This window comes from Ktedonobacter racemifer DSM 44963, from assembly GCF_000178855.1.
Lineage (GTDB): Bacteria > Chloroflexota > Ktedonobacteria > Ktedonobacterales > Ktedonobacteraceae > Ktedonobacter > Ktedonobacter racemifer.
The window spans coordinates 2,076,174-2,133,844 of the sequence record NZ_ADVG01000001.1 but is presented as its reverse complement, the minus strand read 5'-3'; the positions used below and the strand labels follow the sequence as shown (position 1 = coordinate 2,133,844).

Genomic DNA, 57,671 nt, shown 5'->3' with positions numbered 1-57,671 from the left:
TGCCCGATGATGTGTTGTGGCGTCTGTGCCGTTGCCGCTGAAGATGACTTGAGCACGTGATTAGACGTGGGTAGCCTCGTTCTTAAGCGAGCGCGTGGACCAGGGGCAGCAGGGGCAGGCTGGATCTGAGACATGAGGTGCCAGCGGCTGAACATCAAAGCGCGCAAGCAGCTCAGTTAGCTTGCCGAGTGGTAGGCCAACGACGTTCAAATAGCAGCCATCAATGCGCTCGGTCGGTTGGAAATCAGGATTCTGGATACCGTAGGCACCGGCTTTATCCATAGGATCACCGCTTGCGATATAGGCGTCGATCTCGGCATCGCTATAGGGACGCATGAGCACGGGTGTAGCCTGGCTGGCGCCAAACATCGTGATCTGACCATCCTTGAGCGCGCACACGATAACGCCTGTGACCACGCGGTGCCAGCGTCCACGCAGGGAGCGCAGGAGTTGGCGCGCGTGCTCTTCGTCACGCGGCTTGCCCAGGACCTGCTCATCCAGGAGGACGGTGGTATCTGCCGCCACCACGAGCGTGCCTTGAGACTCGGGCATAGTAAGGGCCCCCAGGGCTTTATGCGCGGCGGTCCATTGCGCCAGGCCGTCCGCAGGCCCGCGATAGAGTGCCTGAACTGCCTCTTCATCGGTTGGCGACACGCCAATGGTGTAGGGCAGGCCAAGGGAGGTAATAATCTGCCTGCGCCTGGGAGAAGCGGAGGCGAGCAGCAAATGCGTATGATGATTTAGCATAGAATCAATTACCTGGTGAGAAGCTTTGTACGTAACTATATATTTTCATGCTTATTACGTTCCAGGACGGCTACACATTCAATATGCGCGGTCTGTGGAAACATATCGAGCGGCTGCACGGAGACCAGCTGGTAGGTCTCGTCACCATGACAGAGGACATCCAGGTCGCGTGCCAGGGTCGATGGTTCGCAGGAGACATACACCACGCGTTCAACGGGATAGCGCAGCAGTGTCTCCAGAACGACGGGCTGACAGCCTGCGCGTGGCGGATCGATGACAAAGCCATCTACCTGGGCGCTTAGCCCGGGTAGCACGTCCTCAACCTTCCCTTTGAGAATCTCAATGTTATTGGTATCGCGTGTGTTCCAATGGGCATCGCGGATGGCGCTGGGCGACTCCTCAATGGCGATAATGCGACCAAAGTGGTGTGCCATCAGCAGGGCAAAGGTACCAACGCCGCAGTATGCGTCGACGATGGTCAATTGGGCAGGATCCTTCTCGGCGGGTCGATGCGCGAGGAGTCCATCAAGTACCATGCGAACCATCTTTTCAGCCTGTGGCGTGTTGGTCTGGAAGAACGAGCTAGGGCGGATACGGAAGATCTTGCCACCCAGCTTCTCCTCTATGGTCTCATCACAAATGGTCAGTCCGGCTTCTTGCAGTTGTTGCTGCACCTCTTCGGGCTGTTGAGGCTGTAGGAGCATCTGTCCCGTGCCGACACCATAGCGCACAATGACTTGTGGACGCGGATTCTCAAACTGGCTTAGCACAGTAAGCGCGCGGTTGATGCGTTCATGCGCGATGGGGCAGGAGACAAGTGGCAGAACCCGGCGCGTGTCGCGTGCGGTAAGCCCTGGTTGCCCCTCACGATTGATGGAGAAGCGCATTTGATTGCGATAGTTCCAGGGGATTTCGCAAGCCACGGTCTCCAACAGTGGAGGCTGTTCAAAGTGGCCAATCTCGCGTAGCAGTTCTCCCACCATTTCACGTTTCCAGGTGAGCTGGCGTTCATATTGCAAATGCTGCAACTGGCAACCTCCACAGGTGCCAAAGACAGGGCAGGGGGCAACCACGCGCTCCGGCGAAGATTCATGAATCTCGGTGATCCAGACGCGAGGTGGTCGTGGCTTCCAGCGGCGGCTCCTCCTCCCGGGGCGTGGTGTGGGCGGATCCTCGACCGCGATAGTGACGCGCTCGCCCGGCAATCCCGCGGGCACGAGAAGCTGGAGGAGCCGTGGCTCCTCCGCCTCCTTCTCGATCGTCACTTCAGCCGTGGCGTGTCCCTGGCGTGTCAGGGGTCCAAGCGTTATTGTATGATAATGAATCATACGTTCTTGCAACTGTTCGTTGAAATCTGTCATCATTTCTTGTGCTTTTTCGCTTTGTTCTGAGATTGGTTCGCTTTGCGCTGATCGCCACGAGATTTCATGGCACGTCGTTTCTCTGTGCGTGCCTGATCTAAGTTGGCACGTAGTTCCTGGACGAAAGCCGAATCAGGCGAGATTTCCTCCGCAGCCTCAAGGTACTGCTCGGCCTCTTTCAGCTCGCCTTTCTGAATGTAGACCTCAGTCAGCTTGCCCAGAATGCCGATATCGTCCTCGTTGATTTCTAGCCCTTGCTGCAGGATATCTTCGGCGCCATCAATATCCTCGCGTACCTGGACATAGAGATCCGCCAGGTGTACATATGCCTCTGTGTTGGTGGGATCATGGTCAACGCTCTGCAAGAAACTCTTTTCGGCCTCGTCGTACTGCTCCATGTTTAACTGGAGATAGCCAATATTGTTCCAGAGATTGGGGAAGTCTGGGGCGATGGTCGTGGCGCGCTGATAATGTTCGATAGCCTGCGGAATATGATTACGGTATTCCTCGATCATGCCCTGGTTGACAGCGATCATCAATGCCTCGTTAGCATTGGGCGAGAGCTGTACAGCCTCGTGAAGCAGTTTCTCGGCCTCATCAAATTTGGCGTATTCATGCGAGAGCTGTTGGGCCAGTAAGATCAGGCCCAGGGCGGACCTCTCCTTCTCCAGGCTGGTGTGGAGGTTCTGTTCGGCGAGCTTGAAGAAACGCGTGGAGCGTTCCTCATCCTGCTCTGCCGCTTGAGCCAGGCGCTGCTGGGCATTTGCCAGGCTGATCAAGGCCTTTGGCGCAAGTTCAGGGAAGCGATCTGCGATGGCTTGCAGGTAGTACGCGGCGCGCTCCAGATCCTGAGATGCCTCAGCCTGGCTGGCTGCTTGTTGATACTGCTCGGATTTCTCGTCCGGATGACGCGCGATCTGGGCATCGAGATGGTGCAGGTATTTGTTGGTGATGGTGATGCCTTTTTGAAGACCAGCTAGCGTCTGGGCGAGAACCAGCTCTTCGTTCTCTTCGTTCTCCTTGTCCTCACTCTCCTCTCGGGCGATACGATTGCCCTCTTCATCGATGCCCAGTTTCTCCATTAGTTGTTCGTAACGCTGGATAAGCTCATCTGAGCGGGTCTCGAGCTCCTCGTCGGAGAGGATCTGGAGCTGTGTCCCCTCATCGACATGAGAGACCAGGCGTGGCTCGCCACCTTCATCGATGACGGTAAAGCTGGACCAGAACCAGTGGCGACCAGTCACATCATAGACGGCGGTTGCCCTGGGTAGTTCGGGAAGGCGCTCAGAGAGTGGCGTCTGGCGCATCTCCAGCGACCAGCATACATCAATGATCCCCTCTTCGGCTTCGATGTCTAGCTCGTCTTCGTCCTCATCCTCTAGCTCGTCCTCATCCTCCTCATCCTCTAGCTCGTCGTCTTCGTCTTCCTCGTCAAGGAAATCCTCTTCATCCTCGTCCTCCAGGCGCTCTTCCAGGCCCAGGATGCGGAAGTTTGCTGGCTGGGCCTCGGCGCGCCATTGCTCACGTAACTGGACCCAGGCTTCACGTTCGAGTCCCTGGCGTAGCGGGCTGTCGTGCGCGAGCAGGTCGTAGGCTTCTCCATAGTTGCCCTCACTCCAGGCATCGAAAAACTCTTCAACCGTCTGGTCGAAAAGGTCGCCCGCGGCAAAGAAGTTTTCGAAAAAGTTTTGCATCTCCTGAGTAATATCAAAGGGACTGGGCTCGTTCTCTTTCGGCATTATCTCTTCATCCTCATTTTCTATCTCTGCGTCTGGTGAACTCAGGATAAGCTCATCGACAATCTGGCGGTAGCGAACGAAATCTATTGGGGCGCGCGCTCCATGTTCTTCCAGAATGTCCAGGGCGTCTTGCATCAGGTGACGGGCCTCTGGCAGTGTGCAGGGAAGGAAGCGTGCTCCTGAAAACTGCTGTGTGCGTATATACTCCAGGCGTTTCTCGGCCTGGCGTTTGCTCAAATGTGCTTCATAGAAGAAGTCTTCAATACCGTGGAGGCGATAGTCCAGCGTCATACCCATGATGAGTGCCTCTTTATAGCCATCACCCTCTTCCCAGAGGAGGATGACCTCTGCCGCCTCTTCTTCGGCAAGCGTATCGGTATAAAAGCCTTTCCAGAAGCGAGGTGGAGTGCTGGATTGAGGTGTGGTAGGCTGCGTAGGCGCCTGTTCCTCGGCTGGCAATTGCCAGTGTGGCGTAATTTTAGCATTCTCCAGGCGTAGGAGGGAGCGGCGCGCCTCTTTGCGTACCTCTTTGGTTGATGCCAGTTCGTGTAGCGCTTGTAAGAGGTCGGCGGCCTCCTGCGTAATCTGCTTCCCCAGGCTCTGTATCAGGGCTTGTTGTACAGGTTCGGATTGAGCCAGCAGGGGTGAGAGTGCCTCCTGGGCCTGGCGCGTATGCGTCGCGGCCTGGAGTGCTTGCGTATAGCCTGGATAGTCGGTAAGTTGTTGTTGTACCCAGGCCTGCTCTTCAGGGCTCAGGCCTGGGGAGGTATGCGCCCTTTTTGAGTTAGCGTTTGCGTTTGCTCCTGCCTTCTGTTTCTGTGACACAATCCATCTTTCCCTTCCTATTATTCACTACGAACAGTGAGCATGGGGCGCGTAAAGCCCGCTATTTTCTCTTCTTCTCCAATTCGAGTTGCTGGCGAGTGGCCTGGACGATCTCCAGGGTTGGATCGAGTCGTTCCGCCTGCTCAAGTTGGCGCTGCGCGGCCCGCTCTTCGCCTAGTACATGTAAGACCGAGGCATGCAGTGCGAGCAGATGAGCCGAGTCAGGATTGGCGGCAAGCCCGGCTTCAACGACCCGGCGTGCCTCCTGCTGGTCCTGCTGATTCATATTAATGGCTGTAAGCTCAGAGTAGGGGCGGATATCCTGTGGCTCCAGTTCAATGGCGTGTTTGTAGTGTGACGCCGCTGTCTCCATATGTCCCAACAGGCGATGGACGAAGCCTAGATTAAACCAGATGCCCGGATGATTGGGTACCAGCTTTGAGGCGCGCTCAAAATGGGCTAACGCTGTGGCCATCTGTTCGCGGCGCATGGCTAGCGCGCCCAGGTTGGCCTCGATACTGCCTTGCTCGTCAGTGGTAGGATTGAGCGCTTCTGCCTGGTGTAGCTCTTCTTCAGCCTCCTCGTTGCGCTCCTGGCTACTGTAAAGCTCGGCCAGGAGAAGATGATTCAGCGCATCATTATGTAGCTCTAGCAGGTCGCGAAGTGTTGCTTCAGCCAACTCCAGGAAATGCTCGCGTCGCCCGGGTATATTGGCTACGGCTTCATTAAAGGCATAGGTGGCGTATGTCCCTGCAAGACTACGCATATTGAACTCGAGTCGCTCAGGGAAGCGCTCGGTTAGCCGCTGAAGATAAACCATAGCTCGCTCGGGATTGCCCAGGGCCATAGCACGGCCAGTGGCCGCTTCGCATGGCTGCCTATCAAGTGGAACCAGGGCAATCAGAGCATCATAGTAGTGTAAGATCTGGTAGAAGCCGCGTGTCAGCTCATCAAGCAGGCTTTGCATATCCTCCGCTGGCTGCTTGGCTTTGGCCTCGACCTCCTCTTCCCGGCGTGTGATCTGCTGCTGAATCTCCGTAATGGGAAGTCCTTGCAGGCGCGCTCCCTCGTCATGGAAGCGCTGAACGCGCCATTCATTATTTTCGCGCACCAGGGTGTATTTACTCCAGAACCAGTGCCGGCCCGTTTCCTTATTGATCGCCGTTCCCAACGGCATTTCGGCCAACGCACCACTGAGCATGGTTTCACTGAGTTCAAGCGACCAGCCAATTTCGACCTCGGCGCGCTTGGGCTGGCTACTGGTCGCACTGGAAGGGAGCCAGAGCGTGCTCTGCGGTGCCTCGTGCTCTTGCACAAACGTGAGCATGAGGCGGGCCGGGCGGGCTTCATCGGACCAGCGGCGATGTTGTTCAATCCATTCAGTGCGTGTTATATCTTTTAAGAGAGTGCTGTCCCGACTGAGGAGATCATAGGTCAGGCCATAATCGCCTATGGACCAGGCGCCCACGAAGTTAATAGCCGTCTCCTGAGCATCCATCTCGGGATACATGAAGGTTAGACCCCGGTCGCGCCCAATATCCTGGGCCTGGAAGATTAGAGTATTGAGGGTGTTGCTATGATGGCGGTATTCGGCCGCGGGCTGGTTCCCACGCCAGGTGTTGGTCGCGAGAGCCTCTTCAATCAAGCGCTTGCCCTCTGCCAGGGTGCACTCAACAAAGGCATGACTGGTGGTAACCTGGCGCTCCTCTATGCTCTCAAGTACGCGACGTTTGCTGTGCGTTTCCAGGATTAACTCACGGACGCCATCGCGCCAGAAGTCAAGAATGAAGGTAATGCTTCGCACCTCAGTGTAGTCATAGCCCTGCTCCCAGTAGAGTGAGAGGACCACTTCTCCCTGTTCGCGCGTTTGTGAGACCTGCCCTCGCCAGAAGCGGGGCGGGTTCGCCGTCTTGATCTCCACAACGGAGGTGCGCGCCTGGGGAGCCTGCCACTGTGGTTTGATAGAGGCGGTCTCTAAGCGCAGGAGCGCGCGTCGCGCCTCCTTGCGTACCTCTTTATTAGGGCTGACGCTATGGAGCGCGAGCAGGATATCGGCAGCATCACTGTGCTGTTCCTTGCTGAGCTCTTTGGCAATCGCTTGCTGAAGTTCTGGTGTGCACTGCAAAAGTTCTTGCAACACGTGCTCAATTGAGGAGGCATCCGTGCTTTCTCGCAGGCTTTCTGCCAGGGTATGATAGTGTGTAAGCAGGTGTTGTTGCTGCTGTTGTTCTTCGTCAGTCAGGCTAAATGCTGTCTCTTTTTTCCGTACCATAAATCGCGCTCACCTCACAACATGTTATCGTGTGGATTGTACCACGAAGTAGGGGAAGAGTCGAGCGGAACAACAAAAAGAAGAGTGCTTTTGCCAGGAGCACTCTTCTTGTCTCTGATGGGAAATTTGCGTGCCAGGCTCTCGCCTTTACATGGAGAGTGGCGCGTTCAATGACGAGGCCATGCCGACCTTGTTGCGCTGAACCAGCGTAGAGAAGGCCGATGCCAGGGCTTGACCGGATAGCGGCGTCAACCGTGAGCTGATCAAGACGAACATGGGCAGGGCTGCGCAATAGAAGTAGGATGGCAGGCTGCGCCAGGCAAAGAATAGCGGAATAATTGCCAGCAGGAATGCGGCCTCTGGGCGCTTGCGGCAGATGCGCCAGTAGACGTAGAGCATGGCGAGCATAGTCACGCCCTCAAGCAGGGTATACACGCTGGTTGGCAAGAACGGTAGCAGGTGCGTCACGCTTAAGCCAACGAGGCCAACCCCCATAGGGAACATGGGATCTGCCATGGGCGCGAGGACACCCGCGAGCCAGGCATGAGGGTTCCAGAGAATAAATGGCATATTGATGAGAAGCATGAACATACTCGCCAGCATGCAGCGATAGACAGCCTCTTTAAAGCCATAGAGACGCCAGAGCATGACAAAGTAGAAGGGCGCGATAAACCAGGCAGTTTGCTTGCTTGCCAGGGCCAGGCCAAAGAAGAGCGCTGTGCTCCAGCGCCGCTCGCGTAGAAGCCAGGCAATCACGACGAAGAGCGTACAAAGGACATCGAGATTGCCTCCGACCGTGGAGCTCCACATGGGTACATTGGCAATGCTCAGCAGGAGGACCCATGGGCGAATCTCTGGACGTGATGCCTTCCAGGCGATGGCGACCAGGAAAAGATAGCTTGCCAGGTAGAGTGGCAGGACGTTATAGTTTTTAAACAGGGCGAAGGGCAGCAGGGTCAGGAAGGAGAGGGCAGGATAGCTAACCTTAGATTCGAACTCTGGAGCCTCGCCAGCCTTGAGTGCAGTATCGAGGACGCTACGAAATTCAGCGATGGAGGGATAGTCATAGCGGTTGGCGAACTGCCCCTGGCGCAAGGGTGTGGTCCAGTTGGGTTCAAGCGTAAAGTTCTGGTTGCGATAGATATCCAGCATATTGGAATCGGTGTAGGGATTGCGCCCCTCCAGCAGGAGCATCGCGGCATTGGTATCAAGCGATGTGCCATCATTGGAAAATTGAGGCGGCAGGACGCTCATGATCAGGCCCCGTCCAAGCTCAACCGCGCCTATTACTGTGAGAATGAGTAGGACGAGAAGCATTAACTTCTGCCAGCGCGTTGGAGGTCGCTTGATAGCGGACTTTGGGCGTGGCTGTGAAGCGGGCCGAAGCGCCATCCACATCGCGACAAAGCTCCCAAGGATAAGCACGAAGGGAATAAGCGAACCCACTGGCATCAGATAGGGGATATACCAGTCGTGATCGATTTCATTGAGTGTTTGTAAGAAAATGGCGACCCCGATCCAGAGGGCGCGTCGTTGCAGATCGAAAAGGTGATAATTCTCCGGCGTGATCTCCGCCACAAAGAAGGTTTGCAGCAGTTGCCCGACCTTATCGTGGAGTAATTTTTTGGATGTCTTCTCGACCGGTTGAGTAGTCTGTGCAAAAACAGCTCGTTGTGACATATAAGCGGCTTTATCCGTTGGCTGAGGGGGAGACAGGACCTCCTTTGGCAAAGGAGAAAAACGATAGAATCGTTGTCATCCCAAAAGGATAAAGCGTCTAGCACCTCCATCAGAGTAACCGAGGCTCAACACAGGGTATGTGCTGGTTAGGAGGAATGCTGGTCTGTGGTGAGACAGCTTTGCATGGTTCCTTTCTCGGTCCATGTCTTACAACGAAGTGAAATGCGAATATGTCACAACTGGTCAGGCAAACGAACAAAAAAGTACGCTGACATAGGTCGACCGGGGCTCTCTACAGGTGCAACCGATAGTAGAGTTCGCGATGTTGCAGGCTAAAGCCAAGTTCCTCATAGAGCTGAATGGCGGGAACGTTATTCTCCCACACCAGCAGATCAATGGCGGTGAGGTGGCGTTCTTCGTGTGCATAGCCAATCAGGTAGCGCATGAGCGGTTTGGAGATGCCGCGACCGCGATAGTCGGGATGGACAATGACGCGCCTGACATAGCCAATCTGCTGAGGCGCTTCAGTGGGAGGAAGCATCAGCTCTGCTTTCCCGCAGACATTACCAGCGATTTCGGCCAGGAAGATCAGGGTGTATTCATGTGTTGAGGGATCAACAGAACCAAAGTACTTCTCGACCTCGCGATGAATAGAGCGCGTGGGCGAGGCGCTAAAACTGTCGAGGTGATCAATCTGTTCAATATCCGCGGGCGTCGCGAGGCGAATAGCGATGGGCGTAGTGCTAATCCGTTCATCGATCATCGGCAGGTCCTACATTCTTTTCTAATCTGGATAAAGGGGAGACCCTCTGCCAGAAGGATGCCCTGAGGCATCCTGGCATGCTGGTTAGTATTTCACTATCGATAGGAAAGCGCGCAAAGTCAGTAGTTATGGTAAGATTAGCGCATTTTCTTCCGTGGAAGTAAGAGCAGGGAGATCAAGGCATACCCGGCGCAGACAAGCAGAAGGATTGAATACACGATATATTCGCCATCCATCTTCGGCGAGTTAATGGTTGAGACCAGCAGCGATATGCCCCAGTACATGAAGCCAATAAATACGGCAAAGAGCAACAGCGTGCTCATGAATTTCTTACTCATCAGGTAGGTCCTTAGTATGGTAGGTAGGGATGGATAGATGAATGTAGCAGTGTATCTACACGCGCCCAGGGTATGCTATTACTACCCTGTTCGTGGTTAGTGCCTATTATAGCATAGCCTGTCGAGATTGTCCTTGCTCCAGGAGTACTATATGGTTTTTGATCATTTGCTTGCTCTGGCGTTGCCCTGGCTTTGTAGCTTGTCCCACACGACGCGATGAATGACGGCGCGAAAGCGTCCCCACTCGCCCCAGTCGCCCAGGTTCTGATGGGGGCGCTGCTCAGTATGGGCCAGGTGCTCCAGGTGCTCTGCCAGTTGAGGAAGCTCTGCGGGCTGAATCTCGCAGAAGGACTCAACCTCCTCGTCTTCATCGATGGCGCCCAGGGTCCCGTTAACCTCATCCAGAAGGAAGGCGAAGGTATAGAATGAGGGGGTCTTTCTGGCGTTCTCTGTCTGGTAGGCAACAATGGCCAGGAACTGTGTAATAGTAACTTCGAGACCCGTTTCCTCATGGGTCTCGCGTAGTAGTGCATCGTAGATCGACTCGCCGTGATGAATGCCACCAGTGAGCAGACGGAAGGTTGCAGGTGGATAGAAGGCTTTCTTCATCGTCAACAGGCGACCATTTTTGCGGCGAACGACCATACAGACCTCGCCATAGCGATCTGGCTTATTGAGTGGTTCATAATCGTCGCCAGTATAGAGGGCCGCGTTATGTAGTGCTGGTGTGCCGTAACGCTCAGCCAGGTGTGCGATTTCATCCTGCTGCTCGCGGGGGAGAGAAGAAAGCATGTAAAGACTCCTAGATCCTAGACGATGGGTTGATTATAGTGATTAGTGTGGTTAGCCTGATTATGGTTGTGGCGGCTCTGACGCAGGTTGCGCTTCCAGTTCTCTTTCCAGAGATCGGAGCGTGCCAGCATCTCCTCCGCGCTTTTTAGCGAAAACTCTGTCACATTGCCGCCCATAATATGCGAAATCTCGCGTATACGTTGTTCTGGGCGTAGCTCATTGACGATGGTCATGGTTCGATTGTCGATAATTTGTTTATTGACGTTATAGTGGGTATCGGCGAAGGCCGCAATCTGGGGCAGGTGCGTGATGCAGATAACCTGGTGATTGAGGGTCAATTGCCAGAGCTTCTCGCCCACGACCTGGCCGCTACGTCCACTGATACCGGAGTCGATCTCGTCGAAAATAAGCGTAGGAGTCGCATCGGCGCCTGCAAGAATGGTTTTGAGCGCGAGCATCAAGCGTGAGGTTTCACCGCCCGAGGCAATTTTGGTGAGAGGTTTGAATGGTTCACCAGGGTTGGGGGCGATCAAGAACTGCACGTGGTCAATGCCAGTGTTATCGCAGGCGTAGTGTTGAAGTGGTTCCCCATTGACTGTTGAGGGAATGCCATTTTCATCGGGCACCTGGAGAATCTCAACCTGGAAGCGTGCGCGACGCATGTTCAGGTCGTTTAATTGCTCTTCCATAGCGGTTGCCAGGTGAGTAGCGGCCTCTTGCCTGCGACGCGAGAGAGTATCGGCAATTTCGCCAATCGCCTTGCGAAAGACGCTATCTTGCTGCTGGAGTTTCTGAATCATCTCGTCGCGATTGACGATGGTATCCAGCTCCGCCCGGTCGTCGGAGGCGCGCTGTAGAATTTCTTCGATACTGGCGCCATATTTGCGCTTTAGTTTGGCGATCAGATCGAGCCGCTCCTCAATCTCAATCAGGCGTGAGGGGTTATCCTCGATATCTGACTGGTAGCTACTGACCGAGGTCGCGACATCTTCGAGCTGATAAATGGCCTCGGCCAGGGACTCATTCAGCTCATCCATGCTTGAATCCAGGCGGCTTAACTCGCCCAGGTCACGTTGCGCGCCACGCAGGAGGTCGAGAGCGGGGCTGTAACCACTGTCTCCCAGATCCGAACCCTGCAATGCTTCGTAGATGAGCGAGCACAGCTCGCGCAGGCGCTCGGCATTGCTCAAGACTTTACGTTCTTCTTCGAGTTCCTCAATTTCGCCGACGCGTAGCTCTGCCTTGTCGATCTCCTCGATCTCAAAACGCAGGAACTCGGCCCGGCGCTCCTGGTCGCGCTCATTCTGCTGTAGGGATTGCAGCGTTTTGCGCGCGTTGCGCCATTCCGCGACCTTACTGTTGAGCTGATCGCGGAGGGGAAGCAATTCGGCGTAGCGATCCAGGAAGTTGATGTGCTGCTCTGGGCGCAGCAGCGTCATATGCTCGCTTTGCCCATGGATATCGACCAGCCAGCTGGCAACCTGTTGCAGGACATGCTGTGAGAGCGCGCGGCCATTAATACGGGCCACGGTGCGCCCTGAGCGGAAAATATCGCGTGAGAGGATCAGTTGCCCATCTTCAGGATCGATATCAAACTCGTGTAAGAGAGAGGCCAGGGCGACCTGGGCATCAGCGCTTTCGGTATCGGCGGCGCGCTGTTTACGGCGACTCTCAGCTTCCTCGATAGCCTCCAACAAGTTAGCGGGTGTATCCGCGCCCACGGGCGTAAGGACCTCGATGCCCTCAACCACGACGGGAGGAAGTGCATCGATAGAGAAGATGCCCTCAACCGTCGCCCGGTCGCAACCCGCGCGCACAAACTCGGCACCGATTTTGCCGCCCAGCAGGGCGTTTACGGCGTCGATAATGATAGATTTACCCGCGCCCGTTTCGCCAGTAAAAACGTTAAATTGGCGGTTGAGGCGTAAGTGTAAGCTGTCGATAATCGCGAAATCTTTAATGTTTAGCTCAAGTAGCATGATGATGTTCTACAGCTTCTTCCTTGCCAGAATGCTCAATTTCTTGCGTACTATCATTTTTCAGCTTATCGTTGATGATCTGATAGAAAGAGGTTGGTGGCCGCCGACGCAGGAACCTGGTTACGCGTGGACTCTTCTTGACGGTAACAATCGCGCCATCCTTCACCTCCCGGTTGCGTTGACCATCAGCCGAGAAGACACCATCCTGAGTCCCGGTAGAGATGCGTAGTTTAACGTGGGCCTCTGGTTGTAAGATGAGCGAGCGATTCGAGTTCAGGTGTGGTGCGATTGGCGTGAGCACCGTACTCTGCACCTGTGGATGCAAGAGCGGACCTCCAACAGCCATATTATAGGCGGTTGAGCCAGTGGCTGTGCAGAGAATCATCCCATCAGCGGTTGTGGTGTTATAGTAGTTATCGTCGACCCAGACCTGGACGCGAACGACGCGTGGCCAGGTCCCACGAGCGATAACGATATCGTTTAGCGCGAGAAATTCCTCGCTTTGTCCATCTTGCGTGAGCATTGCCTGGAGCATTGTGCGTTCATCTACCCAGACTGATGAGTCGCGCTCAAGATAATAGTGTAAATGTGTGGGAAGCTCGTCGGGTTCAAGTTCACTCAGAAAGCCAACGCGTCCGAAGTTGATGCCAACAATGGGTAAATCGGCAAATGAACAGATACGGGCAGCATGGACAAGTGTGCCATCGCCACCTAAAACGAGCGCGAGATCACACCCTTCCAGTTTTGAGTCGGGCTGCTCATCCCCCTCCGTGCGAATATCGATGGAGCGGACTTCATAACCTTGCTGGCGTAAGTTCGGTACAAGTTGGGAAGCAAAGCTTCTGGTATCCTGCTTGCGTCCCTGGTATAAAATCGCAATAGTCTTCAAAACCATCTCCAAGCGGCAAGAGAGGGCGAACACAAGGTGCCGCCCTGACTATGAAAAGCCACTGTAGTGCTACCTAATGGTACGTCATGAAGGGCGTTTTGTCAATGCGAGAAGGGGGGGAAAAGCACATGGATGGTAAAAATGTTCTATCTCCCTTTGCCAGAAGAAAGCTTCTCCAATGAGCGAATGAACGGATGGGTTTTACCACAGGATAAACGCTGAGGTATGCGCATAGCTAAATGGATGTGATCTGTTACAATGCCTTCTCGCCGGGCGTTTTACCATTGAAAAAATAAGCAGACTTGAATGCTTCGATACGATAATCTAAAGAACTCGGTTAACCCCCTCTATACGGGCGAATTCAGACGAAACTGCGTATTCTGGTGCAGAGCTATGCTACTCGAGAGAAGGAAAAGAAATGCTGGCAGAGCGTGAAGAAATTACTGAGAAACGTGAGGTCGTAAAAAAGGAGGAGGCAAGTAGCAAGGAACAGGGGTGGCGCAAGTGGGGTAAGGCTACATTGGCTGTTCTTCCTCTCTACCTGGGAATACATGTGGCCTTTTTTATTATTTCCTGCCTGGCGATATTGTTTCAGGTCAATGATTTTGCCTGGTCCAATCTGCCTCTGGCGACGCTCTGGAGAGAATGGGGCCACTGGGATGTGGGTCACTTTATCTACCTGGCGCAAAATGGCTATACAGAATCCTGGCGTACTGCCTTTTTCCCTTTGCAGCCCATGCTTATGGTGGCGATTTCACCGATCATACATAATCCTTTAATTGCTTCGATGTTTGTCTCTAATGTCGCCTTTCTGGTACTGCTGGTAGTCCTTTACCAGTTAGCGAGAGAAGATTTTGATCAGGATCGTGCTGAGCGTGTAACATTGTACCTGGCGGTGTTCCCAACGGCGTTCTTCCTGGCGACTGGCTATAATGAGGCGCTTTTTCTCTGTTTGGCACTGCTCTGCTTCTATAATCTGCGCCGGGGCCACTGGTTGCTGGCGGGCCTTTTCGGTTTCCTTGCCAGCTTAACGCGGTCTGCTGGACTCTTTCTACTTGTTCCTTTTGTCTACGAATATGCGCGTCAGCATCAATTTGCACTCAGAAGGCTATTTCAGCCTGCTGTGTTGAGTATGGGACTGATTCCCTTGGGAACGGCGCTTTTCGCTGCTTACTGTTACTCGCGCTTTGGCGATCCGCTGGCTTTTTCGCATGCTCAAGCTTATTGGAATCGTCAGCTGACGTTTCCCTGGGTGGGCGTTTTTGACTCAATTCAAGCGATTCAACACAGTAGTGGTTTCTTGAGTTTTCAATCTTTGCGCAACCTGATAGACCTGGGCTGTGATCTGCTGATCTTGAGCCTGTTAGTGTTGTGTCTCGTTGGCCCCTGGCGTTTCCCACGCGCCTATCTTTCTTACATTCTATATGCGCTGGTGCTCTGGCTATTTTTTCACCTGGTGCCAAACTCTGACAAGCGTTTTGCCCTTGAATCAATGTCCCGGTTTATGCTAGAGCTCTTTCCTGCTTTTCTGCTCCTGGCAACCCTGGGGCGAAATAAGTATGTGCATTACTTGTACCTAATGAGTTCAGTGGGTATCCTCTTTTTCTTGCTGACTCAGTTTTTGACTGGACACTGGGTCCTCTAAATTCTTAGAAGCAAGCCATATGAGAACAGGAGTAACTGGCATGTATGAGTATGCTGGTTGCTCCTGTTTTATTAAGAGATACTGTGATCGGAATCTTGGAGTTCCTGCAATTTCTCGTTGGTGAACCAGAGTGCATCCTGCCTGGAACGAACGATGCCGTCGGCCTGGGCCTCGGCCAGGGCCTCAAGGAGTTTGCCGATGATGGGGCCTGGTTTCAGATCCAGGCGGCGCATCAGTTCATCGGCTTGTAGCATGCGTGGAGGAAGAATACTCTCGCGTTGACGGATATAACGTTCGCAGAGCAAGCGCACAGCCGCCAGGTGCTGGCGCCAGGCCTCGGTAAGCGGAAGAGGCCCACGCATTGCCAGGTGGTCTGCCAGGGCGACGAGTGCAACCTGGATGCCGATTGGTCCCAGATCTACAAAGTAGCGGCGGATGGCGCGAGGCGTTACGTCGCTATGGCTGAGTTGCCCCGGACGCATATGGTGAGCGGCGACAAGCTGAACCAGGCGACGGTCAGCGGTACTCCCATCCAGGCGCTGCATGATATTCTGTGTTAGTGGCACACCCGCCTGGGGATGATGATAGAAGTGGATATTGCCGTGTTCATCAACGGTATAGGTGACAGTTTTTCCCACGTCATGAAGTAACGCGGCGAGCCTGGTGACAGGCTGCGAAAGGCTTGCCAGTTGGAAGACGCCCTGTTGCTCTGCCTCCTGGAGCAGGACTTGTAGCTCAACCAGGTCATCATGCCCATCAAAGGTGAGGGGTGAGGCGCGTAGTTCTGTCGGGTTGGCATGTAAGAGCTCATCAAGCAGTTGTAGGTAGCGTGGCGTCTCCAGAGAATGCTCAAACACATCCCAGTGGTGGAGGGATGGCTGGGGCATGCCACGCGCCTGGATAAACTCAGGAAAGAGCATGGTGAAGAGTCCATACCGATCCAGTAAACGCAGGTGATCGGTCGTGTTGGGAAAGCGTAAAAGGGCGTAGAGTTCTTCGTGAACGCGCGCTCTCGCAACCTGGGGCAGGAGCGAGGCATCTCGCTTGAGCAGGGTCGCGGTATAGGGATCAAGACGCAGTTGATAGTGAACGAGGAAACGCATCGCGCGTAGCATGCGTAAGGGGTCCTGGCGGAAGCTCTGCTCACTCGCCACACGTAGCGTCCTGTTTTGGAGATCGGTATGCCCATAGAGCGGGTCGACCAACTCTAGTTGTGTCCCAGACTCAAGCGAGGCGAGCAGCCCGGGGAGGGCGAGCGCCATGGCGTTGATAGTAAAGTCGCGGGCGTGCAGATCCTCTTCAATCGTCTCTCCGCGCCAAGGCGAGAGGTCAAAAACGATGTCTGGCCCGGTGGGCGAAGGGATCGTAATCCGGCATGCCTTATCGTTCATGTGGGCGAAGGCCCCACCCAGCGTATTTGCTAGCTGACGCGCAATGGTGACTGTATCGCCTGGGAGCGCGATATCCCAATCATGACACGGTTGAGCGAGGAGGAGATCACGAACGGACCCTCCCACGAGATAAGCAGGAATATTCCGCTCCAGAAAAAAAGTTGTTGTGCGTTGTAGATATATTTGTGCCTGCGCGTCCAAATTCGACTCTCTTCTGCTTTCATCTTTTCGTAGCAGTTCTCTCTGCGTGCTCATTGTCGAACGATCCAGTATCGTTGTCAAGAGGCATGCTCTTTTCTTCATGTCTTTGCAGTGGTCTGCTCCTGACATACGCTTTCGCGCCTGCGGCGCTCAAGAGTAATGGGTGTGTCTGGAAAACGGCTCTGCCGTTTTCCAGACACACCCATTACTCCGAGATGAGAGCTGGATATGCCCTGGTTGAAGACGTGATACAGTTACTGTACCATTGAAAGCTGATATAATAGAGTTCAATAGAACCACTCAGGTGCGAAAATTTTAAGGATATATGGCATAGTGCTGGGGACCAGAAACGTAGCATGAAAGAGACCTATGGCGTGCTGCGTGTTGTGCGTGTGCAATTGCCCGCCAATGCGGCATTTGAAGATGCTGAGCTGACGCCGACTGAATGGCTGGCAGGTGAGCGATTCGTCTATGTATTGACGAATCGAGAGACCTCCATTGGGCGAGCGCTGAGCAATGATATTTTATTGATGGATCCGACTGTCTCGAGGGAGCATGCTCGGTTAGTAGTGACTGAACAGGGCTGGCGTATTTTTAACCTGACGATGCGTAACACAGTATGCGTCAACGGGCGAGCAGTGCCAGCTGGAGGGAGTCTATCCTTGCAGTCGCAGGATATGCTTATCCTGGGGCATACGACGCTGCAATTAATTGCTCCGCAAAAAGTTTCTGACCTCGCTGATGAGACCTCCACAACGCAACTCTCATCGCTACATCAAGATCTCCTGGCTTCACAGCAGAAGGAGCGCCAACTGAAGTTGACGGGCGAGAGCGCCGTGACGCCGCTTCCAGATGCTATGTTCAATGACATACTCTCTGCTCCCATGCCATTGATAGCGGCACCTGAGTCGACCCCGTACATGCTCGCACCTTCGCCAACAAAGCTGCCTGGTAGCGGAGCACAGAGTATGGGCATGCCAGCATCTCCAGTGGGGAGTGCGCCCTTGGAGGCGGAGGAGAACCTGACGACTGAATGGGAGGAGCAGGAGTCTCTGCTTGGTGGTGTGACGATGCAGTTTGCCTTTGGCGGTCGGCGCGGCAACAAACTGCGCTGGCTCCTGGGAACACTGGGTATCTCTCTACTCGCCATTGGCGCGGTAATTATCCTGCTTTTTAATACCTTCTTTGGCGTGACCGTGCTTCAGCATGGCGTCTCCAGCCTCCTACTAACGCTGTTTATTCCCTTAATTCCTGCGGGTATCGTGATCTGGTTGGTCAATGTGATTGATCGCTATGAGCGCGAACCCTGGTTCTTACGCCTGGCGGCCTTTCTCTGGGGAGGGATTATTGCCATTCCCCTGGCACAACTGAGCGAAGGCCTGGTGGATGCCTGGATTAGTAGCCTGGGGCCGCAAACGAGCACGCTGCTACGCTCGCTTTTACAGGGGCTCAATCCCGGTATTACCGAGGAGGCCTTAAAAGGTCTGGGCCTGGTCCTGCTCTTCTATATGCTGCGGGACGAGTTTGATAACGTGACCGATGGCTTTGTCTATGGAGCCTTGATCGGGGCGGGCTTCGCCCTGACCGAAAACTTTCTCTACTTTGCCACTAATGTCTCCAAGGGATCGCTGCCCTATCTGATCGTGGCGCGTATTGTCCTGGGCTGGCTGACGCATCCAACCTTTACGGTGTGCATAGGTGTCGCGCTAGGCTATGTGCGGCATACGCGCGTGCGCTGGCAGCAGTGGCTGGTGCCAGCCGGGGGCTTCCTGCTCGCGGTATTGTTGCATAGCGCCTATGACTTCGTGATTTTCTATGCGGGCGCGCTGGTAACCAACTTGCCCAATAACGCGATCGCTTTAACGGTCTGGTGGGTCGCCATCCTGGGCAACTATATCCCTCCCTTTGTGACGCAACTGGTCCTGCTCTATATCCTGGTAAAATCATTGGCACATGAAGCAACCGTTGTGCGTGAATTCCTGGCGTCCGAGGTTAGTAGTGGTGTCATACGTGTAGATGAGTATGCGCTGCTTCAGAGTTCGTTTCAGCGGGCGAAGGCGGAGCGCAAAGTCTTAAGAAAACGTGGATTGAAGCAGTGGCTGCGTGTAAGAGCGCTCTACCAGACGGAGATCGGCCTGGCCTTTCGTAAGTGGCATGTGAGCATGGGAGATGAACCCAAGCCAGGGGATATACAGCCCGAAGATGTCTATCGTCAGCGTATACGTCGCCTGCGCCAGGAACTGGAGCAGACTGGCACATAGGCATCCACAAGAAATACAATCCACCTCAACTCGCGCAGCAAGCCACTAGAGTAAAGGGTGTGTGCGTGAAAAATGGCAAAGCCATTTTTCACGCACACACCCTTTACTCTGAGCGCCGCAGGCGCGAAAACTCCTCTGCCTTCGCCAATAGAGCAGGGTTTGGGGTACCATATAAATGATCCCTTGACTTTATCAAGTCGGCACGCGAAAATAAAGTGAACCTGATAGTTTCAGGCTGTCAGCCAAACTAGAGGAGTTAAAACATGCATGAAATGCAGCAGGCTAATGTTGACCTGCTTCAGATCTTTTATCTCATGCGCCTGACGCGCGCGATGGAAGAGCGCACCCGCACTCTGTTCTTGCAGGGGCGCGTTGTGGGTGGTGTCTACACCGCGCAGGGGCATGAGGCGACAACTGTCGGGGCAGCGATGACGCTGCGCGATGGCGACTGCATTGTTCCGCAGCACCGAGATCTGGGGATGCATCTGGTTCGCGGTACCTCTCCACGCGCGGTTATGTGCCAGTGGTTAGCGCGTGGCAACTCTCCATCGCTGGGACGCGATGGGCAGCTACATATTGGGGATATGCATCATGGCATCGTGCCGATGATCAGTATGCTTGGCGAGTCGCTTCCCGTGGCGTGTGGCGTGGCGTTGACGATGAAGATGCGTAAGCGTGAGAGCATCGTCCTGGCCTCATGTGGAGATGGCGCGACCAATACAGGGCCATTTCACGAAGCGCTCAACATGGCCTCGGTGCAGAAGTTACCCCTGGTGCTGGTCATTGAGAATAATGGTTATGCCTACTCGACCCCTGGTTACAAGCAATTTAATGTGCAGCAGCTCTCCGAGCGCGCCAAAGCGTATAATATTCCGGGCGAGACCGTGGATGGAAATGATGTCCTGGCAGTCATCGAAGCCGTCTCGCGTGCGGGCGAGCATGCTCGCGCGGGTAATGGCCCTGCCATTGTAGAATGCAAGACCTTCCGCGTGCGCGGGCATTCCGAGGCGGATAAAGCCGATTATGTGCCGAAAGAGTTGCGCGAGGAGTGGCTCAAAAAAGACCCTATCACCCGCTTTGAGGCCTATCTGGAGCAAGAAAGACTCTTGACGGCCAGGAAGAAAGCCCAGATGGAGGCCCGCATCCGCGAGATATGTGATGATGCGGTTCGCTATGCGGAGCAGAGTCCCGAGCCAGACGTAGCGACGGTCACGGACTATGTGTTTGCGCCCGACGGCCCTATTGCGATTGTGGGTGAGCCAGGGGCGGACAATCCTCGTTATATCAACGCCCTGGATCGGCGCACAGGTGAGTCCTTTACTACGATAAGCCAGGAAGAGGAGGCCATTGGTCGACGATGAGCGCGAAGAAAATAACCTATCTGGAAGCCATTGGCGAGGCGATGCGCGAAGAAATGCGGCGTGACGAGGCCGTTTTCTTGCTAGGCGAGGACGTGGGTACCTACGGTGGCGCCTTCAAGGTCAGTGCGGGCTTGCAAGAAGAGTTTGGCGCGGAGCGGGTGATCGACACGCCTATGGCGGAGTCTGCTATTATTGGATCGGCTGTGGGAGCGTCACTGATGGGTATGCGTCCCATAGCCGAGATGCAGTTCATTGACTTTATTACCTGTGGTTTTGACCAGATCGTCAATATGGCGAGCAAGATGTACTGGCGTACGGGCGTTCCGACGCCGATGGTCATTCGCGGCCCGGCTGGTGGTGGCACCAGGGGCGGCCCATTTCATTCCTCGACCCCCGAGGCCTGGTTCTTTCATACGCCGGGCATCAAGGTGGTCTATCCCTCAACAACCTATGATGCGAAGGGCCTGCTCAAGGCGGCCATTCGTGACAATAATCCCGTGCTCTACCTGGAACATAAGCTTCTCTATCGCCTACCCGATTTGCGCGACGAGGTGCCGGAAGAGGATTACATCGTGCCGCTTGGAGAGGCCATTGTGCGTCGCCAGGGTGCGGATATGACCATCCTGACGTACGGTGCCATGGTACACCAATGCTTACAGGCGGCCCAGGTATTGGAGCAGGAAGATGATCTTGAGGTGGAAGTGGTGGATCTGCGTAGCCTGGTCCCCCTGGACCGCGAGACCATCAAGGCTTCGGTGAAGCGTACCAATAAGGTGCTGATTGTGCATGAGGATATGCTCTCGGGTGGTATTGGGGCTGAGCTGGCGGCTATGCTGGCGGAAGAGTTGTTTGAGTATCTCGATGGTCCGATTACGCGGGTAGCGGCTCCTGATGTGCCTTTCCCCTATGCTCCCCCGCTGGAGAGCGCGTATCTACCCAATGCCGAGAAGATTCTCGCGGCAGCACGCAAGCTGGCCGCATACTAATTGACGATGACATGCTGCTACTTAGACCCCTGGGCCTGGATGGTCGAGATCTGAGTAGGAGATATATAAGGAGTACAAGACTATGGCAACGCCAGTTAAGATGCCTCGCCTGGGCGAATCAGTGGCCGAGGGGACGATTGGAGCCTGGCTCAAAAATATCGGCGACTATGTTGAGCGCGACGAGTCTATCGCCGAGGTGGTTACCGATAAGATCAATGCGGAGCTGCCTTCACCCGTCGCGGGCAAGATCGTCAAACTCCTGGTGCAGGTCGATGAGACGGTGCCCGTTGGAACAGATATTGTCTTGATTGAAGAGAGCGCAGATATACCCGCAGAGACGTCTCCCCAGGCTCCCTCTGCCGCTCCAGGCCCCGATGCCGCCCCTGTACAGAAGCGCGAACAACTGGAAACTCCAATTATGGAGCAGCGCGAGGCGCGCACCGCTGGCACACAGGCCGTGGCCTCGGCCCCCGTTACCGAGAGGAATGGCGAGGAAGAGCGCCAGCGCATTTCGCCCCTGGCACGTCGCCTGGCACGTGAGCATGACCTCGATCTAAATGCGATTCAAGGTACGGGTATCAATGGACGCGTGCGCAAAGAGGATATCCTGGCTTACCTGGAACAGCGCTCGACTGCTCAGCCCGTTGCAACAGCTACAAGTGCTGTCGCTCAGCAGGCCGTGGCTGTCACCAGGACTCCCGAGCCTCAGCCTGTCTCTACCGCTGTCACCTCAGCACTAATCGAAATCCCAGCAGGTGACGATGTACAGGTAATTACGCCCAGCCGCATTCGCCTGGCAACCGCTGAGCACATGGTGCGGAGCAAGCGTACCTCGCCCCATGCCACTGCTATGGTCGAGGTTGATATGACCGGGATCGCGAAGTGGCTGGAGAAGAACAAAGAGGACTTCAAGCGCCGCGAGGGCTATGCCATGAGCTATGTTCCCTTCGTGATCAAGGCAGTCTGCGAGGGCATCCGGAAGTACCCGGTCATGAACTCCTCCTGGTCCGAGGACAACAAGATTCTCATCAAGAGGCGCATCAACATGGGCGTGGCGGTAGGAACCGAGACCGGCCTGGTCGTCCCCACCATTTATGATGCGGACCAGTACACGCTGGCAGGCCTGGCGAAGCAGGTAAATGCCCTGGCCCAGCGCGCGCGCAATAACAAGCTGACGTTGCAGGATATGCAGGGAAGTACCTTTGTCGTCAACAATACGGGCGTCTTTGGCACGGTAATCTCTATTCCGATCATTAACCAGCCGCACGCGGGCATTCTGGCCATGAATGCCGTGGTGAAGCGCCCGGTGGTGACGGAAGATGACGCCATCGCCATTCGCTACATGATGTATCTCTGCCTCTCCTTTGATCATCGCCTGCTCGATGGCCTGGAGTCTGGTGGTTTCCTGAAGACAGTCAAGACGCGTCTTGAGAGCTATGGCCGCGAGATAGACGTCTACTAGAATAATTGACGTACACTGTGCAGGGTGTGCTAGTATTAGTATGTGTTTTGTTAGCTAACGCCATGTACACACACGTTCTGGGCTGGACCCCTCGCGCCTGTGGCGCTCGCCCGGCCAGGTGATGTAGTGCAGTAGCCGCGCACACAAGTGGCGGATTACTGCATTACATCACCTATCCAGAACCCGAAAAATAAGGAATAACTAGGCATGACAACAATAATCCCTCAGCGACGTCCCGAGTGGTTGCGGGTGCGTCCCCCCAGTGGCAAAAATTACGATGAGTTGAAGGACTTGATGCGCGGGCAGTCGCTGCACACAGTCTGCGAGGAGGCGCGCTGCCCCAATATCGGTGAATGTTGGGGGCATAAGACCGCCACGTTTATGATTCTCGGTCGGGTCTGTACCCGGAGCTGTGGTTTCTGTGCCGTCGAGACAGGCCGTCCGATGGGGATGGACTGGGAAGAGCCTAAACGTGTCGCTGAGGCTGCGCAGCACATGGGGCTGCGGCATGCCGTCGTCACATCGGTGAACCGCGATGAGCTGAAAGACGGGGGGGCGGGAGTCTTCGCGTCCACGATCCGCTGGATTCGTCGCCTGAATCCCGAGTGTAAAGTAGAGGTCTTGACACCCGACTTTAAGGGAATATATGATGCACTAAAGGTGGTTATAGATGCGAAGCCAGATGTGTTTAACCATAATGTAGAAACTATTCCACGGTTATACAAGCGTGTACGCCCGCAGGCCGTGTACGAGCGCTCTCTACAGGTGCTGAAATGGGCTAAAGAGATGAACCCTGCGGCTCCTACCAAGTCTGGCTTTATGCTTGGGCTGGGCGAGACCACAGACGAGATTTTGCAGGTGATGCGCGATATGCGCGAGCACGACGTCGATATCCTGACCATTGGTCAGTATCTACGCCCATCGTTCCAGCATCTGCCGATCCAGCGCTATGTCCCGCTTGAGGAGTTTGCAGCGCTCAAGGCTGAAGGGAAGAAGATGGGCTTCAGACATGTGGAGTCTGGTCCCTTTGTGCGTAGCTCGTACCATGCCCATGAGCAGGCGGAGGGCGCGACAAAAGAGGAGTAAGCCTGGATGAAAGTAAGGATACGCAATGCCGAGATTGCCTATGATGACCATGGCATCGGTTATCCCATCATCTTCCTGCATGCTTTTCCCCTCAATCGGCGGATGTGGGAGGGGCAGATGCTGGCCCTGCTAGGTGAGCAACGCTTTCGCCTTGTAGCGCTGGATTGGCGTGGCCTGGGCGAGAGCGAGAGCCAGGGGAGCGAGGCCGTGACGATGGAAGACCTCGCCGATGATGTCGCTGGTTTGATGGACGCACTGGGGATGCAGGACGCAATTCTGTGTGGTCTCTCGCTTGGCGGCTATGTGGCATTCGCATTCTTACGCAAGTATCCTCAGCGGATCAAGGGCCTGATTCTGGCCGACACGCGTCCTGGGACTGATACTGAGGAGGGAAGAGCCAACCGCGAACGTATGGCGCAGTTGGCTCTGACCGAGGGGACGGAGGCGATTGCCGATCTCCAGCTTCCCAATCTGTTGGCAGCTATGACACGGCAACACGCTCCCGAAGTGGAGGCGCGTGTACGCCAGATGATTCTGGCCGCGACCCCCGTAGGTATCGCCGCGATCTCACGTGGCATGGCGAAGCGTGAAGACGCGACCGTCTTGCTTGGTGCGATCCATTGCCCAACCCTGGTCCTGGTGGGGGCACAGGACCGCCTCACCCCGCCAGAGGTCGCTCGCGAGTATGCGGCGCGTATTCCAGACGCGCGCCTGGTTGTGATTGAAGATGCGGGTCATCTCTCTAACCTCGAACAGCCTGAGACCTTCTTGCAGGAGCTTCGACATTTCCTGCTCACAACGTTTTCCACAACGGAGTAGCGCGTTTGTCTTGAAAAGCAAGCAGGCGTGCTTAGCAGTCTCGTAGGTAGGGGCAAGCTATGATGCAGCCACAACAGCATGAACAGGGATGTCAGCCGCTGGTTCTGGTGGTCGATGATAACCCTGCTATTCGAGATATGGTCTCCTGGGCGCTGGAAATGGATGGCTACGAACCAGCCGAGGCTGCCGAGGGCCAGGAGGCGCTCAACTGGATACAGTGCATCTCGCGTGAGGGGCGCTATCCCGCGGTCATTTTGCTGGATCTCGCGATGCCGGGGATGGATGGGCAAACTTTCCTTGCCTGCTTACGCCAACAGTGGGAGAGCCCTCAACCACTCCCAGGCGTCATTGTGATTACCGCAGCCAGGCAGAGTCCCGAAGCTTCCAGCCTGGGCGTTGAACGTGTCATCATCAAACCCTTTCATGTCCGTGATCTCCTGGACGCTGTGCGACTGCTCACAGCATGAGAGCAGTCGCATTCGCTTTTCAAGATATGAGTCAGTTGTCGGGAATGGCTCATATCCTTTTTTTTGTAATGGAGCGCCGCTTTGCATCGTCTTTACAAAGATTGAGTCTGAGGATCCCCTATCTGATGATAAACTTCCTGGTAGTTGCTGACGGTGAGTGACAGGGCAGCTACCAGGGCCACAATTTTCCACTCTATCAGCCTCATGTGAACTTCCTTATTGAGGAAGAAGTTATTTCATTTACTAGGCTTTTCCTGCCGCGTTTTTCCTCTTCATCCGACTTATGCTACGATGGGTCTTCCTGTTCTTGACCCTACAATCTCCGAGGAGAGCGTATGCGACCACTTGATACAGATGAACTGCAAAACGTGGAAAAGGACATGCTTTATGAGCGTTTTGCGGAAACGCTACTAGCCTATTTATGTCAGCAGGTTTCTCACCGGCAGGACGCCGAGGATCTCTTACTGGAGGTCTTTCTGGCTGCGCTCCAGAATACGTCTCTTGCTAGATTCCCAGCCAGACGCCAACTGGCCTGGTTGCGACGTGTAGCTCGAAACAAGGTCATCGATCACTATCGACATAGGGGCCTTTTCACCATTCAGCCGTTAGGTCAAGCGCCGGAAATTGAAGACCAGGACTTGACACCTGAACAACAGGCTGAAGAGCAGGAGAAATGGGCCTGGCTCTTGCAGACCATTGAGCAACTTACCCCAGTTCAACGAGAATTGATTCGACTGCGTTATGTTCAAGAAATGCATCTGACCCAAATTGCAGTCCTATTGGGGAAATCTGAAGGAACTGTGCGGAAAATGCTTTCGCGAACATTGCGCCATTTGAAAGCGTTATATGAACAGAACGAAAGGAGATAGAATCATGAATGATGATTTGGTACCTGAAGAGAGAGCAGAAGAGTATCACCAACTTCTGACGGCTTTCCGATCTTCTTCGCAAAGGCGTGTTCCGATCACAGCTGGAGAACAGATACAAATCCTTGCACGAGTGCGAGAACGCCTTGCACAGGCAACCTCTGCTTCCACTCTGTCTGATGTAAGTACATTCACGCCACAGAGTCCGTTCGTGGTTCATATGCCAACAAAACACGTGAGAAAATCTATGCGATTTGCCTCCAATCTCCTAGTTGCGGTGGTAGTGGTTGGACTTATCCTTGGATCCTGGGCACTCTTCGGGGCCTATCCGTTCTCAAAGGGCACTTCTGCCTCCCGAATCGTCTCTGGATCAGGCCCTGCCGCCCAGACGCAAGCCAGCGGTTTGCAGGCATCAATGCATGTGCTGATCAGTGGGCCGTACTTCCTCAGCGAGTTGCTTCCTGTCGATGTCTCGCTGACGAACCATACACATCAGACCGTCGCTCTTGAAGGCATCAATCGTACAGCCGATTTGTGCTTTTCCTCCGCATTGATGGTTCAGGTAACAGCGGGAAGCAATCCATCCTTTACCTTCCCAAGGCTGGAGGTTGGCTGCACCAACCCGGCGTTTGTCACTGAGGTCAAGCCTGGTCAGACAATCACGATTCATCAATATGTTCCCCTGACCAGGAGCAGGGAGGTCACGTTGACTATGGGTCTATCTTCTCTTCATCTCCCCGACCCACTCAAAGGGCACTGGCCTATAGTCCATATGCAGGTCAATCCGCAGGTCCCCCAGGACCGTGCGCTTTCTCTCCAACAGCAACAGAAACAGGTAATGATCAGCATACCAGCAGGCGCAAAGGCTCATCTGCTCTATATGCAAACCATTAACTGTGAGAGTTACTTTGATAGTGGTGGCGATCACTGGATGCCTCTTTCGACAACCGTGTTATATGAACCGACTTGTCCCACAAAGCGTCCCCACTGGGAATATATTGTGAGCGCTCCTGGTTATTCAATTGTCTCAGGCAACCACATCACCTGATCTTCTTTAACGCATCCGGATCAAATATTGTCTCCTGACCCAGGCGATGCGGCCCAGAAGGATAGGCACGATCCAGGTCCAGATGGAGCGCAGGAAGGCGACGCGGAAGCCTGGCAGGAAGGGCAGAAAGGTCGTCACTGCAGGCCAGGCAAAGAAGCAATAGGTGCTGGCCATCGTAATCCCCAGGATATGGACCGCCACCGGGATATTAATCGCAGGCAAGAATGGGATGCGCGTGGCGAGTTCCTGCCACTCTTTGGCGCTTGTCGCGCTCTCGACCAGCGCGAAGAGGCCGAAGAAGGTAATCGCGTACCAGGGCCAGTACCAGGGCGATCCCAGTCCCATGTAGAGCAGCCAGGCAAGAGCCATCCAACGTATGAGGGCTAGCGGCGTTCTGGGTGCGGTCGCTGGACGTAGCCCTTGCCAGCAGATGAGGGCAAAGCCCAAGAAGAAGAGCAGCAGGCTGAGATCGCGCATGATAAACTCGGTCAATGAGCTATTTTCTGGCGCGGAGGGGAGAAAGAGACTATTAATGATGTGTGTCAGGAGTTCGGGTACGGTATTGATGGCGCGGTAGGTCCCGGGATTGACTTTGAGCAGGGCGAGGATCTGGCCATTATCCCAGAAGGGGGCGTAGAGCAGCACCATTGAGAGGGCTATGCCCAGGAGCACGAGGAGGGGCTGGCGTAGGCGCTGCCAGAGGGTTCCCTTCGGTGTGCAGGCCAGGAGGTAGCATAGATAGCCGGGCAGCAAGATGCCCACATTTACCTTAATACAGGTGGCCAGGGAGAGGTTGAGCGCGACCAGGAGATGGGTGCGCCATGTTGGCTGGCCTGTACGCACGAGAAACCAGAGTGCCAGCAAAATAAAGAAAAGTACCAAGGTATCGTTGTGGGCATTGACGCAGGCCTCAAAGAGCAGGAGCGGATTCCAGGCAAAGGCCAGCGTCGCCAGCATTCTTTGCCGTGGCGATTGCTTGCTTCCTTGCAAGTAGCCTCCGATGGACCAGATGAGCCAGGTGGAGCCCAGGTGTGTGGCGAGATCGAGTAGACGCAGCGCTAGCACCATAACCGCCACATTTTGCGTCCCAAAGAGCATTCCACAGAGCCATTGGAGCGCATAGGTCAGACCTGTGTAGACCGGACCATACACCGAGGGCTGATCGGTCCAGTAGATATTGATGTATACAGGATCATGCCAGATCGCGTGCGGCGTCTGTATCAGCGGATTGAGATGATAGATAACGCCCATGCGCGCATAGGCAATGTAAGAGAAGAGGTCGGCCGAGGTCACAATGGGCATAAAGGCCCAGATCAGACCCAGGAGGAGAGCCCCGACAAACACAACCCGCAAACGCGTCCTTTGTGGAAGGATGCGCAGGGCAAGCAGGTAGAGTCCTCCGATCAGGAGAAAGAGCGCAGCGACAAGCGAGGTGTGTGTCCAGCTTGTGAGCACGCTGGGGGTAGGGAGATTGTGATGAAACAGGCGAGGGTTGAGTGCTTGCCCCGGAAAGAGCAGGTGCGAGAGCTGAATGGTCCAGGGAAAGAGATCGCCCAGGAGAGAGGAGAAAAACATCAAGCCTTGAAGCGAGAACGCGCCGCTGAGCAAGATAAAACACGCCAACATTGCAGGTAGTAAGGCATGTGCGCGCAAGGGCATAGAGCGCGAGGTGTGCAAGGGTGTTTGTTCAGGTGAGATGGGGCTAGCAGGCGGCGTTTCAACTACAGTGTGCTGCACTACTTGACGATCCGTTTTCAACATGTCACTCCGTTTTATAAAAAAGCGCAATCACCCTAGTTAACGCTGCGTGCAAATCATTGCTGGTAGGTGGTGTGTTCAAGCTCAATTGAATAGGAAAGTGGGGAGTGCAGAAGGGCGTCAGCCCCTCTGCGTCTCTCACCCCTGCCGCTGAATAGGAAAGTGGGGAGTGCAGAGGGGTGTCAGCCCCTCTGCGTCTCTCACCCCTGCCGCCGCAGGCGGCATGAATATCTTTCAAATGAAAATTGACAGAGCACTAGGCATGATCTTGCGAAAAGCTATAAGGCCTCTTGAGCTTTTCTTGAATTCTCTCTGGTAGAATCAGGTCGACAAACGATACAACGAATAGGCTCTTATCACAGTGACAAAACCTGAGACAGGAGAGAGAAAAGAGCTACTCGCAGACTCATTTTCAGGGAAGTAGAAAGGCAGCGAGCTCCCAGGAGGAGCAGGCTTAGGAGGTTTTTCCTATCATGGACTTGTATGAACAGCCAACGCAGCCGGATAGGCGAAGCGAGAGCCAGGGGGCATCGCCTTCCAACACTCGAGACATGTCGCGGCGCAAGGCTCTAGGACTGGGGGCCGCGAGTTTAGTAGGAATTGGAGCAGTCGGCGCGGGTGGTGTGGCGTTAGAGCGCTGGTGGCAGGAGAGTCATGGGCAGCAGGGAGCCATTAGTGGAGACATCAAGATTGGGCATCTCCTGCGCAAAGCTGGCTTTGGAGCCAGTGCCAGTGAAATTCAGAGCTATGCTGGACTCGGTTTTGAAGGCGCAATTGACCGCCTGCTTAACTACCAGCAGGTCTCAGAGGAGGCGACTGAGCAGCGCCTCTCGCAGCTTAAACTGGACATGAGCAAACCGGCTGAGATGCAGCAGTGGTGGCTGATGCGTATGGCATGGACGCAGCGTCCACTACTGGAGAAAATGACGCTTTTCTGGCATGGGGTCCTGGTCAGTAGTTATCGTAAGGTGGGTGGTAAAAATGGGTATGAGCGCATGATCGTGCAGAATAAGTTTCTGCGTGAGCATGCCTTTGATACCTATGATAACATCCTGCTGGGCATCACGGCTGACCCGGCGATGCAGGTTTACCTGGACCTTAATAAAAGTACCAGCCAGCATCCCAATGAGAACTATGCTCGCGAACTGATGGAGCTCTTCACCCTGGGCCTGGGCAACTATTCGCAGCAGGATGTCTTCAATGGTGCCGCGGCCCTGACGGGCTGGCGCCTGAGCAAACAAGATCCTCTCAAGTCAAGGTATGTCCCTGGCGCGCATACCAACCTGCAAACGACGTTTCTGGGGCATACCGGCAAGCTGGACTATAAAGATATTGTGGACATTCTGGCGAATCACCCGGCATTGCCCTGGTTCATCTGCCGCAAGCTCTTTACCTTCTTCGTCTATGAAAATCCTAGCAAGGACGATTTGCAACCCCTGGTCGACGCCTATAACCAGAGCAAACATAATATGGGAGCTGTGATGAAGGCACTCTTGCACTTACCTCAGTTCTCCTCTTCCCAGGCGTATCGCAGTCGCCTGAAGTCACCTGCTGAGTTTACTATTGGGGCCTATCGGGCGCTGGAAATGCAAGGAACGGGGAAAACGCTGCCTGTGGTCACGCTCAATATGGGGCAGGAGATCTTCAATCCTCCCAACGTCGCGGGCTGGCCTGGTGACAAGGTGAGTACGGCCTGGCTCAATAGTGGAACCTGGATGACCCGCCTGAACTATATTAATGGCCTCTTGTTGGGACAGAAAGTGGGGAAGAAAGGGACCACGCCGGGCCAGCAACCCCTGGACTTCCAGCATATCGTGGATAGCCAGAAGCTAAGCTCCCCAGAGCAGTTTGTGACATACTTTGCCAACTTTCTCCTCGATGGCAACCTGCCAGAAGAGCGGAAAGCTGTCCTGGTAGACTATTTGGCTGTCAGGGATACAAGTCCTGGTGCGCGTGTGACGCTGGGAAACGGGACGAGCTACCCGCTCAACCGCATCCGGGGAACGCTCTACCTGCTCATGACCTTGCCAGAGTATCAATTGAACTAAAGGGAGGTACAGGAGGGTTTCCCTCCTGCCGGGGTGTGGGGTGTCCCCACAAAATTCCCCCTCCTTACTTAGGAAGCAAATCACTAAAGAAAGCCAGGAGGGTAGCATGAAGTTATCGCGGCGTGCAATGGTGCGAGATGGCCTGCTGGTCGTCTCTGCTGGCATGGTCATGCCAGGCATTTTTAGCCGAGGCGTCGCCTCCGCCAAGGAACTCGCGCTCCAGGGAGCGCGCTTCTCACAACAAGCAGGCGCAAAAACATTGATTGTCGTGCAGATGGCGGGCGGCAATGATGGCTTAAATACGGTTATCCCCTATACTGATGGTGCCTATCATCAGCTTCGGCCTACGCTGGCCATTCCTGGCGAGCAAGTCTTGAACCTGGATGGGCGCCTGGGGCTGCACCCTGAATTAGCGCCCTTGAAAAAGCTCTGGGATAGTGGGCATATGGCGGTCATTGAGGGGGTAGGCTATCCTAATTCCAGCCTCTCGCATTTCCAGGCTATGGATATATGGCAGACCCTTGACCTGAATGGTAATGGTCGTGACGGCTGGTTAGGCAAGCTTGTGCGTGGCTGGGTCGATAAGGATGGGCACCCCTTTCAGGCGCTGAACGTGGGGACCCAGACCGTTCAGGCGCTCCAGTCAATCAACGCCCAGGTTCCTACCTTTAACACGATTAATAACTATCGCGTTGCCCCCGATCCAGTGGATAGCGATGGCGGTAGTAGTCGGCTGCAAACCTTGATGAAGCTCTACTCCACCTATCCCAAGTCTTCTCCCTATGCCGCGCTTCTGGAGGCGACCGCTCTGAATGCCCAGGAGGGAAGCAAACAGATACATGAGGCAGCCACTCAGTATCACGCGCTGGCGAGCTATCCTCAGGGGCCTTTCAGTGCGGGCTTGCAGGTCCTGGCTGAAGCGATTGTGCAGAACCTGGGCCTGCGTGTGGGCTATGTTACGCTTGGCGGCTTTGACACGCATGCCAATCAGCAAACAACTCATGCTCAACTGATGAAAACGCTGGCAGAGGGACTCTCCGCATTTTATAGCGACTTGCAGGCGCATGGCCGGGCGGATGACGTCGTCGTGATGACCTGGTCAGAGTTTGGACGCCGCGTCGAAGAGAATGGCAGCCAGGGCACCGATCATGGCACCGCGGCCCCCCTCTTTATTCTAGGGAACGCGGTGAACAGGGGCATCTATGGCGAGCCACCCAGCCTGACCAGCCTGGATGATGCTGGCAACCTAAAGTATACCGTGGATTTTCGTTCCGTGTACGCGACCGTCCTGGATCGCTGGCTGGGGGCCTCGTCCAAAGATGTCCTGGGCGGCGCCTTTGGCAACCAGAGCTTCTTACCCTCTCTCTAATCTCCTCTGGCACCTATCTGCCTGCCTCGCGCCTGCGGCGCGAAGATTCTGAAGATTTTTAAGCAGGGGATACTCCTTCCTGCCCTCCAGAATTGGCTCTCACTACAGCTCTCCGCAAGATATCGAAATTAGTTTTCGCCAGGGCGTTTAGGATGCTCTTTCTTCCATCAATCCTTCTTTTATACCACAGCTGGGGCCTGTCTCTGAAACGAAAAGTAGTTAAGAAAAGTGTAATGTCTAAGGGGTGTGGTTGAGTTGTTTTCCATGTACAAGAGAGTTACAGCGAAGAGTGCTTTGCGTATTGGCATAGACATGAAAAGTATTTTTTGAGCGAGTTGGTACATTGCTTGGAGTTGATCTGTGAGGTTTCTCATTATTGACGATAATGCAGCGGATCGCGAACTGATTATTCGGCAGCTGCAAAAAGAGTTTCATGACGCCGAATTTACTCAGGTAGGGCGACCGACCGAATTGGAGGCCGTTTTTGCCCAGGCTCAGGCTGATTTTGTTTTAACTGATTATCAGCTGAACTGGGCAAACGGATTACAGATCTTTGAACGGGTCAAGAAGCTTTATCCTGACGTGCCCGTGGTAATGTTTACGGGAACAGGTAGTGAGGAGGTGGCGGTTGAGGCGTTGCGGGCCGGAGTAAATAACTACGTTCTCAAAAAGCACCTGGACCGGCTTCCCATTGCCGTACGTGAGAGCCTGGAAAAGACGCGTCTGCGCAAGCAATATGAAGAAGCCATCTCCCAGTTACAACTCTCCGAAGAGCTCTATCGCGAGATTTTTGAGCAAGGACTAACCGGAGTCTTTGCGGTCACGCCTGAGGGAAAACTACTAACCTGCAATCCCGCCTTTGCCCGCATCTTTGGCTTTGCTTCCGTGGAGCAGGCGCTTGAGGCGAACTTGAGCACGCTCTATGGCGAACCTGAAAAGTATGCCAGTTTTGTGCAGCAACTGAGCCAGGAGAAACGCCTGGAGTATAGTGAGTTAGAGCTGTTGCGTCGAGATGGTAGCCCGGTCTATATCGTGGCGAATGTCGTTGGCTCCTTTGATACACAGGGCAAGCTTAAAGAATTTACCGGCTACTTTTTTGATAACACTGAGCGGCATCGCCTGGCTGGTCAGTTACAGCAAGCCCAAAAACTGGAGAGCGTTGGCTTGCTAGTGAGCGGCATCGCGCACGATTTCAACAACATGTTAGGTAGTATCCTTGGCTATTCCAGTCGTGGGCTTTCGCGTATTTCGACCAGCCATCCCCTCTATAATAACCTGGCCCATATCCATGAAATTGCGACAGGCGCGGCGAAAATGACTCAGCAACTGCTGGCCTTCTCACGCCGCCAGGTGCTTGAGCCAACGGATGTTGATCTCAATAAAGTCGTGAAGAATCTGCTGGAATTTCTCGGCAAGGTTTTGGCCGACCATATTGATATCATGTTTGTCCCTGATCCGGAACTGCATACCGTTCATGTCGACTACGCCCAGATTGAGCAGGTTGTCATGAATTTATGTATTAACGCACGTGACGCCATGGCTGAAGGGGGCAGGCTAACTATTCGCACGCGCAATGTGGGTCATGAAGAGGCGGAGCGCATCGGTCACGGCGAGATGCCAGCCGAGGCCTATGTGCTTTTGACGGTGCAGGATACGGGCATAGGCATGGATGAGCAAACGCGTAGTCGCATCTTTGAACCCTTCTTTACCACAAAAGAGGTCGGGAAAGGGACGGGGCTAGGTCTCTCGATGGTGCATGGAATTGTAGGGCAGCATAATGGCTACATCTCAGTTGATAGCCAGGTGGGGAAAGGCACGGCCTTTAATATCTATCTCCCAGCCGTTGATGTCATGCACACACTCCCCTTGCCTTACCTACAGGGCGCGAGTGAAGAAGCTCAAGAGGTACGTGGTGGTGACGAGACCATTTTGGTCGTTGAGGATGATCCTGACTTGCGCTACTTGATGGAGGAGGCGTTAGGGGATTATGGGTATACGGTCATGAGTGCGCGCGACGGAGTGGAGGGTTTGCAGCTCTTTGAGAAGTACAAGGACTCCATTGCCCTGGTGATCTCCGACCTGGTCACCCCCAAGATGAAGGGGAAAGAACTCTATGATTATATTCACGCCATGAGTGCCGAGACACATTTCTTGTTTGTGAGTGGCTATCATGCCAACCAGATCAGCCAGAACTTTGTGCTTGACAAAGGCTTTGTCTTCTTACAGAAGCCCTTTGACCTGGATGACCTGGCGGCCAAGGTCCGTGAGATCCTGGTTCAGTAATCGCTCCAGCAACGACATTGCCTCTGTCAGGCCCAATTTTTCAGGGTGATACATGGTAACGCGGGTTGGCAGCCAGTAGCTGCCAACCCGCGTTACCATGTATCACATCTAATTACTAGGACCCTTAGCAGGCTTGCACTGGCTTTGCTATAATATTTGCAGTATCCTCGAACGGATCGAACGAGTAGATAGCTAGCATGGCCGTCACTTTCTGCATCCTGTCTGTAGGGCAGGAGAAGCGTAACAAGAAAAAGCTAAATATGTCAAGTGATTTAGCAACAGATGTACTAAATTTGACGCAGCACCAGGGAGTTCACATATACAATGACACAGACAGATAAAAAAGTACAGTCACAGCAGCCTGAAGAGGGGGAGACCGTCACACATTCGCCAAATGAGCGCGGGAAATGGGTCACCCTGATCTGGGTTTCGGCCCTCATGGTCGTTGGTATCTTTGGATGCATGTCTTATAGCCACTTGCCGCGGGCGAACGATGCGCAGAGCAACGCTATTGATACACAGCTGACTCCCACGCCAACGGCAACGGGCCTTGTCGACTCAATCCAGTTGAATAAATCAGTGACTGTAAATGACACGCAGGTTACGGTGAACCAGGTGCAACAGGCGACCGGCTTCTCCGATGTCAAGAAGAAGGCTGGCAACTATACTGTGCGTGTCTATGTGACGATCAAAAACGTCGGCAAGCAAGTAAGTGGTCCGCAGTATGATAAAGTGCTGCACCTGAAACTGGCTGATGGCACAACCGTCGCCCCAAGCTTCATCTCTGCCTCGCCTACTCTTGTCCCAGGAACCTACCAGAATGGCTCGTTTGATTTCGGCGTTTCCAGCCCGGTGACGCTCTCCGACCTGACCCTTTTGATTGAGGATAAGAGCCTTTCGTTTAGCAACAAGTAGATTGGTGGTACTCGTTGTGGGCAGCGATGATGGACTGGCTTCGCCAGTCCATCATCGCTGCCCACAACGATTTTTTAATCGCTTTCAGGAGCGGTCACGCGCTCCAGGCGATGGAGAACATCTTCAAAGACCTGCTGGCGTATCGCCTGGCTGCCTTCTGCTTCCTGAGGCGCTTGTGTCTGCTCAAGGCAGAGATTGTCGATGGCCAGGTAGTATTCGACGAGTACCCGGTCGTTGCTGGTAGTATGGGCGAGGTAGTCTTCAAAGAGCTCTTCCGTCTCTGTATAGGCTTGCAGGCGATCTTGCGCCGCCTGGAGTTCTTGCTGAAGTTCAAGCACGCGCGTGTAGGGGGCGGTTGGCTGAACGCGGCGGCGCCGAGGGTGGCTGGACTCTGGCTTATCCTGCATCAGCATTTGGAGTGCCAGCGCCACCTGGCCGATAGCACGATCTGCATCGTGCTTACGCCGGGTCAACCAGGCACGGACTGCATGTACACGCACAAGAACATTCGCCCCCTCGGGCAGGCGCAGGTCATCTTCTGATAGTAAGTCATCGCTGCCGGTTTCGTGCGCGATTGTCTCGAAATCATCTTCTGAAAACATAGAGAAAATACCTTACCAGAATCTTATAAACATTGATTTAACCTAGTTATATCACAAGGTGAAGAGAAAGCGTAGGAGCCAGGGACCGGGTGTCTTCTGGCTCCTACGCTTTCTCTTCATAACAGGCTGGGGAAAATGAGTGGGTGGTTCTGGATCTAGCCCAGCGCCTCCTGCCCAATCTCCGGTGGCTCTACCGGAGCCGTGGCCTCTGCGTAGTCTTCTGGTTGGGTGATGTCTGCACCACGTCCGGCGCCAATCATCTCGAAGACAGGCGTAAGAATGACTGCCAGCACCAGGTTCAGAATGACGCCACTGATGGCGGCATAGACCGCGGGAACATGGATAAACCAGAAATCGATCGGGGCGGTCGACTTAATATTGTTGCTGAAGACGGTCCAGGTGCCAAAGACCATACCTACCAGCCAGCCGATCAGCAAGGCCCAGCGGTTGAACCAGCGTGTATACAATCCGAAAAAGACGGCGGGCAGGGTTTGCAGTATCCAAACTCCACCCAGGAGCTGGAAGTTGATAACGATGCTCTTATCCAGGAACACAATAAAGAGCAGTGCGCCAAATTTGATAAGGAAAGAGGTCATCTTGGCCACGTTGGTCTCTTGCGTCTCATTTGCATTGCGATGGAAGAACTCAATGTAAATGTTGCGCGTGAAGAGATTGGCGGCGGCAATAGACATGACCGCGGCAGGCACCAGGGCGCCAATTGCGATAGCCGCAAAGGCAAAGCCGGAGAACCAGGAAGGGAAGAAAGCATTAATCAAGGCTGGAATGGAGCCATTATTGCCTAAGTCCGCCAGTGGCTTAACTTTTGCCGCGATGGCCATATAGCCGAGCAACGCTAGCAAGCCCAGCATCAGGGAGTAGATTGGGAGCAGCGACACATTGCGCTTAATGACTTTCACGCTGTTGCTACTGAGAATACTGGTTAAGGAATGGGGATAGAGGAAGAGTGCCAGGGCTGAACCCAGTGCCAGGGTTGCATACGCCAGGTACTGATTAGATCCCAGGAGGTCATTAAAGGCCGGAGCGGTCCCCTTCGCCTTCGCGGTTGTGGCCGCGGCCAGCGTCTTCATATGTGCGGCATCGAAGATCTTGGAGAAGCCACCCAGTTTGTAGGGGATATAGATGATCGTGGCGAAGAGCACGATGAAGATCATGACATCTTTGACCAGCGCGATCATGGCTGGTGCGCGCAGGCCACTGGAATAGGTATAGGCGGCCAGGATAAGGAACGCCACAATCAGCGGAAGATCTACATCGACGCCAAAGATGGGAATGACAGTAGGAAAGCCAATTGCCTCCAGGGAGACCTGAATGCCAAACATTTGCAGTGCAATATAGGGCATGGTCGCCAGAATACCGGTAAAGGCAATGGCCAGGGCCAGCCATCTGCTGCCGAAGCGTCCGCGAACAAAGTCCGCGGCAGTCACATAGTTATGCTTTTTGCATACTGACCAGAAGCGTGGCATGATGACGTAAATAAAGGGGTAGACCAGGACGGTATAGGGAACTGCGAACCATCCTGAGAGGGCGCCAGCCCCGTACAGTGCCGCGGGAACCGCGATAAAGGTATAGGCGGTATAGAGGTCGCCGCCAAGCAGGAACCAGGTAATCACCGTACCAAAGCGGCGGCCAGCCAGGCCCCATTCGTGAATCTGGTTTAGATCTCCGCGGCGCCAGCGCGCGGCCACAAAACCCAGTACAGTGACGAGCAGGAAGAAAAAGATAAAGACGGCAATTGCATCCCAGCGCATAAGCTTACTGTACCCTTTCTCAAAAGACAACGGTGTCATTGATCGACGAACAGCATAAAGGCGTGCTTGCGCTCCTGACGAGCAGCTATGAGCGTCCTCTGGAGGTCAGGAAGCCTTCCAGGAAGTACACGGAGGCGGTGATGATAGCTGTGAGAAAAATCCAGAGTAACTGGTACCAGTAGAAGAAAGGGAAATCCAGGAATGTTGGCTCACGAAAATTGTAGAAGCCGGGGAAGAGCAGGCCAAGAAATGGAATGATCAGGAGGAGGCGGAGCCAGCGATGGCCTTGCCTTTGTGGATGAGTCTCCATAGTTGTTGCTCCTTCTGTGTGGTAGCGACCACGAACATCATTGTTGAAACGCAAAAGGAAAGCTGGAGTTCTGCTGCCAATACTATGGGGCTGCAAAATAGTTCTATACATAGTTTCCAGGCATAGTGTTTAATAAAAAGGGGCATGAAGCAGATCATGCCATACTGGTGAAAGCCAAATATAGAAACTATCTTAGCCTAAATCGTACGGTATTTTTTTATAAATGTCAATCCAATAAAGCAAGATGAAGAGCGGATTTTGTAGTATTTGCGTGAAAGGGTACAATAGGTTTCAAAGGATAAATTTAAGGTGGAGGAGGGGTATTTTTAAGTGAGTAAAAAAATGCAAGAGCATATAGCCGAAGAACTGTTCGATTATAGTGATGAGTTAGAGACGGCGGACCGGGTTACGCGCAGAGTGACGCAAGAACTGGCTTGCCAGGAGACCATGTTTTCCTCGTTAAGCCCCCTTGAGCAGAATTTTCCTCTCGAAGTGGGAGAAGTTATTCTCGGGGGGCGCTATCGTGTTGAGCGGCGCCTATACTCGCGCCCTCGCTTGAATCTTTATCTGGGGAGAGCAGTAGGACGACATTGGAAACGCGGTGGCGTATCTTCTGTGTTTCGCTGGTTGGCGTGCAAATGGCGCCGGATGTGTAGGAAGCCGGAGATGTCAACTGCGCCACTGGTCGCTATTCGCGAGATCATCTTGACGGGACTGGACGCGCATCGGCAGGCCTGTATTGAAACGGCTGGCGTTGAAGAATTTATCGAGCCGATTGGTCTGGGTTCGGCCAGGTTGGCCAATGAGAAGGATCGCGTGCTCTTTGAACGTGGCCGGCTCTACCTGGTGCTGCAATTGCAGAGCAGGAAAGCGGGAAAGGATATCGAGCCTACAATACTCGATGATTTGCTCGATGGGAAGCCCTGGCCGGAGTGGCTTAGTATCGCCAGGGTCGTGCAGTGGGGTGTACAACTGGGGCGCATGATTGCGCGCCTGCACCGGATGGGGATTATTTTAGGAGAAATCGCGCCAGAGACGCTGCTCGTTGATAAGCAGGGGCTGGCATCCTGGGCGCCGTTGTTGTTAATGTGCTGGCCACCGGCTCCGCGCTTCTGGGATAGGTTGCCTGAAGAGGAGGCCTATGAAACGTATCGGCAGACTTTTCCCCTGGCACGTGGCTCGAAGCAGAATGCCTTTCTGGCACCTGAATTGCTTTATGGTCTCTCGGACGAGCGCACGGATGTATACGCGCTAGGGGCCATGCTCTATATGCTCGTAACACGTGTGGCCCCCATTGCTGCTATGCGCCGCCTGCAAGCCTCACAAACTTTCTGGCCTGACGAGAAGCAAGCTTTGCCTCTGCGGGCAGTGGAGAATCTGGAGCGCTATGAGGGTTTAGAGCTGATTCCGCCCCGGTTCTGGCGTGAGGAGTTGAGCGCGTCGCTGGAGCAAATTCTACTCAAAGCGCTTGCTCTAGATCCCCATGAGCGCTATGAATCGGTCTTCAGCCTGGTTGAGGCCCTGGAGGCTGTTGAAGGCGAAATACAAGGGTAAGTATTGGTCCTGGCTATGGGCGCTGACCTGCTCGAGAAGCAGTCAGCGTCCATTTCTGTCGCTTCTGATGCTAGCAGCAAGCATGCAAGAGATGTCTGCATATCCAAATATGAGTAGTACTGAATAAAAAGAGATTGACATTGTTAAACATTGAATGATATTATGATGACGGCAAATCTCGATATATATATCTTGTGTTGGAGGATGTTAGTTGCTTTAGGCAAGAGCAGAGTATATCAGGAGGAGACACGATGACTAAATTTGCCGTCGCGTATAGCGACTTGCGTGAGGGGGATGCGGCGGGGACAGCCCTGGGGGCCACTCTTCTGGAGAAGCTTGGCGGGACTCCAGATGTCGTCATCATTTTTATTTCACCTGATAGCGACCAACAAGCGATATTATCTGCGTTGCAGCGAACCTGCCAGCCTGAGCAGATGCTTGGATGTTCTTCAGCGGGTGAGTTTACCGGTGAGGTGCTGAGCGAGGGACTGGCCTGTGCGCTGGCGATACGTTCAGATGAGCTATTTTTCTCCGTGGGGCTGGGGCGCGAGCTTAGCAAGGACTATACACAGGCGGGGCGCACTATTGTCTCCGCATTCCGCTATCCTGAGATGCCGCGTGCACTCTATCGCACAGCTTTACTGCTCACGGATATTCTCTCAGGGGGCGCCGAAGACCTGATCGCCTCGATCTCCCAGCAAACAGATGGAACGTTTCATATCTTTGGAGGCGGCGCTGGCGATAATGCACGCTTTGCGCGAACGCCGGTCTTCTTTGGCACGGAAATCTACGACGACGCTGCCGTTGCCCTGGAGATCCTCTCCAAAAAACCGGTCGGGATCGGCTCGCACCATGGCTGGCATCCTGTTACCGAGCCGATGCTGGTGACCAGGGCCGATGGCTTGCGCCTTATCAGCCTGGACGGTCGACCCGCGCTTGACGTATTCCAGGAGTATGCCCAGGCCACTGGCCAGGCGCTGGATCCTGCCAATCCTGTGCCTTTTTTCTTGCATAATGTTTTAGGGATAGATGCAGGGCTTGGCCTATACAAATTACGTGCGCCCCTGGCGGTACATGCTGATGGATCATTCACCTGTGCCACAGAGGTGCCAGAGGGGGCGATTGTCTCGATCATGAGTGGCGTGTTAGAGGCCGCTGTAGATGCTGCATCACAGGCTGCTCAAATGGCGTTGCGCCAGATGCACGCCTGTGAGCCGGGGATGACGCTCTTTTTTGACTGTGTCGTGACCCGCTTGCGCATGGGCGACGAGTTCAATGAGGAGCTACACGCGGTGCAACATATTGTGGGGGCCCCCGGGTTTGTGGGATGCAACACCCATGGACAGGTCGTCTCTGGTCAGGGACAGTTTAGCGGCTTCCATAATTGTAACGCGGTGGTGTGTATCCTGCCTGCCTAAAGGCCATATTAAGCGTGGCTGTGGAAAAGAGCGAGAAGGGATGCTTCCGGTGCTATGGCTTCGAATGAGTATGTGATTGTCTCAACCAGTATTGAGGATAGTCGCCTGGCGGGACGAGCACTGGGCTGGCAAATACGCGAGGGCTTAAGCGCTGGACCAGATGTGGTCATCCTTTTTCTCTCTCCTCATTATGAGCAGCAGGTCTTTCTCCATGCCTTGAAACAGACATGTCGGCCTGATATACTCATCGGTTGTACCTCCATGGGCGCGTTTACAAGCTATGTTCAGGGAGGGGACATGGCCAGTGCACTGGCTATCCGCTCTCACGAGATGCTGTTTCAGGCCACTATAGCCAGGAATGCGAGGGAGGATGTGGCTCAGGCTGCTGAAGGTCTGGTTGCCTCCCTCTCAAGCGCTGATAAGCATCCTACCATGCAGCGGACGCTCCTTCTCTTTGGAAGCGGTGAGGCGGGTAAGCTTGATGCTCTACTGTCCCGCCTTTTGCGCCTCACACATGGCTCACATCAGCTCCTGGGTATGTATGCAGGTATGAACACGCGTCATCATATGGCGGTCTTGTATGAGACGGAAGCGCTCAGGGAAGGCGTGGTTGCCCTGGAGATCCTTTCGTCCAGGCCAATTGGCCTCGCATCCTTTCCGGCCTGGAGTCCTGTCGGCGCCCCAATGCTAGTTACAAAGATACGCGATAATACTGTGTTGAGTATTGATGATGTAGCTCCACTCAGCCTGTATAGGCGTCAGGCTGAGGCGCAAGGTCTTGCCTGGAACGCAGCTAATGATGAAGAGATTATGCGCTTTCTGCTCAACACTCCACTCGGTATTGACACTGGTATGGGGCAGCATATCTGTATGCCGTGCGCTTACACGCTTGCCGATGGCTCGGTCACGTTTCTGGAGCCGGTTCCCCTCCAGGGGCTTGTACAGTTTATGAGAGCACCAGCCTCTGTAGTCGTTGAGGCCACTGAAAAGATGACGCGCAGCGCCCTCCAGTATATGCATGGCTACGAACCAGGGGCCGCGCTTTTCTTTGAAGGCGAAGGCTATCGGCCACAGGGCACGAATGATTTTCGCCTGGAGCTTGACGCTGTCCAGCGTGCTCTAGGTTCAACACCATATGGGGGGTGTAGTACACGCGGGCAATATGCGCGTGTGCATGGGCAGTATGGTGCTTTTCAGCGCCATGCCCCACTCATCTGCATTTTTCCTCGGTAGTCATGGCTAGCCAATGCTACAGATCAGCCCGAGTTGTTGCTGGGTCGCGATACGAATAGCATCCACAAAGACGCCGGCATAGGCTGGCTGAACCTCGTCGATTAGGCGCGAAGTGCGTTTGCTTGTGCTTAACTGCCGTTCCTGCAAGAAGGTATGATAGTCGGTCTCAGCCTCGTGAGGATCAGGAATAGAGATATCCTCCAGACTGGAGGCCAGGAGGGCCGTTTCAGTCGGTGTCAGGTAGCCGATATAGTTGCCATAGGGATCACCAGCCTGGTAGCCAAAGGGCATAGCGCGGCGTCCACAGGCCAGGAACTCAAAGAGCGCCATCGCGCGCACAGCGTGAGATGCCAACCAGCCACGCAGGTGCAGTGTTGTTGGGAGGCGCCCAATTATGACGCCATTGCTCGGTACATCTACGTTGTCATCCGCGAGGAGCCTATGCAATACCTCTTCTGGCAGGTGTTCATGTGGTGGCTGAGACGGTGTCTTCCACGGCGTGCTTTGATGAAGGCTGTCGATGAGATCGTTCAGACCAGCGGATTGTAGGAGTGAGATGAGCTCACTGCTCTCCATAGGTGGTAAGGCTTCGCTCGTATTGACCGGGGAAGCAAGCTCTGGTGTCATCTCAAACTCTGGCGACATGTACCAGGGGAGACAGAATTGTTGGACCAGCGCTCCCCAGACGGTGCGGAGGGCCTCGGAGTCTTGATAGAGCTGAGGGGGATGCGTCTGAACATAGCGGTCGCTTAGCGGCGTAAATTGCCCTGGATCGCAGAGAAGCGCGTATTCTTGATGTGTATGTGGGCCACGAGGAAGACCCTGAGCAAAGGCTTTAGCGCGCGTCCAGGTGCGCAACTGGCGCATGGGCTGCGGCACAAATAGTTCTTCTTGCGCGCAACGCGTTTGCTCAAACAAGTGGTAGGTGTGGGTATCATCGCCATCGACAAGCCAGCGAGCAAAGGCTGGCATAACACGCCCCGTATAGACCTCCCAGGCGAAACCTTGTATACGTACGATCATAAACTCTCTCTCGTTAACTACAACGCTAAATAGCTACAGTGATGAGGGAAGTATGCGTAAACACTTGGAAATACGATCTGGTTACTAGGAGCGGCCTTGCTGACGATCAAATGCATGCTAACCGCAGCTTCCATAGAAGCTGCGTGCCAGTCAATACTTATACCTGAGATACATAGTACCCGTGTAACCTCCTTTTTGCCAAGTGTATGGGCTGTTAGTAATGGCTACACGGGTACTGAAACAGACGGATTTATGCCTTCGCGTCTTGCCCTGCGTTGTTGTCGTTTGTCTTGTCCTGGTTGGGCATGACGAAGATGCCCATCTGTGCCTGTTGCATCATCTCCTCCAGGAAAGGATCATCCTGAAGCCCTGAGAAGGAGAGGGGACCCTGGGATGGCTTAGGTGGCCGTTGCTGGTTTTCCAGGCTCGCCTTGAGCTCAGGAGGCAGATCCATTGGGAGCGGCTGGAAATTGCCAGCGACATTATAGGTATGCATCTGAGGCTGTTGTGCGCCAGCAACTTGTCCTGGATGTTGGAGGGAAGCCAGGGGCTGCGAAGGCGCCACCGTCTGCGGGCCAGTTGGCGGGACAACAGGGTATGGTCCCGTTCCATTGACGCCATCCATCGTGACGGTGGGGTAGGCTCCTGAAGGGGAAGCCCCAGCCGACATGGCCGCTAAGCGCGGTTGTGTGCCCTCTGTATTGGACATCGCTATCGTCGCAAACGCGTTGGTGTTCCCTGTGCCGCCAGGGGTAGGAATGGCGGGATCGATTCTGGTTGGCATCGCGGGAATGAAGCCACTGTTTGGATTGACGCGTGGCTGGGTGGGTGGCACCATCTCTGGCATGGGACCATTATTGGGATAAAGCCGTGGCTGAGTGGGTGGAACCATGGATGACATAAATCCCGGCTGCTGCATTCCGGAGGCATTATTGGAGAAGGCTGCACCATTTGGCTCAGCAAAGATATTTTGCAGAATATTATTTACCGCCGGGCTGGCAGGTGTACTGGACATGGGTCCAAAGACCACATTGCCTTCCTGAGGATCAATCCAGGGAACATTGCGTGGCATCTGCTGGGCCAGACCTGCTTTTTGATCCTGCTTGCGTTTCATGAGGAGGATAGACACAACCGAGGCCCCGATAATCACCATAAAGCCGATTCCTCCCCCAATGGGGAGAAGCATAGAGGTGCCATTGTCACCGCCCTTGTCATTGTGATTACTCGTGGTTGCTGGCTGGGCGGCAGCGGTAGGTGTAGGGCTATCAGGCTGAGTGGCCTGGGCCGTAGGCATCGCTGTGGCCGTCGCGGTTGCCTGGGCGGTAGGGGTCGCCGTCGCCTGCACAGGAGGCGGAGGCAGTAATGGTGGCGGAAGCGTCGGCTGAGGCTGAGGCTGCTGAGTGGGGACCTTCGTTGGAACCTTGGTGGGTACGGCAGTAGCAGTGGTGATGGCGGTAACGGTAGCGGTAACGCCAGGGGTTGGGGTTGGTGTGTCCGTAGTAGTCGTAAGTGTGGAATCCATGAAACTAGTATATGCCGCCCCTGCGGTTGATTGAGAGACAGAAGCAATGGCACCAATCACAGCGAAAAACAGGATAAAGCAGAGAGCCATCGTCCGCAATGTCCACTGGGCATTCCCATAGTGACGCTTTTTCACAGTTTCGAGCCTCCCGGCTTAAATAATAGCAAATACACACAAAATAGCTTGGACAGCCTCTCATTGCGCTCAGATGGTATAGCGAGTTCCCCATGCATTGTGTATGACTGTACCATCCGCCTATCCACTGGCCTATATTGTGCAAGAGAATAGAAAAAGAGATAAAACAAGCAAGATAAAAAATAAAAACAGCGCCCCTGGGCGAGCAATGAACAAAAACCGAGCAAAACTAAGAAAATAGAGGCAGTTAGCGCAAACCTCGTGGTTATAGTGTATGTATTAAGAGGGAGAAGCGTCAAGCTGTCAGCTAAAATGTACTATAAAAAACATGAATGGGTGAATATCAGTGTTTAAATATTATAAGTGTAAGAGCTGAAGAAAAGATATATAAAGTTGCTAAAATTGGATACAAGAAGAGTGCTGCGAGTGGATGATTTCGTGGTTAAGAAAGAGGGAAAGCCTGGAGTGATCAGGTGGATGCATGCAATGGGGCAGATATTTGTGCATATGTGTATGGTTTAATGCCTGCCTGTATACTAATAGCAAATGTCAGGCGTCTTTCTTGAAGAGGACTAGAGATGTGATCCCAGGCTTCTTGTAGCGAACCCTCGATTCTGGGTGTGGGAAGATGTGGAAAGTGTTATCACGAGATTGCACATCCTCCTGAGCACCTGCTGAAACCTTGAGGCAGGAACCGCTTATGGCTGTAAAACATCGGCTTGAGAGTATTATTACGACCAGCAGGCACAAGGGAGGACAACCGTACGAGGTTGGGCCCCCCAAAGAACTCCACGCCAGGCATTTACTTGCTGTTCTCATGCTCGTAGTACTGGTGGTTTCAAGTTTTAATGGACTGCGCCTGGTACTGGCTGCTGGTGGCGTCTTCTGGCTGCTGGGATGGGTCTTTATTCTCTGTTATGCCTATATCCTTTTCTGGCTGGGGCACAATGTTTCTCTGGCTGGTGGACATTTCGCCTGGATCTCGCAACTTGCCAATCAGCAGTGGGGCCGCTTAGCTGGACTGTGCATCTGGATTTGTTGCATTTTGTTTATTTTTCCTACATTTCAAAGTGCTCTCCTTTTCCTCTATGCTGTCAACGGTGACCTTATCCCCAATATAAACGCTGTTCTTTGGGGAGGAATGGTGGGCCTTGTTATGGCTACGAGCCTGGCCTGTATTCCTATGCGCTATCTAAAGCATATCTTGCTGCTGGTTGGTGCGCTCTATACAGGGATGTTTATTAGCGCGGGGCTACTTGGCATCTGGTGGGTTGGAACTGGCCACACGCCTGCGCTGGAGCATATCGCCTGGCAGAATCGTGTGCCACATCTTCCCAATGAAGGGGTCTTTGGCATGATTATCTGGACGTTATTAGGGATCGAGACGCCTTTCCTGTTGATGGACGAGGTAAAGGGAGGCGTCATACAGCAGCGACGTGCCTGTCACTTTATCTGGTGGGGGATACTTGGCCTGGCTATTGCATACACGCTGGCGAACCTGGGATTGCTGCTGATTGTGCCACCCAGATTTGCGGGAGAGGTAGGAAGTTTTCTCCTGATATTTACGATCTGTTTAGGCGAATGGGCGGGGTGGGTTACCCTGAGCGTGCTCATCGTGAGCCAGGCTGTAATTGCGGCTGTTTGTCTCTTGTTAGCGGCTCGAGTGTTTATATTCATGGCTCGGCAGGGGCTGTTGCCACAAAAGCTGCTCTCCCTGGATCGTTTTGGCGTACCGCGTTATGGAATCATGGTTCAGGCACTTGTGACCCTTGTATTTCTGTTGTTTATATATGGTCTTGTACCACATTTTGTTTTGGTTCCTGCCGCGCCTGTTCCTGGCTTACGTATCTATATCATCGCTGAAGCTATTGCCACAATTCTCTGGTTGCTTCCTACCGCACAACTGTTTTTTCTTGTCGCACGGTCCATGCTCAAGGTGGAGCAAAGGTGCCAGCACAAGGAGAGCTATGAAGGGAGAGCTATGCAGAGAGGGTATACAAGGTGGTCGCTTTTAGGAGTCTCCCTGGTAGGATTACTGCTGGCGGTGTATGGTGTGCTCTCTACCCTGAGTCACTCATGGATACCTGACCTGATAGCTACGCCAAAATGGATGTGTTACGTTGGTCTCTGGTCGCTGATATTTTTGATTGTCAGCTGGCTCTGCATTGAGGTTCCCTACCAAGGGCGTCACCTGGCGGACTTGAAGAGATTAATCATGAGCGAGAGGCGGTTACGGCAACAATTGCAAGCCTCCTACCATGAGCATGAATGTCTTGCTCTCTCTCAACAAAAGCTTCTCCAGGAGCGCGACCAGCTCTATCATGAGCAACGGTTGCTAGCGATTACCGATGCCGTGACGGGTTTATCTAATCATCGCGCATTGATGATTCGCCTGGATGCGGCGTTTGCGTACCATAGTAAGCAGAGAGAACGTTATGCGCTCTTTTTTATTGATCTTGATCACTTCAAGCATGTGAATGATCAGTATGGACACCTGGTTGGCGATTTTCTTTTGCATGAGGTTGGCGCGCGCCTGGCGCGGGTGGTGGGGGATGGAGGAATCGTAGGGAGGTATGGGGGAGAGGAGTTTGTCGCGCTGTTGTGGGTGCGTGATCTCTCCCATATGCGCGAGGTTGCTGAACGGCTGCGCATGGAGATAATGAAGGAGCCTTTTCTCTGGCGGCAGGAGAGGGAGTCTGTCCCCATTTGCTTGCGGATGACGGTGAGTATAGGTGTAGCTGTCTATCCATTGCACGGGACCAGGCTACAAGAGTTAATTGCCCAGGCTGATAGGGCCATGTACCGGGCCAAGAGCAGTGGACGTAATTGTGTCTGTATCGTGGACCAGGGTGAGAGGGTACAGATTGCAAAATGGGATGGAGGGCAGAAGTCAGATGCGGAGGAAATGGCTCTTCAGGCTTTACTGACCATGTTAAAAGTCCATAACGAGCCAATATATTGGCATGGGCAGCGCCTGGCTGTGCTGGCTGAAGCCGTCGCCAGACGGTTACATTGTCGCGAAGAGGATATCGCGCACCTGCGCGTGGCGGCCATGCTCCATGATGTGGGCAAGATTGCTGTCCCTAACGAGATTCTCTTTAAAAAGGAGCCTCTAGACAGGTCTGAATGGAGAAAAATGAGGCAACACCCGGTCATTGGCAGAGCCATTATGGCGCAGACAGGGGGAAGCTTTTCTCTGGTGGCGTCGATTATTGGTGCGCACCATGAGCGTTGGGATGGCACCGGGTATCCAGATGGGCTGGAGCGAGAGGAAATCCCTCTCATGGCACGCATTCTCAGCGTGGTGGATGCCTATGACACGATGACCTCTGTGCGCCCTTATCATACGCCAAAGCGAGTCGATGAGGCGTGTAGTGAACTGGTACAGTGTATGGGAGCACAATTTGATCCCATTGTGGTACGGGCGTTTCTAGAGGTGTTATCGCAACGCGAGACTGAGGCCTATTTACAACACGTACGGATGAGTGAAGCGGTCAGTAGTCAGCAGAAGCAAGAGAGGGGAGAGAGCACCTAGCTCCCTCCCCTCTCGCGAGGAAGATCTTAAGCGTAATCGTGTAGCATATGGATCTGGATGGGGTGGCGTAGCGTGCGCAACGCCTTGACTTCTATCTGTCGGATACGCTCGCGCGTCAGCTTAAAGTACGCGCTTAACTCTTCGAGTGTATGGCAGTAACCATCATAGAGTCCATACCGAAGCTCGATAACCTGGCGTTCACGCTGGCTCAGTGTTTCAAGGGCGCGCGAAATATGATCGCGTAGTACCTGGTGCGTGACGACTTCAGCTGGAGCGGCCGCATGCGTATCCTCAAGCATATCAGCGAGATGGTACTGTTCATCCTCAATAAGTGGGGCATCCAGAGAGATGGGGGCCTCTGCGATACTTTGTAGCTCTACCACACGTTCTTTTGTTAGATTGATGGCCTGAGCGATTTCTTCGGGGAAGGGGTCGCGACCGAGATCCTGGTAAAGCTGCCGTGTGATGCGTTTCATCTTGTAGATGAGTTCAACCACGTGTACCGGCACATGAATTGTACGGGTGTGCTCGGCGACTGCGCGACTGATCGCTTGACGAATCCACCAGGTGGCATAGGTGCTAAAGCGAAAACCTCGTTGAGGGTCGAACTTCTGTACGGCGCGAATAAGGCCGAGATTGCCCTCTTGAATGAGATCGAGGAGCGATATGCCTTGATTATTATAGCGTTTTGCGATGCTTACGACGAGACGTAAATTGGCTTCGACCAGGCGTTTTTGTGCTTCCATATCACCATTGGCGACGCGCCAGGCAATAGTAAGCTCCTGTTCTGATGTCAGCAGCGGGAAGCGACCGATCTCGGCCAAATATTGACGAATGGCATTGTCAACCTCTCTATCGCTTTCTCCCTCAGTTTCAGCCTCTTCTTCCTCTTCGAAGAAGACATCGTCCTGCATTTCGTTCTGGGCTGCTTTCCCTCTACGGCGCCGGGTTGGTCCACCTGACTCCTCATTTGAGGAATCTCCATCGAGGAAGCTTTGTTCGCTGGAGTCTTCTTTCTGCCCTGAAGTCTTGCGTGTTGAGGGGCGTCCAGGTTTGCGGCCTCGCTTGCCGCGACTCTCCGTGGTTAATTTGCTTGTGCCCTGGTGTGTATGCTGACTGGCGGATAATCCTTCACCCGTCACAGAACTTTGCTCGGGAAAAGCGAGATGAACAAGTGATTCAGTCTCTTGACGTTGTGTACTGGCTACCATATACCTACTCCTTATACCTCAAAACCCATTCCACTAATTGGTAACCGGGACTGGTGATGCATCATAGCAGCCGTTGTCCTTTTCAGGCTGCGTTTTGGTGTGTGGGCTGCATCGCCTATGCTCTTATGCGGAAACCAACCCCCATTCGGGGGCGAGGCGTCACTGTCGTGACTAGCGCTTCCCCCATTTCCCCCTTCGGGGACAAGCGGGGACACGCGGGGACCACCTTCAGGTGGCACGGCAAGCGCGCTCAGGTTTCCGAATAGGCAGTATGTCCAAAAGTTTTTTAGACACATCCCCCCTATCTCTCTTAGTTGCAAGATGTGTGCCAATAGTGAGGTACAAAGATATAAAAGTGTGAATGTTTTTATAAAAATAGATGTAAAGGGGCTTTAGAAGCTGCTGGAGGCTTAATTGATAATAGTATATATTTCCACCATTTAAGCGGAATGGTGCATTTAATCTCAACGGAACACACCAGAAAAAATTTACGGGTATTGTGGATATATCCACAGTTTAACTGGTGATTTATTTTACTCCGATGCAAGGCCTACCTGCTGTCTACATGAGAAAAAAGCCTTGAGCCACGTTTATTTGTGCTAGAGCAGACAAACAGTCGTTCGCATGCTGAAGGGGACAACTACCGTGGGACAACGCAAAAAAAAACATCCAAGGTCTCTCCCTGCCTATGCGCATCAGGCGCCTCAACCTCCTATCCAAAATTTAGCGCAGCCTCAGACGGAGGCCCAACCGCGGCGAGCGCCTGAACAACAAATGTCACAAAGGAACAAGCTTACTGAGAATATTACGCGTCTCCCTACTCGCCCCTCGGGGCAGCCTTCTGAGCTGCGCGAGACCTCCGCTCTTTTTGTGACTGAGAGCAGCCTCCAGGCACTCTCGCTGATCCTCGCGGAGACATCACCTGCGTTGTCGGCTGTAAGCGGTGAACCCCCTACATTAGACATAGATGTGTATAAACAGGCCTTAAGACGTGAGACTCCTGTGCCCCCAGCCCTTACCCCTGCTACATCGTCCAGGACCACGCCACAAGCTGTTCGAGACGATAGACCTGCTCGGGCAACTAGCGCCACTGCTATGCAGCCTCGGCGTGATAGACGCGATTCTCAGGCTGAACCTCTCTTGTTCTCTCGGCCCTCCTGGCCACATGCAAACGGCCCATTTAAATTTGGCTGGCGCGACGCGTTGCGCTGGTGGCTCCTCTATCCAGGACGCATGGAGTTCTTACTCTGGCTTCTTGGCTCCCTCCTCCTCACTATTGTGACTGGTGCCTTGATTGTGGCGGTGTTGTGGAGCGTGGGCTGGCTGCACCTGGCCATATCCACATCTCTGATACTGAATTAGAGCTTGTGTTGTTGATAAAGCGAAAGTCCCACTTGTATTAGTATATGCCGGTATAAAAACATGTGTTTGTTATAATGCTTTTTGGGTTAAGTAAAGCTGAAATTTTTACCATCTACTTGTATACTAGATTGCTTGTTTGGTAAACATGGATGGGGATGTTGTAAAGTCGTAGGGAAAGGTCGTTTCACTTTTATGAGGACGCGTTGGAAATCTCTCTCTCGTCGTGTTTGGGGTTGGGGCTATGGTATAGTAGGGGTCGCATTGATCCTGGTACTCGTTCCCCTTTGGCTAGCCTGGCAGGCAGAAAACAGGGCTGCAGGCGCCGCTCCCATACGTCGTAGTACATATACCACGCCTGCCGCGCTTCCCTGGCGTGCCGCTTCTGATCAGAGTGGGCACGTATGGGTGACGTTTCCAGGGTGTGATCCCGCTCCACGTTGCGTGCATCCCTCGCCCGGAACGTTGACTGCCTTTAGCCTGGCCGAGAGGCGTTGGCAGCAGGCAGTGACGTTGCCCCAGGGCTTTAGCCAGCCACTCAACCTGGTGGTGGATCGGCAGGGGCGTATCTGGTTTACCATGTTTATGACCAATGCCCTGGGGATGTATGATCCCGGGCTGAAGGTATTTAAACAGTGGTCTCTGAAGACCAGAGATGCTGGCCCGTGGGATCTCGCCCTCGATAGTCAGGGGCATATCTGGTTTACCGAGCATTATGTCAATAAAATTGGCTCTTTTGACCCAAAGACCTGGGAGATGGGGCGAGAGGTAGCAACGCCAGCGCCTGATAGTCATCCATACGGCCTGGCTATTGATGTTCATGACACGGTATGGTTTACAGAGAATAATGATGCCGTGGCTTTGATTGCCTGTTACAACCCCAACACACAGGAGGGCTTACGCGAGTACCGTATTCGCTCAAGGGGAGCCTCTACGAGTGGTGTCACGCCGCATAGTATACGCGTGGCCTCGGATGGCAAAATCTGGTGGACCGAAGGCTGGGCGAGTGCTTTGGGAGTCCTGGACCCTGCGCTGGCAGTGTCGGGGACCAATCGGGGGGTGAAGGAATATTTCTATCCAGGTATGGGGGCGACTCATACCTCGGGACTGGCCATTGGCACGCGTGGAGAGGTGTACTTTACCGATTCTTTGCGAGAAACGGTAGGGGTGCGTACACCAGATGGTCACTTCGCTTTTCTGAAGCTGGCTCCGAATGCCCATCCTCATGATGGCGTGCTCCTGATTGGAGGAGAAACACTCTGTGTGCTGGAAGAGTTCGCGAACAGGCTTGAGCTGCTCGCGGTGCCTCTGAGCATAACCCATCCATAGGGGCGCGCTCGACTTGGCTTCCTCAAAGTGGTACAATGGCCTGCGATGAGCACAGGGGATGCACACACCGCCCAAGAAATGTAAGGAGAGTTCCATGCCGCGAGGTCGGGATAAACACGAGACGCCTCAAGAGAGTATCGATAGTATTCTGCTTGCTGTGAGTAGGCGTGAAGATATCGATCATGAAACCTTGTCGCATTATTTTGATCGCTTAGATGAAGAATGGACACAAGGGGCACGTGAAAAGGTCTTGCATCTGCTGCGGAGCCACGATGTCTCCGCGCATACCGCGGCTATTCTCATTCTCTCTGAACTGGCGACAGACTTCGACCTGGAAGAGCTTGAGGACTTTGTAACGGATCCTACGGTCAGTGATATGGCCAAACTGGCGCTCTCACCGATTCTCAAAGAGCTTGGCTCTGAGATGGCCGACGAAGGCCTGGTGGAATATCTCAATGATCCAGCCGGGGCGATGTTGCGCATGCAAATGAATCTGCTAGAGCTGGTGGGGCAGAGCGAGAAGGGTGTGGAGTCGGTATTGGAAGATGTTGCCTCTATGCCGCTTGAACGCAAAATGGCCTTTATCAACTGGCTGGGTAACAGTAATGATCCACGAGCCGCAAAACTGCTGATCCCGTTGATGGAAAACCAGGCGGGGAAGGTTGTCCTGGCGGTGCTTGAAGCCCTGGAGCAGTTGGGCGCGACCGCCGCGACCCAGACTATTCCCGCTTTAAACTACCTGGTGTCGACGACCTCTAATCGGCAGGTCAAACAACAGGCGCGGGCCGTGCTTGGGCGCTTGATGATGCATGTCTCGCCAGATATCGAGATGGAAGGGAATGTGGTCGCGCTCCAGCATCTGCATCCCTACCAGGCCCGTGTCAGTTTTATCGATGGTTCGGGTGGTCAGATGGTCTTGCTGTCATGGCGGCGTCCCGATGGACGGCTCAAGGGCGTCAATGTCTTTATCCATGACCAGTGGGGCGTGAAAGATTGCTATGGCATCGATGATATGGAGTTGGAGCGCTGGGTAGAGCTTATCAATGAAATGCAGGGTCAGGGCTTTGGGAGCTTCCATGTCTCCTTTGAGTATGGTCGTGCCCTTATTATAGAGCACCGTGCCCTGTCGAAGCGCCTGCGCCATAAGCTTCCCATTGCCTATAACGTCTGGCGCCCCCTGATTGAAGCACGCCCAGAGGAGTACGAGGACGCGCAACATGCAGAGCAGGCTCCACCAGAGGAGGCCCTGCCCGCGGTGGTCGCGGAGCCTTTGACACTTGACGAGAAGACGCGTGCCCTTGTCGCCAAGGGCGCAGATCTCTATAAGCTTGCCGAGTTTGCCTCCTGGATGTTTGATCCGGTTGCACGCCTGGAACCCTATATCAATCGCTACTGGAGCACGCACAGCGCGCAAGAACTCCTCTTTCCCCCCACCACAAAGCGCAAGCGACGCGGCGCAAGCGAGGAGCAGGAGAAGTTACAGCAGGAGAAGCAGGTCCAGGAAGATGTGGTACTGAACGAGGCCATCGACGAGTTGATAGATGAGCAGTGGCAGACCCTTTATGAGACGCGCCTAAGAAAGCAAGCTGCACTCTTTGCCTATGCCGAGCGCAAGAAAGAGGCCCGGCTGATGAACGCGGTTGCCGCGGCCCTACATCCTGCATCGGGCATTCCGGCGCGTGAGCAACCTTTTGTGCGGATGTTGATGAAGACCTCGATTGAGCAGGGGCCCCTGCGTATGATGGTTGAGGCCCTCGGCTCAGGCAGCGCGGGACCCCTCCCAATAGCCCTCTTTGGCGATGAACCGGGCGAATAAGTCTGGTACTGGTAGATGATGTGCGATGCCCTGGTTGCCTTAGGCAACCAGGGCATCGCACATCATCTACCAGTACCAGCGCCGTAGGCGCGAGAAATCAAGCGCTACATGTTAGCGCGCCGAGGCCAGGGTGGGTGTCTTCAGAAGCTCCTGGGCCGCGTGTTCACCGCTGTGCATGGCGCCCTGAATACTGCTGGATTTGGTATATTCACCGGCCAGGTAGAGTCCTTCAATCTGTGTGCGATTGCCTGGAAGTGTGTCATAGATACCAGGCGGTTGCTCGAATTGAGAGAAAGGGACACGATAAACGGCGAGCAACTGCCAGTGATCGAGATTGCGCTCGGGGAACCAGCTCGCAATCTCCTCACGGCAGCGCTCGGCCAGCGTCTCATCATCCTCCGCGGGATTGCCCAGAACGGTTGCGCTCAGCAGATGCTTGCGCGGTGGGGCGTACGTTGGTGCAATGTTCGTCAGGAGGACGGCGTTGTTGACATAGGCGTGCTCATTGGCGTTCAGCAAGATTTTGCGTTGAGAGTAGAGACGTTCATCGCCTGCGAAATAGACGCAGACTGACCCGACTGTCTGAGTTGGTAGTGGCTCCTTGAGCCAGCGAGCCGTGACCGTGCTGGGGGTTGCCAGGACGACCTGTTCGGCGTGAATTTCCTCGCCGTTGCTCAGGCGTACGCCATTGATACGCCTATCGCTGATGAGTAACTCCTCGACACGTGTGTTAAAGCGAATGCTTCGTGGGGGGAGCGCGGCTGCGAGCTGCTCAGGAATACGCTGGATGCCTTCGGCGGGGAGAATGATGTCCCCTGTTGAGAGCGTCTTAAATGTGAACTGAAACATGCGTGCGCTGGTGTGCAGTGAGCGATCCAGGAAGATCCCGCCATAGAAAGGACGTGCAAAGTTTTGGATAAACTTCTTCTCCGAGAAGCCCAGGCGTCGCAAGTAGTCCTCAGTCGATTCGTCCTGTCCCTCTGGCTGTCCTTCGCCCGCGAAGATGGCGCTGGTGGACTGCCCCACGAGCTTGTTACGCAGGTAGAGTATACGCGCCTTGTCGGCTGGCGAGATCAACGGATTGAAGATGCCAGGGAGCAGAGCCTTGGGATCGCGCAGGGGATCTGAAATTTCATAGCGTTTCCCCTTTTTGACCAGGATGGCGCCCGGCTCAAGCTTGCGGATCTTGAGCCGCTCATAGTCGAGGTGACGGCTGGCTGCGGCGTACGCGGTAAACAATACCTGAAAACCACGATCCAGGCGATAGCCATCCTCATGGTAATCTGTGCGCATGCGCCCCCCAACCTGGTCCGCAGCTTCCAGGACCAGGACGTCTTGTCCAGCCTCTACCAACTTTTTCGCGCATGTCAGTCCTGCCAGACCAGCACCGACGATGAGAATCATCTTCAGCTCCTTACCATAATGGGTTCATCACTAGTCCAGTGATGAGCTTGGGATATAGATAGGTGGATTTCTGCGGCATACGATCGTCTGCCTGGGCTACTTCGCAGACCTGTCGCAGGGGTGTGCTATTGAGGAGCAGAGCGGCTTGCGCCTCTCCCTTTTCTACGGCGGCAAAGACGTAGTTAGCGTCATGTGAATAGCGCACATAGGTTCCCGCCGTCATATCTTCTGCACGTAACCCCAGCGTCTCCTCCAGCAAGAGGCGTTGGGCGATCGCGACATCCAGACGCTTCCAGGCCTCAGAATGCTCGCTCGTTTGCATATAGTGGCGGCCTTGCTCCGTCAAGCGCAACAAAAGTGCCTGCTCGTTAGTGAGGATGACAAACGCAGGTTGCTCCTGCCCGGCCTTCTCCAGGTGTGCGATCACGTCCTTGCTGGCGCGTGTAGCCAGCGTCTCTACCGTAAAGTAGCGCTTGAGCTGCTCTCCGGTGAGTTGAGCTTGCATCGCGGGCGCCAGGTTGGTGAGCAGGCGATGAGTTGGTAGGACCAGCATGCCTGGATCGTCGACATCGATGAGCGACATCAAGGTGAAATTGGCGGCGTCGTCAGGGTGTAGCTCTTTGCGCTGCTCTTTCAGTTCGTCCCGATATGCCAGTGCTGTCTCGTAGCGATGATGCCCATCCGCTATATAGAGTTGACGCTCACTGAAGAAATCCTGGATAAGCGCAATATGCTGTTGATCTTGAATGGGATGGAGGCGATGTTCTACGCCCTCTTCATCTTGAAACTGAATCTGAGGATGTTCGGCGTAGGTCGCGAGCAGGCGGCGCATGCGACCCTGTGGATCCTCAAACAGGCTCATAATCGGACTCAAGTTTGTTGCGCATGCGCGGTAGAGATTGAGCCGATCAGCTTTGGCCTTTTTCATCGTGTGCTCATGAGGGAGGACGACGCGGGCGCTCCAGGGTTCAAGGCGCACACGAGCTAGCAGGCTGGTACGTGTATATACCTGGTCCGCGTGAGTAAATAGTTGCTGATAGAGGTAGTAGCATGGCTGCTCCTCCATATGGAGCACACCCTGGTTGCGCCATTCAGAAAGATAGGCCGCCGCACGTGTATAGACATTGTCTAGATCATTATCGTGATCGGTAGTCTTGCCTAGTTCCAGGCGAATAATATTATAAGGGTCACGCTCATAATAGCGCGCTTGTGCCTCTGGAGTGATAATGTCATAAGGAGGAGTAACCACGCGAGCCAGGTTCGACACGCGGTCCTGTGCATAGCGTAGTCCACGCAGCGGTCGTACATCAGCCATAAAACGGATCTCCAATCTCTCTATTTACTTCTTCTCCGAAACCCTGAGCGCGCTTGTTCCCCGAATGGGGGAAGCGCTAGTCACGCCAGTGACGTTGGGTTTCGGAATAAGATCTTACTACCTAAAGGAAGAAGTTATGGATGTTGGTGTGTAGAAAGTGATCAATCTGCCTTGAAGATGTACCAGGAGGGTGTTCTTGACCCTGTCTGGGCTAATATATCTCTTGCTCATTGTATCACAGGGCCATCGACGGGAAGAAATGCAGCCTTTTCTGGTACAATAAGAAAAAAAGTTCAAGAAAAGGCTTGACAGAGGGATGAGGCTATGGTAGTATATTGCTTGTAGAACAAAGGTTCTAAATGCTCTCCCAATCCCCATAGACTCCTCCGTATCGTCCTCATTCAGCGGTCGGGTTCTCCTCTCTCTCCCTCCCGACCGCTGGGGGTGGTGGAACTATAGGTCCCTGCTTCATCAAGCTCTTCGTTTTATGTCTTCTCTCTTATGCACATGCTGGTTATGAGCATCAAACGCTTGATTTACCCACAAGTCCTACTTCGTGCGGAACGCATTGACGTGCACTGATGCGGTATGTAGACTGATTGTAAGAGATTAAAGCCTGAAAAGAGCATCTTTGGATGGATACTAAAGAAAAGCGAGCTTCTATGGGTGCTCTTGCATGCATAATCGAATGGTAGACCGTATCTGGAGTTGCATATGCACACATTTGTAGTGGATCAGCTTGTAGGACAAATTGTAGGTGGGGATGACTACCTCGTCGAGCGTTT

Annotated in this window: 42 protein-coding genes (1 of these 42 only partly in view); 22 read left to right on the top strand and 20 right to left on the bottom strand. The window is 54.0% G+C overall.

Going from position 1 to position 57,671, the window contains the following annotated elements; genetic code table 11:
* Positions 1–60: 60 nt before the first annotated feature.
* From KRAC_RS09285 to KRAC_RS09240, 10 genes are all read right to left on the bottom strand, one after another.
* Positions 61–747: a Maf family protein gene (locus KRAC_RS09285; RefSeq protein WP_007906352.1), complete on the bottom strand. Its 687-nt coding sequence runs from the start codon at positions 745–747 to the stop codon at positions 61–63.
* A gap of 35 nt (positions 748–782) precedes the next feature.
* Positions 783–2,111 carry a class I SAM-dependent RNA methyltransferase gene (locus tag KRAC_RS09280; protein ID WP_007906351.1) on the bottom strand — a complete coding sequence of 443 codons (1,329 nt, stop codon included), beginning with the start codon at positions 2,109–2,111 and terminating at the stop codon, positions 783–785.
* Positions 2,108–4,672 (bottom strand): tetratricopeptide repeat protein, encoded by a 2,565-nt coding sequence (locus KRAC_RS09275; RefSeq protein ID WP_007906345.1) that lies wholly within the window; start codon positions 4,670–4,672, stop codon positions 2,108–2,110. The genes KRAC_RS09280 and KRAC_RS09275 overlap by 4 nt, the downstream gene beginning before the upstream one ends.
* A 61-nt stretch (positions 4,673–4,733) precedes the next feature.
* Positions 4,734–6,944, bottom strand: coding sequence for a tetratricopeptide repeat protein (locus KRAC_RS09270; RefSeq protein WP_007906343.1), 2,211 nt, complete (start codon positions 6,942–6,944; stop codon positions 4,734–4,736).
* Between the two features lie 147 nt (positions 6,945–7,091).
* The gene (locus tag KRAC_RS09265; protein WP_007906341.1) at positions 7,092–8,624 is read right to left on the bottom strand and encodes a hypothetical protein; all 1,533 of its coding nucleotides are present in this window, start codon (positions 8,622–8,624) and stop codon (positions 7,092–7,094) included.
* A 292-nt stretch (positions 8,625–8,916) separates the two neighbouring features.
* Entirely contained in the window at positions 8,917–9,387 is a 471-nt protein-coding gene (locus KRAC_RS61170) for a GNAT family N-acetyltransferase (protein ID WP_007906340.1), read from the bottom strand.
* Positions 9,388–9,524: 137 nt separating this feature from the next.
* The gene (locus tag KRAC_RS09255; RefSeq protein WP_007906339.1) at positions 9,525–9,725 is read right to left on the bottom strand and encodes a hypothetical protein; all 201 of its coding nucleotides are present in this window, start codon (positions 9,723–9,725) and stop codon (positions 9,525–9,527) included.
* A gap of 162 nt (positions 9,726–9,887) precedes the next feature.
* Positions 9,888–10,517: an NUDIX hydrolase gene (locus tag KRAC_RS09250; RefSeq protein ID WP_007906338.1), complete on the bottom strand. Its 630-nt coding sequence runs from the start codon at positions 10,515–10,517 to the stop codon at positions 9,888–9,890.
* A 17-nt stretch (positions 10,518–10,534) separates the two neighbouring features.
* A complete protein-coding gene (gene recN, locus KRAC_RS09245) occupies positions 10,535–12,496 on the bottom strand; it encodes a DNA repair protein RecN (protein WP_007906337.1) in 1,962 nt (653 codons plus the stop codon).
* Positions 12,486–13,385, bottom strand: a complete 900-nt coding sequence (locus tag KRAC_RS09240) for an NAD(+)/NADH kinase (protein WP_040442189.1) — start codon at positions 13,383–13,385, stop codon at positions 12,486–12,488. The genes recN and KRAC_RS09240 overlap by 11 nt, the downstream gene beginning before the upstream one ends.
* 418 nt (positions 13,386–13,803) lie before the next feature.
* Here KRAC_RS09240 and KRAC_RS09235 point away from each other — a divergent pair, with 418 nt between their 5' ends.
* Positions 13,804–15,030 (top strand): mannosyltransferase family protein, encoded by a 1,227-nt coding sequence (locus tag KRAC_RS09235; RefSeq protein ID WP_007906335.1) that lies wholly within the window; start codon positions 13,804–13,806, stop codon positions 15,028–15,030.
* Between the two features lie 71 nt (positions 15,031–15,101).
* On the opposite strand, the gene KRAC_RS09230 is transcribed toward KRAC_RS09235, so the two are convergent.
* Positions 15,102–16,703, bottom strand: coding sequence for a tRNA nucleotidyltransferase/poly(A) polymerase-related protein (locus KRAC_RS09230; RefSeq protein ID WP_040442188.1), 1,602 nt, complete (start codon positions 16,701–16,703; stop codon positions 15,102–15,104).
* Positions 16,704–16,978: 275 nt separating this feature from the next.
* On the opposite strand from KRAC_RS09230, the gene KRAC_RS09225 reads away from it, so the two are divergent.
* The 9 genes from KRAC_RS09225 (at position 16,979) to KRAC_RS09185 (ending at position 26,978) form a co-directional block, all read left to right on the top strand.
* Positions 16,979–18,883: a PrsW family glutamic-type intramembrane protease gene (locus KRAC_RS09225; RefSeq protein WP_007906333.1), complete on the top strand. Its 1,905-nt coding sequence runs from the start codon at positions 16,979–16,981 to the stop codon at positions 18,881–18,883.
* A gap of 263 nt (positions 18,884–19,146) precedes the next feature.
* Complete coding sequence (locus KRAC_RS09220) at positions 19,147–20,244, top strand: thiamine pyrophosphate-dependent dehydrogenase E1 component subunit alpha (protein WP_007906332.1); 1,098 nt, start codon at positions 19,147–19,149, stop codon at positions 20,242–20,244.
* Positions 20,241–21,230 (top strand): alpha-ketoacid dehydrogenase subunit beta, encoded by a 990-nt coding sequence (locus KRAC_RS09215; protein WP_007906331.1) that lies wholly within the window; start codon positions 20,241–20,243, stop codon positions 21,228–21,230. The genes KRAC_RS09220 and KRAC_RS09215 overlap by 4 nt, the downstream gene beginning before the upstream one ends.
* Before the next feature lie 82 nt (positions 21,231–21,312).
* Positions 21,313–22,692 (top strand): dihydrolipoamide acetyltransferase family protein, encoded by a 1,380-nt coding sequence (locus KRAC_RS09210; RefSeq protein WP_007906330.1) that lies wholly within the window; start codon positions 21,313–21,315, stop codon positions 22,690–22,692.
* Positions 22,693–22,899: 207 nt separating this feature from the next.
* Positions 22,900–23,778: a lipoyl synthase gene (gene lipA, locus KRAC_RS09205; protein WP_007906329.1), complete on the top strand. Its 879-nt coding sequence runs from the start codon at positions 22,900–22,902 to the stop codon at positions 23,776–23,778.
* A 6-nt stretch (positions 23,779–23,784) separates the two neighbouring features.
* Positions 23,785–24,597, top strand: coding sequence for an alpha/beta fold hydrolase (locus tag KRAC_RS09200; RefSeq protein ID WP_007906328.1), 813 nt, complete (start codon positions 23,785–23,787; stop codon positions 24,595–24,597).
* 59 nt (positions 24,598–24,656) lie between these two features.
* On the top strand, positions 24,657–25,064 hold the full coding sequence (locus KRAC_RS09195) for a response regulator (RefSeq protein WP_007906327.1): 408 nt from the start codon (positions 24,657–24,659) through the stop codon (positions 25,062–25,064).
* A gap of 335 nt (positions 25,065–25,399) precedes the next feature.
* On the top strand, positions 25,400–25,933 hold the full coding sequence (locus KRAC_RS09190) for an RNA polymerase sigma factor (RefSeq protein ID WP_007906323.1): 534 nt from the start codon (positions 25,400–25,402) through the stop codon (positions 25,931–25,933).
* Between the two features lie 244 nt (positions 25,934–26,177).
* The gene (locus tag KRAC_RS09185) at positions 26,178–26,978 is read left to right on the top strand and encodes a hypothetical protein (protein ID WP_169460874.1); all 801 of its coding nucleotides are present in this window, start codon (positions 26,178–26,180) and stop codon (positions 26,976–26,978) included.
* 6 nt (positions 26,979–26,984) lie between these two features.
* Here KRAC_RS09185 and KRAC_RS09180 read toward each other — a convergent pair whose 3' ends face one another.
* Entirely contained in the window at positions 26,985–28,739 is a 1,755-nt protein-coding gene (locus KRAC_RS09180; protein ID WP_007906320.1) for an MptA/MptB family glycosyltransferase, read from the bottom strand.
* Positions 28,740–29,209: 470 nt separating this feature from the next.
* On the opposite strand from KRAC_RS09180, the gene KRAC_RS61165 reads away from it, so the two are divergent.
* From KRAC_RS61165 to KRAC_RS09160, 4 genes are all read left to right on the top strand, one after another.
* Positions 29,210–30,784 carry a DUF1800 domain-containing protein gene (locus KRAC_RS61165; protein WP_007906311.1) on the top strand — a complete coding sequence of 525 codons (1,575 nt, stop codon included), beginning with the start codon at positions 29,210–29,212 and terminating at the stop codon, positions 30,782–30,784.
* A 106-nt stretch (positions 30,785–30,890) separates the two neighbouring features.
* The gene (locus KRAC_RS09170; RefSeq protein ID WP_007906310.1) at positions 30,891–32,153 is read left to right on the top strand and encodes a DUF1501 domain-containing protein; all 1,263 of its coding nucleotides are present in this window, start codon (positions 30,891–30,893) and stop codon (positions 32,151–32,153) included.
* Positions 32,154–32,513: 360 nt separating this feature from the next.
* Complete coding sequence (locus KRAC_RS61160) at positions 32,514–34,436, top strand: hybrid sensor histidine kinase/response regulator (protein WP_007906308.1); 1,923 nt, start codon at positions 32,514–32,516, stop codon at positions 34,434–34,436.
* 324 nt (positions 34,437–34,760) lie between these two features.
* A complete protein-coding gene (locus KRAC_RS09160) occupies positions 34,761–35,351 on the top strand; it encodes a DUF4352 domain-containing protein (RefSeq protein WP_007906305.1) in 591 nt (196 codons plus the stop codon).
* Positions 35,352–35,425: 74 nt separating this feature from the next.
* Here the strand turns inward: KRAC_RS09160 and KRAC_RS09155 are convergent, their stop codons facing one another.
* From KRAC_RS09155 to KRAC_RS09145, 3 genes are all read right to left on the bottom strand, one after another.
* Positions 35,426–35,953 (bottom strand): hypothetical protein, encoded by a 528-nt coding sequence (locus KRAC_RS09155; RefSeq protein ID WP_007906303.1) that lies wholly within the window; start codon positions 35,951–35,953, stop codon positions 35,426–35,428.
* Positions 35,954–36,108: 155 nt separating this feature from the next.
* Positions 36,109–37,722, bottom strand: a complete 1,614-nt coding sequence (gene mctP, locus KRAC_RS09150) for a monocarboxylate uptake permease MctP (RefSeq protein WP_040443164.1) — start codon at positions 37,720–37,722, stop codon at positions 36,109–36,111.
* A gap of 85 nt (positions 37,723–37,807) precedes the next feature.
* Positions 37,808–38,032: a DUF3311 domain-containing protein gene (locus KRAC_RS09145; RefSeq protein ID WP_007906299.1), complete on the bottom strand. Its 225-nt coding sequence runs from the start codon at positions 38,030–38,032 to the stop codon at positions 37,808–37,810.
* 330 nt (positions 38,033–38,362) lie between these two features.
* On the opposite strand from KRAC_RS09145, the gene KRAC_RS09140 reads away from it, so the two are divergent.
* From KRAC_RS09140 to KRAC_RS09130, 3 genes are all read left to right on the top strand, one after another.
* Positions 38,363–39,586: a serine/threonine-protein kinase gene (locus KRAC_RS09140; protein WP_157506363.1), complete on the top strand. Its 1,224-nt coding sequence runs from the start codon at positions 38,363–38,365 to the stop codon at positions 39,584–39,586.
* Between the two features lie 251 nt (positions 39,587–39,837).
* Positions 39,838–41,004, top strand: coding sequence for an FIST signal transduction protein (locus tag KRAC_RS09135; RefSeq protein ID WP_007906291.1), 1,167 nt, complete (start codon positions 39,838–39,840; stop codon positions 41,002–41,004).
* A gap of 54 nt (positions 41,005–41,058) precedes the next feature.
* Complete coding sequence (locus tag KRAC_RS09130; RefSeq protein WP_007906290.1) at positions 41,059–42,237, top strand: FIST signal transduction protein; 1,179 nt, start codon at positions 41,059–41,061, stop codon at positions 42,235–42,237.
* 6 nt (positions 42,238–42,243) lie between these two features.
* On the opposite strand, the gene KRAC_RS09125 is transcribed toward KRAC_RS09130, so the two are convergent.
* Positions 42,244–43,260 carry a hypothetical protein gene (locus KRAC_RS09125; RefSeq protein WP_007906289.1) on the bottom strand — a complete coding sequence of 339 codons (1,017 nt, stop codon included), beginning with the start codon at positions 43,258–43,260 and terminating at the stop codon, positions 42,244–42,246.
* Between the two features lie 250 nt (positions 43,261–43,510).
* Positions 43,511–44,917, bottom strand: a complete 1,407-nt coding sequence (locus KRAC_RS09120; RefSeq protein WP_007906288.1) for a hypothetical protein — start codon at positions 44,915–44,917, stop codon at positions 43,511–43,513.
* Positions 44,918–45,617: 700 nt separating this feature from the next.
* On the opposite strand from KRAC_RS09120, the gene KRAC_RS61155 reads away from it, so the two are divergent.
* The gene (locus tag KRAC_RS61155) at positions 45,618–48,452 is read left to right on the top strand and encodes an amino acid permease (RefSeq protein ID WP_007906287.1); all 2,835 of its coding nucleotides are present in this window, start codon (positions 45,618–45,620) and stop codon (positions 48,450–48,452) included.
* A gap of 26 nt (positions 48,453–48,478) precedes the next feature.
* On the opposite strand, the gene KRAC_RS09110 is transcribed toward KRAC_RS61155, so the two are convergent.
* Positions 48,479–49,663, bottom strand: a complete 1,185-nt coding sequence (locus KRAC_RS09110; RefSeq protein WP_007906286.1) for a sigma-70 family RNA polymerase sigma factor — start codon at positions 49,661–49,663, stop codon at positions 48,479–48,481.
* Between the two features lie 774 nt (positions 49,664–50,437).
* Between KRAC_RS09110 and KRAC_RS09105 the strand changes: the two genes are divergently transcribed.
* The 3 genes from KRAC_RS09105 to KRAC_RS09095 all read left to right on the top strand — a co-directional run bounded on the left by KRAC_RS09105 (position 50,438) and on the right by KRAC_RS09095 (position 54,167).
* Positions 50,438–51,025, top strand: coding sequence for a hypothetical protein (locus KRAC_RS09105; protein WP_157506362.1), 588 nt, complete (start codon positions 50,438–50,440; stop codon positions 51,023–51,025).
* Between the two features lie 261 nt (positions 51,026–51,286).
* Positions 51,287–52,351, top strand: coding sequence for a Vgb family protein (locus tag KRAC_RS09100; protein ID WP_169460873.1), 1,065 nt, complete (start codon positions 51,287–51,289; stop codon positions 52,349–52,351).
* Positions 52,352–52,445: 94 nt separating this feature from the next.
* Positions 52,446–54,167: a HEAT repeat domain-containing protein gene (locus tag KRAC_RS09095; protein WP_007906277.1), complete on the top strand. Its 1,722-nt coding sequence runs from the start codon at positions 52,446–52,448 to the stop codon at positions 54,165–54,167.
* Between the two features lie 111 nt (positions 54,168–54,278).
* Here KRAC_RS09095 and KRAC_RS09090 read toward each other — a convergent pair whose 3' ends face one another.
* Together KRAC_RS09090 and KRAC_RS09085 are read right to left on the bottom strand one after the other, a co-directional pair.
* Positions 54,279–55,571 carry an NAD(P)/FAD-dependent oxidoreductase gene (locus KRAC_RS09090; protein WP_007906276.1) on the bottom strand — a complete coding sequence of 431 codons (1,293 nt, stop codon included), beginning with the start codon at positions 55,569–55,571 and terminating at the stop codon, positions 54,279–54,281.
* Positions 55,572–55,581: 10 nt separating this feature from the next.
* Positions 55,582–56,886, bottom strand: coding sequence for a DUF1015 domain-containing protein (locus KRAC_RS09085; protein WP_007906275.1), 1,305 nt, complete (start codon positions 56,884–56,886; stop codon positions 55,582–55,584).
* Positions 56,887–57,600: 714 nt separating this feature from the next.
* Between KRAC_RS09085 and KRAC_RS09080 the strand changes: the two genes are divergently transcribed.
* Positions 57,601–57,671: the beginning of a protein kinase domain-containing protein gene (locus KRAC_RS09080; protein ID WP_007906274.1), read on the top strand. The gene runs 1,927 nt beyond the window's last position; 71 of the gene's 1,998 nt are visible here — the first part of the coding sequence; it begins with the start codon at positions 57,601–57,603; its stop codon lies off the right edge, out of view.

What these genes read in the sequence shown, in the direction of transcription:
- KRAC_RS09105 (WP_157506362.1), top strand. Translation starts at nt 50,438, where the DNA reads ATGTCACAAAGGAACAAGCTTACTGAGAATATTACGCGTCTCCCTACT.
- KRAC_RS09185 (WP_169460874.1), top strand. Translation starts at nt 26,178, where the DNA reads ATGCGATTTGCCTCCAATCTCCTAGTTGCGGTGGTAGTGGTTGGACTT.
- KRAC_RS09095 (WP_007906277.1), top strand. Translation starts at nt 52,446, where the DNA reads ATGCCGCGAGGTCGGGATAAACACGAGACGCCTCAAGAGAGTATCGAT.
- KRAC_RS09200 (WP_007906328.1), top strand. Translation starts at nt 23,785, where the DNA reads ATGAAAGTAAGGATACGCAATGCCGAGATTGCCTATGATGACCATGGC.
- KRAC_RS09135 (WP_007906291.1), top strand. Translation starts at nt 39,838, where the DNA reads ATGACTAAATTTGCCGTCGCGTATAGCGACTTGCGTGAGGGGGATGCG.
- KRAC_RS61170 (WP_007906340.1), bottom strand. Translation starts at nt 9,387, where the DNA reads ATGATCGATGAACGGATTAGCACTACGCCCATCGCTATTCGCCTCGCG.
- lipA (WP_007906329.1), top strand. Translation starts at nt 22,900, where the DNA reads ATGACAACAATAATCCCTCAGCGACGTCCCGAGTGGTTGCGGGTGCGT.
- KRAC_RS09180 (WP_007906320.1), bottom strand. Translation starts at nt 28,739, where the DNA reads ATGTTGAAAACGGATCGTCAAGTAGTGCAGCACACTGTAGTTGAAACG.
- KRAC_RS61165 (WP_007906311.1), top strand. Translation starts at nt 29,210, where the DNA reads ATGGACTTGTATGAACAGCCAACGCAGCCGGATAGGCGAAGCGAGAGC.
- KRAC_RS09130 (WP_007906290.1), top strand. Translation starts at nt 41,059, where the DNA reads ATGGCTTCGAATGAGTATGTGATTGTCTCAACCAGTATTGAGGATAGT.
- KRAC_RS09215 (WP_007906331.1), top strand. Translation starts at nt 20,241, where the DNA reads ATGAGCGCGAAGAAAATAACCTATCTGGAAGCCATTGGCGAGGCGATG.
- KRAC_RS09155 (WP_007906303.1), bottom strand. Translation starts at nt 35,953, where the DNA reads ATGTTTTCAGAAGATGATTTCGAGACAATCGCGCACGAAACCGGCAGC.
- KRAC_RS09190 (WP_007906323.1), top strand. Translation starts at nt 25,400, where the DNA reads ATGCGACCACTTGATACAGATGAACTGCAAAACGTGGAAAAGGACATG.
- KRAC_RS09255 (WP_007906339.1), bottom strand. Translation starts at nt 9,725, where the DNA reads ATGAGTAAGAAATTCATGAGCACGCTGTTGCTCTTTGCCGTATTTATT.
- KRAC_RS09195 (WP_007906327.1), top strand. Translation starts at nt 24,657, where the DNA reads ATGATGCAGCCACAACAGCATGAACAGGGATGTCAGCCGCTGGTTCTG.
- KRAC_RS09250 (WP_007906338.1), bottom strand. Translation starts at nt 10,517, where the DNA reads ATGCTTTCTTCTCTCCCCCGCGAGCAGCAGGATGAAATCGCACACCTG.
- KRAC_RS09285 (WP_007906352.1), bottom strand. Translation starts at nt 747, where the DNA reads ATGCTAAATCATCATACGCATTTGCTGCTCGCCTCCGCTTCTCCCAGG.
- KRAC_RS09220 (WP_007906332.1), top strand. Translation starts at nt 19,147, where the DNA reads ATGCATGAAATGCAGCAGGCTAATGTTGACCTGCTTCAGATCTTTTAT.
- KRAC_RS09160 (WP_007906305.1), top strand. Translation starts at nt 34,761, where the DNA reads ATGACACAGACAGATAAAAAAGTACAGTCACAGCAGCCTGAAGAGGGG.
- recN (WP_007906337.1), bottom strand. Translation starts at nt 12,496, where the DNA reads ATGCTACTTGAGCTAAACATTAAAGATTTCGCGATTATCGACAGCTTA.
- KRAC_RS61155 (WP_007906287.1), top strand. Translation starts at nt 45,618, where the DNA reads ATGGCTGTAAAACATCGGCTTGAGAGTATTATTACGACCAGCAGGCAC.
- KRAC_RS09170 (WP_007906310.1), top strand. Translation starts at nt 30,891, where the DNA reads ATGAAGTTATCGCGGCGTGCAATGGTGCGAGATGGCCTGCTGGTCGTC.
- KRAC_RS09125 (WP_007906289.1), bottom strand. Translation starts at nt 43,260, where the DNA reads ATGATCGTACGTATACAAGGTTTCGCCTGGGAGGTCTATACGGGGCGT.
- KRAC_RS09210 (WP_007906330.1), top strand. Translation starts at nt 21,313, where the DNA reads ATGGCAACGCCAGTTAAGATGCCTCGCCTGGGCGAATCAGTGGCCGAG.
- KRAC_RS09270 (WP_007906343.1), bottom strand. Translation starts at nt 6,944, where the DNA reads ATGGTACGGAAAAAAGAGACAGCATTTAGCCTGACTGACGAAGAACAA.
- KRAC_RS09265 (WP_007906341.1), bottom strand. Translation starts at nt 8,624, where the DNA reads ATGTCACAACGAGCTGTTTTTGCACAGACTACTCAACCGGTCGAGAAG.
- KRAC_RS09110 (WP_007906286.1), bottom strand. Translation starts at nt 49,663, where the DNA reads ATGGTAGCCAGTACACAACGTCAAGAGACTGAATCACTTGTTCATCTC.
- KRAC_RS09145 (WP_007906299.1), bottom strand. Translation starts at nt 38,032, where the DNA reads ATGGAGACTCATCCACAAAGGCAAGGCCATCGCTGGCTCCGCCTCCTC.
- KRAC_RS09280 (WP_007906351.1), bottom strand. Translation starts at nt 2,111, where the DNA reads ATGATGACAGATTTCAACGAACAGTTGCAAGAACGTATGATTCATTAT.
- KRAC_RS09090 (WP_007906276.1), bottom strand. Translation starts at nt 55,571, where the DNA reads ATGATTCTCATCGTCGGTGCTGGTCTGGCAGGACTGACATGCGCGAAA.
- KRAC_RS09235 (WP_007906335.1), top strand. Translation starts at nt 13,804, where the DNA reads ATGCTGGCAGAGCGTGAAGAAATTACTGAGAAACGTGAGGTCGTAAAA.
- KRAC_RS09085 (WP_007906275.1), bottom strand. Translation starts at nt 56,886, where the DNA reads ATGGCTGATGTACGACCGCTGCGTGGACTACGCTATGCACAGGACCGC.
- mctP (WP_040443164.1), bottom strand. Translation starts at nt 37,722, where the DNA reads ATGCGCTGGGATGCAATTGCCGTCTTTATCTTTTTCTTCCTGCTCGTC.
- KRAC_RS09225 (WP_007906333.1), top strand. Translation starts at nt 16,979, where the DNA reads ATGAAAGAGACCTATGGCGTGCTGCGTGTTGTGCGTGTGCAATTGCCC.